General features: G+C 48.4%; 54 protein-coding genes (1 of these 54 only partly in view). 32 read left to right on the forward strand and 22 right to left on the reverse strand.

Translation table 11 applies throughout. The features are described 5' to 3' along the window. Positions 1-426, forward strand: the final stretch of a protein-coding gene (locus ASG81_RS02090; RefSeq protein ID WP_155971111.1) for a glycoside hydrolase family 13 protein. It extends 1,245 nt beyond the left edge of the window; only the last 426 of its 1,671 coding nucleotides appear in the window; its start codon lies off the left edge, out of view; it ends in the stop codon at positions 424-426. Between the two features lie 151 nt (positions 427-577). Here the strand turns inward: ASG81_RS02090 and pepT are convergent, their stop codons facing one another. From pepT to ASG81_RS02115, 6 genes are all read right to left on the reverse strand, one after another. Then, positions 578-1,810 (reverse strand): peptidase T, encoded by a 1,233-nt coding sequence (gene pepT, locus ASG81_RS02095; RefSeq protein ID WP_056628848.1) that lies wholly within the window; start codon positions 1,808-1,810, stop codon positions 578-580. Positions 1,811-1,881: 71 nt separating this feature from the next. After that, positions 1,882-3,540: a GMC oxidoreductase gene (locus ASG81_RS02100; RefSeq protein WP_235548701.1), complete on the reverse strand. Its 1,659-nt coding sequence runs from the start codon at positions 3,538-3,540 to the stop codon at positions 1,882-1,884. 21 nt (positions 3,541-3,561) lie between these two features. Beyond that, on the reverse strand, positions 3,562-4,275 hold the full coding sequence (locus ASG81_RS02105; RefSeq protein ID WP_081417071.1) for a ThuA domain-containing protein: 714 nt from the start codon (positions 4,273-4,275) through the stop codon (positions 3,562-3,564). Then, the gene (locus ASG81_RS30560; RefSeq protein WP_155971113.1) at positions 4,268-4,438 is read right to left on the reverse strand and encodes a hypothetical protein; all 171 of its coding nucleotides are present in this window, start codon (positions 4,436-4,438) and stop codon (positions 4,268-4,270) included. Before ASG81_RS30560 ends, ASG81_RS02105 begins: the two co-directional genes overlap by 8 nt. 61 nt (positions 4,439-4,499) lie before the next feature. Further along, positions 4,500-5,564, reverse strand: a complete 1,065-nt coding sequence (locus ASG81_RS02110; RefSeq protein ID WP_056628483.1) for a phosphatidylglycerol lysyltransferase domain-containing protein — start codon at positions 5,562-5,564, stop codon at positions 4,500-4,502. 100 nt (positions 5,565-5,664) lie between these two features. After that, complete coding sequence (locus ASG81_RS02115) at positions 5,665-5,997, reverse strand: hypothetical protein (protein WP_155971115.1); 333 nt, start codon at positions 5,995-5,997, stop codon at positions 5,665-5,667. A gap of 102 nt (positions 5,998-6,099) precedes the next feature. Between ASG81_RS02115 and ASG81_RS02120 the strand changes: the two genes are divergently transcribed. Together ASG81_RS02120 and ASG81_RS02125 are read left to right on the forward strand one after the other, a co-directional pair. Further along, entirely contained in the window at positions 6,100-6,519 is a 420-nt protein-coding gene (locus ASG81_RS02120; protein ID WP_056628488.1) for a gluconate 2-dehydrogenase subunit 3 family protein, read from the forward strand. Beyond that, entirely contained in the window at positions 6,503-8,185 is a 1,683-nt protein-coding gene (locus ASG81_RS02125) for a GMC family oxidoreductase (RefSeq protein WP_056628491.1), read from the forward strand. The genes ASG81_RS02120 and ASG81_RS02125 overlap by 17 nt, the downstream gene beginning before the upstream one ends. A gap of 105 nt (positions 8,186-8,290) precedes the next feature. On the opposite strand, the gene ASG81_RS02130 is transcribed toward ASG81_RS02125, so the two are convergent. Further along, positions 8,291-8,806, reverse strand: coding sequence for a DoxX family membrane protein (locus tag ASG81_RS02130; RefSeq protein WP_056628494.1), 516 nt, complete (start codon positions 8,804-8,806; stop codon positions 8,291-8,293). A gap of 332 nt (positions 8,807-9,138) precedes the next feature. On the opposite strand from ASG81_RS02130, the gene ASG81_RS02135 reads away from it, so the two are divergent. Continuing rightward, the gene (locus ASG81_RS02135; protein WP_056628497.1) at positions 9,139-9,720 is read left to right on the forward strand and encodes an NAD(P)H-dependent oxidoreductase; all 582 of its coding nucleotides are present in this window, start codon (positions 9,139-9,141) and stop codon (positions 9,718-9,720) included. A gap of 64 nt (positions 9,721-9,784) precedes the next feature. Here ASG81_RS02135 and ASG81_RS02140 read toward each other — a convergent pair whose 3' ends face one another. The 4 genes from ASG81_RS02140 to ASG81_RS02155 form a co-directional block, all read right to left on the reverse strand. Then, complete coding sequence (locus ASG81_RS02140; protein ID WP_056628500.1) at positions 9,785-10,540, reverse strand: amino acid ABC transporter ATP-binding protein; 756 nt, start codon at positions 10,538-10,540, stop codon at positions 9,785-9,787. Positions 10,541-10,554: 14 nt separating this feature from the next. Further along, a complete protein-coding gene (locus ASG81_RS02145; RefSeq protein WP_056628503.1) occupies positions 10,555-11,223 on the reverse strand; it encodes an amino acid ABC transporter permease in 669 nt (222 codons plus the stop codon). A 30-nt stretch (positions 11,224-11,253) separates the two neighbouring features. Continuing rightward, positions 11,254-12,072 (reverse strand): amino acid ABC transporter substrate-binding protein, encoded by an 819-nt coding sequence (locus ASG81_RS02150; RefSeq protein ID WP_056628506.1) that lies wholly within the window; start codon positions 12,070-12,072, stop codon positions 11,254-11,256. A 298-nt stretch (positions 12,073-12,370) separates the two neighbouring features. Continuing rightward, positions 12,371-13,003: a nitroreductase family protein gene (locus ASG81_RS02155; RefSeq protein WP_056628509.1), complete on the reverse strand. Its 633-nt coding sequence runs from the start codon at positions 13,001-13,003 to the stop codon at positions 12,371-12,373. Between the two features lie 399 nt (positions 13,004-13,402). Between ASG81_RS02155 and ASG81_RS02160 the strand changes: the two genes are divergently transcribed. From ASG81_RS02160 to ASG81_RS02195, 8 genes are all read left to right on the forward strand, one after another. Next, positions 13,403-14,860 (forward strand): alpha-N-arabinofuranosidase, encoded by a 1,458-nt coding sequence (locus tag ASG81_RS02160; protein WP_056628856.1) that lies wholly within the window; start codon positions 13,403-13,405, stop codon positions 14,858-14,860. Between the two features lie 124 nt (positions 14,861-14,984). Next, the gene (rlmN, locus tag ASG81_RS02165) at positions 14,985-16,061 is read left to right on the forward strand and encodes a 23S rRNA (adenine(2503)-C(2))-methyltransferase RlmN (RefSeq protein ID WP_056628511.1); all 1,077 of its coding nucleotides are present in this window, start codon (positions 14,985-14,987) and stop codon (positions 16,059-16,061) included. Between the two features lie 261 nt (positions 16,062-16,322). Continuing rightward, complete coding sequence (locus tag ASG81_RS02170) at positions 16,323-17,108, forward strand: ThuA domain-containing protein (protein ID WP_056628514.1); 786 nt, start codon at positions 16,323-16,325, stop codon at positions 17,106-17,108. Between the two features lie 39 nt (positions 17,109-17,147). Then, positions 17,148-17,627: a transcription elongation factor GreA gene (gene greA / locus ASG81_RS02175; protein WP_056628517.1), complete on the forward strand. Its 480-nt coding sequence runs from the start codon at positions 17,148-17,150 to the stop codon at positions 17,625-17,627. 202 nt (positions 17,628-17,829) lie between these two features. Continuing rightward, on the forward strand, positions 17,830-19,368 hold the full coding sequence (locus ASG81_RS02180; RefSeq protein ID WP_056628520.1) for a bifunctional GNAT family N-acetyltransferase/carbon-nitrogen hydrolase family protein: 1,539 nt from the start codon (positions 17,830-17,832) through the stop codon (positions 19,366-19,368). Between the two features lie 89 nt (positions 19,369-19,457). After that, positions 19,458-20,114: a hypothetical protein gene (locus ASG81_RS02185; RefSeq protein WP_056628523.1), complete on the forward strand. Its 657-nt coding sequence runs from the start codon at positions 19,458-19,460 to the stop codon at positions 20,112-20,114. A gap of 276 nt (positions 20,115-20,390) precedes the next feature. Then, positions 20,391-21,587, forward strand: coding sequence for a ParM/StbA family protein (locus tag ASG81_RS02190; protein WP_056628525.1), 1,197 nt, complete (start codon positions 20,391-20,393; stop codon positions 21,585-21,587). 53 nt (positions 21,588-21,640) lie between these two features. After that, entirely contained in the window at positions 21,641-22,018 is a 378-nt protein-coding gene (locus ASG81_RS02195) for a hypothetical protein (protein ID WP_056628528.1), read from the forward strand. Between the two features lie 207 nt (positions 22,019-22,225). Here ASG81_RS02195 and ASG81_RS02200 read toward each other — a convergent pair whose 3' ends face one another. Continuing rightward, a complete protein-coding gene (locus ASG81_RS02200; protein WP_056628530.1) occupies positions 22,226-23,407 on the reverse strand; it encodes an NAD(P)/FAD-dependent oxidoreductase in 1,182 nt (393 codons plus the stop codon). Positions 23,408-23,443: 36 nt separating this feature from the next. Beyond that, complete coding sequence (locus ASG81_RS02205) at positions 23,444-23,884, reverse strand: DUF1641 domain-containing protein (RefSeq protein WP_056628533.1); 441 nt, start codon at positions 23,882-23,884, stop codon at positions 23,444-23,446. A gap of 492 nt (positions 23,885-24,376) precedes the next feature. Between ASG81_RS02205 and ASG81_RS02210 the strand changes: the two genes are divergently transcribed. Both ASG81_RS02210 and ASG81_RS02215 read left to right on the forward strand, forming a co-directional pair. Continuing rightward, complete coding sequence (locus ASG81_RS02210) at positions 24,377-25,114, forward strand: MerR family transcriptional regulator (RefSeq protein WP_056628536.1); 738 nt, start codon at positions 24,377-24,379, stop codon at positions 25,112-25,114. Between the two features lie 141 nt (positions 25,115-25,255). Continuing rightward, positions 25,256-25,714 carry a hypothetical protein gene (locus tag ASG81_RS02215; protein ID WP_056628540.1) on the forward strand — a complete coding sequence of 153 codons (459 nt, stop codon included), beginning with the start codon at positions 25,256-25,258 and terminating at the stop codon, positions 25,712-25,714. A gap of 79 nt (positions 25,715-25,793) precedes the next feature. Here the strand turns inward: ASG81_RS02215 and ASG81_RS02220 are convergent, their stop codons facing one another. Next, positions 25,794-28,028 carry a GDYXXLXY domain-containing protein gene (locus ASG81_RS02220; protein WP_056628543.1) on the reverse strand — a complete coding sequence of 745 codons (2,235 nt, stop codon included), beginning with the start codon at positions 28,026-28,028 and terminating at the stop codon, positions 25,794-25,796. Positions 28,029-28,247: 219 nt separating this feature from the next. On the opposite strand from ASG81_RS02220, the gene ASG81_RS02225 reads away from it, so the two are divergent. From ASG81_RS02225 to ASG81_RS02250, 6 genes are all read left to right on the forward strand, one after another. Further along, positions 28,248-29,696 carry a DEAD/DEAH box helicase gene (locus tag ASG81_RS02225; protein ID WP_056628546.1) on the forward strand — a complete coding sequence of 483 codons (1,449 nt, stop codon included), beginning with the start codon at positions 28,248-28,250 and terminating at the stop codon, positions 29,694-29,696. 191 nt (positions 29,697-29,887) lie between these two features. After that, on the forward strand, positions 29,888-30,529 hold the full coding sequence (locus tag ASG81_RS02230) for a class I SAM-dependent methyltransferase (RefSeq protein WP_056628548.1): 642 nt from the start codon (positions 29,888-29,890) through the stop codon (positions 30,527-30,529). Beyond that, the gene (locus tag ASG81_RS02235; RefSeq protein ID WP_056628552.1) at positions 30,522-30,863 is read left to right on the forward strand and encodes a zinc ribbon domain-containing protein YjdM; all 342 of its coding nucleotides are present in this window, start codon (positions 30,522-30,524) and stop codon (positions 30,861-30,863) included. The genes ASG81_RS02230 and ASG81_RS02235 overlap by 8 nt, the downstream gene beginning before the upstream one ends. A 23-nt stretch (positions 30,864-30,886) precedes the next feature. Next, a complete protein-coding gene (locus ASG81_RS02240; RefSeq protein ID WP_056628554.1) occupies positions 30,887-31,729 on the forward strand; it encodes a sugar phosphate isomerase/epimerase family protein in 843 nt (280 codons plus the stop codon). A gap of 365 nt (positions 31,730-32,094) precedes the next feature. After that, on the forward strand, positions 32,095-33,795 hold the full coding sequence (locus ASG81_RS02245; protein ID WP_056628859.1) for an ABC transporter ATP-binding protein: 1,701 nt from the start codon (positions 32,095-32,097) through the stop codon (positions 33,793-33,795). Between the two features lie 215 nt (positions 33,796-34,010). Beyond that, positions 34,011-34,940, forward strand: coding sequence for an MBL fold metallo-hydrolase (locus ASG81_RS02250; protein ID WP_442952799.1), 930 nt, complete (start codon positions 34,011-34,013; stop codon positions 34,938-34,940). Positions 34,941-35,001: 61 nt separating this feature from the next. On the opposite strand, the gene ASG81_RS02255 is transcribed toward ASG81_RS02250, so the two are convergent. Then, positions 35,002-35,997 (reverse strand): DUF1835 domain-containing protein, encoded by a 996-nt coding sequence (locus ASG81_RS02255; RefSeq protein ID WP_056628560.1) that lies wholly within the window; start codon positions 35,995-35,997, stop codon positions 35,002-35,004. A gap of 365 nt (positions 35,998-36,362) precedes the next feature. On the opposite strand from ASG81_RS02255, the gene ASG81_RS02260 reads away from it, so the two are divergent. The 5 genes from ASG81_RS02260 (at position 36,363) to ASG81_RS02280 (ending at position 39,644) form a co-directional block, all read left to right on the forward strand. Further along, a complete protein-coding gene (locus ASG81_RS02260; RefSeq protein ID WP_056628564.1) occupies positions 36,363-36,809 on the forward strand; it encodes a MarR family winged helix-turn-helix transcriptional regulator in 447 nt (148 codons plus the stop codon). 161 nt (positions 36,810-36,970) lie between these two features. Then, complete coding sequence (locus tag ASG81_RS02265) at positions 36,971-37,372, forward strand: DoxX family protein (RefSeq protein WP_056628567.1); 402 nt, start codon at positions 36,971-36,973, stop codon at positions 37,370-37,372. Between the two features lie 61 nt (positions 37,373-37,433). Further along, positions 37,434-38,381, forward strand: coding sequence for a ring-cleaving dioxygenase (locus ASG81_RS02270; protein ID WP_056628570.1), 948 nt, complete (start codon positions 37,434-37,436; stop codon positions 38,379-38,381). After that, a complete protein-coding gene (locus ASG81_RS02275; protein ID WP_056628573.1) occupies positions 38,381-38,992 on the forward strand; it encodes an alpha/beta hydrolase in 612 nt (203 codons plus the stop codon). The genes ASG81_RS02270 and ASG81_RS02275 overlap by 1 nt, the downstream gene beginning before the upstream one ends. Before the next feature lie 37 nt (positions 38,993-39,029). Further along, positions 39,030-39,644, forward strand: a complete 615-nt coding sequence (locus ASG81_RS02280) for a flavin reductase family protein (protein ID WP_056628576.1) — start codon at positions 39,030-39,032, stop codon at positions 39,642-39,644. Positions 39,645-39,774: 130 nt separating this feature from the next. Here the strand turns inward: ASG81_RS02280 and phnE (ASG81_RS02285) are convergent, their stop codons facing one another. The 4 genes from phnE (ASG81_RS02285) to ASG81_RS02300 form a co-directional block, all read right to left on the reverse strand. Continuing rightward, complete coding sequence (phnE, locus tag ASG81_RS02285) at positions 39,775-40,578, reverse strand: phosphonate ABC transporter, permease protein PhnE (RefSeq protein WP_056628579.1); 804 nt, start codon at positions 40,576-40,578, stop codon at positions 39,775-39,777. Continuing rightward, positions 40,575-41,366, reverse strand: a complete 792-nt coding sequence (phnE, locus tag ASG81_RS02290; protein ID WP_056628582.1) for a phosphonate ABC transporter, permease protein PhnE — start codon at positions 41,364-41,366, stop codon at positions 40,575-40,577. The genes phnE (ASG81_RS02285) and phnE (ASG81_RS02290) overlap by 4 nt, the downstream gene beginning before the upstream one ends. After that, complete coding sequence (gene phnC / locus ASG81_RS02295; RefSeq protein WP_056628585.1) at positions 41,363-42,136, reverse strand: phosphonate ABC transporter ATP-binding protein; 774 nt, start codon at positions 42,134-42,136, stop codon at positions 41,363-41,365. Before phnC ends, phnE (ASG81_RS02290) begins: the two co-directional genes overlap by 4 nt. Before the next feature lie 131 nt (positions 42,137-42,267). Continuing rightward, the gene (locus ASG81_RS02300; protein WP_056628587.1) at positions 42,268-43,242 is read right to left on the reverse strand and encodes a phosphate/phosphite/phosphonate ABC transporter substrate-binding protein; all 975 of its coding nucleotides are present in this window, start codon (positions 43,240-43,242) and stop codon (positions 42,268-42,270) included. Between the two features lie 552 nt (positions 43,243-43,794). On the opposite strand from ASG81_RS02300, the gene ASG81_RS02310 reads away from it, so the two are divergent. From ASG81_RS02310 to ASG81_RS02330, 5 genes are all read left to right on the forward strand, one after another. Further along, positions 43,795-45,117 carry an ABC transporter substrate-binding protein gene (locus ASG81_RS02310; RefSeq protein ID WP_056628593.1) on the forward strand — a complete coding sequence of 441 codons (1,323 nt, stop codon included), beginning with the start codon at positions 43,795-43,797 and terminating at the stop codon, positions 45,115-45,117. Positions 45,118-45,207: 90 nt separating this feature from the next. Continuing rightward, positions 45,208-46,056 (forward strand): carbohydrate ABC transporter permease, encoded by an 849-nt coding sequence (locus tag ASG81_RS02315; RefSeq protein ID WP_056628596.1) that lies wholly within the window; start codon positions 45,208-45,210, stop codon positions 46,054-46,056. Next, positions 46,053-46,898, forward strand: a complete 846-nt coding sequence (locus ASG81_RS02320; RefSeq protein WP_056628599.1) for a carbohydrate ABC transporter permease — start codon at positions 46,053-46,055, stop codon at positions 46,896-46,898. The genes ASG81_RS02315 and ASG81_RS02320 overlap by 4 nt, the downstream gene beginning before the upstream one ends. Positions 46,899-47,116: 218 nt before the next feature. Then, positions 47,117-48,877 carry a cache domain-containing sensor histidine kinase gene (locus ASG81_RS02325; protein WP_056628603.1) on the forward strand — a complete coding sequence of 587 codons (1,761 nt, stop codon included), beginning with the start codon at positions 47,117-47,119 and terminating at the stop codon, positions 48,875-48,877. A 3-nt stretch (positions 48,878-48,880) separates the two neighbouring features. Continuing rightward, positions 48,881-50,359, forward strand: a complete 1,479-nt coding sequence (locus ASG81_RS02330) for a response regulator transcription factor (protein WP_056628605.1) — start codon at positions 48,881-48,883, stop codon at positions 50,357-50,359. Between the two features lie 569 nt (positions 50,360-50,928). Here ASG81_RS02330 and pyk read toward each other — a convergent pair. From pyk to ASG81_RS02345, 3 genes are all read right to left on the reverse strand, one after another. After that, positions 50,929-51,996: a pyruvate kinase gene (gene pyk, locus ASG81_RS02335; protein WP_056628609.1), complete on the reverse strand. Its 1,068-nt coding sequence runs from the start codon at positions 51,994-51,996 to the stop codon at positions 50,929-50,931. Between the two features lie 144 nt (positions 51,997-52,140). Next, the gene (locus ASG81_RS02340; RefSeq protein WP_056628612.1) at positions 52,141-52,980 is read right to left on the reverse strand and encodes a carbohydrate ABC transporter permease; all 840 of its coding nucleotides are present in this window, start codon (positions 52,978-52,980) and stop codon (positions 52,141-52,143) included. Further along, entirely contained in the window at positions 52,980-53,870 is an 891-nt protein-coding gene (locus ASG81_RS02345; RefSeq protein ID WP_056628615.1) for a carbohydrate ABC transporter permease, read from the reverse strand. The genes ASG81_RS02340 and ASG81_RS02345 overlap by 1 nt, the downstream gene beginning before the upstream one ends. 265 nt (positions 53,871-54,135) lie before the next feature. Between ASG81_RS02345 and ASG81_RS02350 the strand changes: the two genes are divergently transcribed. Together ASG81_RS02350 and ASG81_RS02355 are read left to right on the forward strand one after the other, a co-directional pair. Next, positions 54,136-55,992 (forward strand): cache domain-containing sensor histidine kinase, encoded by a 1,857-nt coding sequence (locus tag ASG81_RS02350; RefSeq protein WP_056628618.1) that lies wholly within the window; start codon positions 54,136-54,138, stop codon positions 55,990-55,992. Next, positions 55,970-57,610 carry a response regulator gene (locus ASG81_RS02355; protein ID WP_056628621.1) on the forward strand — a complete coding sequence of 547 codons (1,641 nt, stop codon included), beginning with the start codon at positions 55,970-55,972 and terminating at the stop codon, positions 57,608-57,610. The genes ASG81_RS02350 and ASG81_RS02355 overlap by 23 nt, the downstream gene beginning before the upstream one ends. Positions 57,611-57,671: the final 61 nt, after the last annotated feature.

The raw sequence follows: 57,671 nt of genomic DNA on the forward strand, positions 1-57,671 counted from the left end.
ACACCAATGCAGTGGAATGATCAGATGTATGCTGGATTCACAGAGGGGACCCCTTGGCTTGCGGTTAATCAAAATTATAAAGAAATCAATGTCCAAAAGGCGCTGCAAAATCCTGATTCCATCTATCATTATTACAAAAAACTGATCCAATTGCGAAAAACGGACCCGGTTGCAATATACGGCACTTACGATCTCATTCTGCCAAATCATAAGGAAATTTATGCTTATACAAGATCGCTTGACCATGAAAAACTACTGATTATTGTAAATCTATTTCCGGAAGAAACAACGTGCAGCCTGCCCAGAAATATAAAATATACTTCTTCAGAGCTATTAATTTCAAACTATCCGGTTGCTCCTGAAGACAATATCCGGAAAATATCGTTACGGCCATACGAAGCCAGAGTTTATCGGTTAGTCAAGTAGAACCAGGAAATATGTTACCCCTTTTATCAAAGCAAATATAGGCAAATGTAAATCGAAATCATAAGAAACAACTCATTATAAACAGGCTGCCGGCAAATCATTGCGGCAGCCTGTACGGTTAATAACGGCACGAAAGGTGCCGCGCATGCTTCTAAGCTTTTTGTTCGTACAGCTTAACGATTTCGATTATCGTATGTACAGCCTGCACCATCGTGTCAGCCGAGACATACTCGAATCGGCCGTGATAATTTTCTCCGCCTGTAAATATATTCGGTGTCGGCAATCCCATGTAGGATAGCTGAGAGCCGTCCGTACCGCCCCGAATCGGTTGAATGATCGGCTGAATACCGAGATTCTTCATGGCTTGCTCCGCGATATCCACGACTTCTTTGACAGGCTCGATTTTCTCCCTCATGTTGAAGTATTGGTCTCTGATTTCAAGCGTTATGCGCTCTTCCCCGTATTTTGCCTTTAGCTCTTCGACAATGCGGGCAAGCTCCAATTTTCTCTCGTTAAACCGATTACGGTCGTGATCGCGTATCAAATAACGCTGCTGCGTTTGCTCAACGTCGCCCTGAATGGAGGTTAGATGGTAAAAACCTTCGTGCCCTTCTGTCCGCTCAGGCGTTTCATCCTCAGGCAGCCTTGCGTGAAGCTCCATCGCGATTTTGGCGGCATTGACCATTTTGCCTTTAGCTGTTCCTGGGTGAACGTTCTTGCCCTTGCACGTAATAAGCGCAGCCGCCGCGTTAAAGCTCTCGTACTGAAGCTCGCCAAGGGGGCCGCCGTCCATCGTATAGGCATAGACAGCGTCAAAGGCGGTCACATCAAACTTATGCGGACCTCTGCCGATTTCTTCATCCGGAGTGAAGGCGACTCTAACTCTGCCGTGCTTCAGCTCAGGATGTTGAATCAGATAGGCCATAGCTGTCATTATCTCGGCAATGCCAGCTTTATCGTCGGCGCCAAGCAGGGTGGTGCCGTCCGTAGTAATCAACGTTTGGCCTTTATAGCCGGCAAGCTCCGGAAAATCGCGCGGCGATAGAACGATATTCAGCGATTCGTTCAAGACGATGTCCTGCCCGTCATATTGCTCTATAATTTGGGGCTTTACGCCGGAGCCTGTAAAATCAGTAGCCGTATCGATATGGGCAAGGAAACCGATTGTCGGGATTTGCTTGTCGGTATTGGCTGGAAGAGTCGCCATGACATAGCCGTTTGAATCCATCGTAATCTCATGCATGCCGATGGCTTTCAATTCCTCAACGAGCATATGGGCTAGCGTCAGTTGTCCCGGTGTGGAGGGGCAAGTGCTGCTGGACTCATCGGACTGTGTTTCAACTTGTGCATAAGAGATAAATCTGGACATCATCTCGATTTTCATTGTCATTTCACCACTCCAGTTCAATTTGTCATATAGCAAAGTATAATACAAATGAGGCGGCTTCCAAAAGATTAACTTAATTTCGTGATCATGTAATCTGCCGTACGTATTGCAAGGGATACCGTTGATAAAGTCGGATTGGAGGCCCCCATGGGAGGGAGAACGCTATTATCGGCCACAAATAAGCCTGCTACGCCAAACACTTCGCCATAAGGGCTCGTCACCCCATCGCTGCTGTCATTACTCATCCGGCAAGTTCCCGACACATGATTATCTTGCCCCGCAGGCATCAGACAAAGATCAGTCCGGCCGTTCTTTGAAACCAAAGGCGCTTTAATGACCCCGGAAACTCGTCTTACCGCCTGGGCAACTTGCTCAATAATTTCTTTATCCTTTTCGCTGTAAGAGAAATCGATTTGTATTTCCGGTACCCCATATTCATCCCGGTTATTCGGGTTCAAATACATGTGATTTTGAAACCGCGATTCCACCATGCCAAAACCTTCAAACCGAACTCCCAATTCCTTCTGTAAAGGCGGATCTTCATAACTGTACCAAAAATCAGCACCAGGTCCATAAAGTTGAATTTGAAAAGGCTGCTCATCCGTTTGAGGGATTAAAATGCCAAGCGCCCCCAATAGCTCGGAAAAATCCGCCCTTTCCAGCATTCCATGCGCCATGATAAAAGAATGATTGGAGAGATAATGACCGATTGCTCTTCCTTGAATCCCCGAATGAAGCAGAATTTGCGGCGTTTTGAGAGCCCCAGCCGACAAAACCACGGTCTTCGATTTGAGAAAAAACGATTTCTTTTCCGAGTTCATCGCCTCTATGCCAACAACTTTCCCATTTTCGTGGAGCACCTTCACTGCACGGGTTTTCACAGCCAAATCAAAAGACCTGCGGTTTAATGAGTACCCAAATAAATCCATGGCGCTAAAAAATACATTGGAATGAATCTGTCCATATTTTGTCGGCGCTAAATCGGCCGCAAGCGGAAAACCTGCCGCTTCGGTAAAGCCGCCTCCACGAAGCCGGTTCACGAGGACTTCCGTGATCGAAGAGCCCTTGGTGTAATCGCGGCTAACATTCATCACCTCTTCGGCGATATTGTAGTAATAACTCATCTCTTTCAATGGGACCGGCCACTTTCTCAGCACCGAAGGATGCATGCGGGGAGAGACGGCGGACCAAAACAACGTTCTTCCCCCAAGCGCATAAAGCATCGTAGCCGCCGGAAAGTCCGGGATGGTCTTGCCAATCGGTATCGAAATTTTAGGGTTTGTAAATAGTTGTACGAATCGTTCCACATTTAACGTAGGGAGATTCTGCGCATGCGTCGGCAATAAAAGATCGCCAGCCTCAACGACACCGATCCGCTTGCCATTTGCAATTAACTGCTCGCATAGCCTCCAAAGAACGGCGCTGCCTCCCGCCCCGGTGCCAACGATCAATACGTCATAGTCGGTCTTCTCCATCTCCTCTATCCGGGTAAGCGGAATCCATTGATCCAAATAGCCTGTCGGAGGGGCAGGCGGGCAGGCGGGGGGAATATAAAGCCGGCTCCTGCCCGCCTCGTTTAACGGCGGGAGCCTAATCGGTTTGCCTCCAATATTGCGGTCAGGCTCCTTAATATCCGGGTTCAGAAATTTGAGTTCCGCGACTGGAATCTGATGTTGATTCGCGATATTTCGCAGAGTATGCCCGTCATTTGCAATATAGATTCTCATGGTGTCACTTCCTCTCGATCATCACCGGGCAGCCCAAACCATTCCCCGCTGCATCATAGTCAGGACTTCAGGCTTTGTTACAACATCCAAGGAATGTCCTAAAGAACAGTAAAAAACGCGGCCTTTCCCGTATTTTTTTGTCCATACGACCGGCATGACCACTTCTCTCCAAACTTCCGGGGGATGAACCCGATCGAAACAGGTGGTTGCAAGCACTACGTTGGCCGGGTCAACAAGCATGTAGTATTGCTCGCTAGTCACTTCAAAGTCCTGAATTCCGGCCATTATAGGGTGATTCCGATTGCAAACGCGGACCTGATAGGTGATTCCCGCTCCTCCGGGATGAGCGGCAAACTGTCCGCCTACCATGAGCTGGTATTCGATTTCACAACGAAACGCATCCCCCATGCCGCCGTGCATCCCGGCTAAGCCGGTTCCATTCCTGACAGCGTCAAGCAAGGAAGCCAGCTGCTCTTTCGTGATCGTTCCAGCCGTCCAATCGGGAACGATCAAATCCGTCTGCCGTAATTTTTCCTGGTCAAGCAAAATATCCAATGTATCTGAAATTTCGACCTCAAAGTTTGCCTGGCGCAGCAATCCTGCAAGAATTTCCGCAATTTCTTTAGGTTGATGGGGGAGATAGCCGCCTTGTAAAATTAAGGCCTTTTTTCGCTTGCCAAAATCATTTTGGGATGGCCGCGATCTTATATTAATAACTATAGAATGATTATTCATCAGCACTCTTCCTCCCTAGCTGTTGTTTCATGTTTGCGTAAAAGCCGGATATCATCAAAATATGCCCAAATACAATTTTCGGTGATAGTCCAAAAGCTAGGAAAGCAAACCGATACAAATCAATCGGATGATCATTACGAAAAAGCGCCGGTTCCATTGCCATGGAATCGGCGCTTCTGTCTTAGTTTTATTTCATGCAAGCAATACTTAAAAGCGTTCCCCGGTTAGGCCCGTTTCCTTGAAATAGAGCTCCCGTTCATGTAAAGCTTGGAAGTGATTTTGTCTTGCGAAAGCTGATTGGCGCAAGGTCTATGAATGATAAGGGCAAGCAGCGCAACCGTAATGGGAATGGTGGCAGGTTGATAGACTAAGTAGACATCCTCCCATTTTGGCGCGAATTTATTTTTATAATCATACAAACCTTTAAAGTTATACAGCTTGTTCCCATACTTGTAGAGCAGTTTGACAATGAGCAAATCACCCGCGTTTGCCAAGGGGGCCATGCCCAAGCTGCAGAAGTCATACTTATTTTCTTGGGCCCACTTGAATAATGAAATAAACAGAACATCCATTGTGCCATGCGGACATGCTTTCGTATAGCGCATCAAGTCTACCGTTATTTTCCGGCAAACCGGCGCCTCTTCCTGAGCGGCTCGGAGCGGGTGATGGTCGCCTGCGATCGAAACGAACGCCTCGTAATTGCCATCAGGGCCAACAAGTACGGCAACGGGAAAACGGCTCACATAATCCGGTGAAAAAGATCCGACAGAGAAGCTTTTCTCCTTCCGGTCACTGAGCCACTCATCCGATATAGCTTGAAGACGATTCAGGAACGAATCGGAATAAGGCGGGAGCATGACTTGAAAGGAATAACCATTGCGCAGAAATTTATTTATGCGGTTTCGCAGCTTAAGCCAGTGCTTGCCGTTCAAATGAAAACTGGACAAGTCTACTTGAGCTTCTTCTCCAATTTTGACGAATTGCAGCCCCAATTTCTCATACAGCGGAAGAAATGCAGCTTTTGCCTGGTAGAAGACCGGTATCCGCTTATTTTCAAGGCAGTCTGTCATAAACTGCTCGACGACTCGTCTAGTAGACTCGGGGGATTTTCCAATGGGGTCGCCAAGCACGATTCTTCTCTTTCCGACCGAGCGATATACGATTAACGCTTCGTGAGCAGTATCCCAGAACCATTCCTTATCGCCAAGATAGTATAAATGCGTGTGTGAAGTATGACCGCAGTTTTTAAGCAGATGATAAAGACGTTTTTCATGCGTTACATCGATCAAAAGAAAATCCTCCAAGTTTTGCAGTATCTATGCTGAAGTCAGTGTCGAATTATGTCTATGACTATATTATATCGGCTTTGTCTTTATCTTTGAAGAGCTTTTACCGATTTTCATTCGTTGTGCAGCATTCTATTATTCGATATACTTTCCCTTTCGTTAAAGTGGATAATGCGTACGCCACCCATTCCGAAATGCTTTCTTCACCGCCAAGCAAAAATAAATTCGCTGAGCAGCGCCTCATAATCTCCGATTTTGTAGCAAAAGGGATATATCCGGTTCTGGTAACATACAAAACGGGATATTTCGATAATGCCATTATGTCCATACCGATTTCCGGCAATCGCTCAATAGGGGCAATTCGTATATTCAATTCGAAAGGAGCATAGATTCTTGCATAAGCGGCAGCTTCCGTAAAAGTATTTTTGTACACCATTATCACCTCGATACATTATATGACGGATCCTAAAATATAATTTAAATAATTGAGGCTGTAGATAAGGGGGAGAGCACACTGATTTCCAATGAAGAAATACAAATGATCCAGATGTTGACGGAAACTATTTTTCCTGGTGCTTGTGAGGCAAAGGTGTATGAGTTTATTTTGAGGGATATGAAAAGCAATCCTTTTTTCGTTAAAATTTATCATAAAGGGCTGCACCAGCTGAACGAAGGAGCCGAACACATATATCATACGAAATTACTTCAGCTTAACGGGAATCAACTGACCGACTTACTGAAAATGTATGAAAATAGTGAATTTTTTCAGCTATTAAGGGATCATACGCTGGAGGGAATGTTCAGCGATCCGATTTACGGCGGCAATTACGAGGCATTAGGATGGCGCATGTTGGGTTATGCGGGACCGACCTTTCATCCTCCGGAAACCCTTAATGAAGTCCAGCTTCCGACGGTGTACTATTCGCTAGAAGGGATCGCGTATGAAGAAGAAACCTGATTATGACGTAATTATTGTCGGAGCGGGTGCGGCTGGCGGCATTCTCGGCAGGGAACTGAGCGATTCGGGTTTATCCGTTTGCGTGCTGGAACGGGGCCCGATGCAGGAAACAAAAGACGTATCGATGGATGAGCTTCGCTTTCCGGTTCGCCAGAATCTTCTATGGGCTACGCCGAGGACCGGGGGCATGACGTGGCGACCGCATTCGCGCGCGGCAACGCAAAAAATATTCCCCCGTATTACTTCACTGCTTGACGGATGGAGCCCCGGCGGCAATATGAATCACTGGGGAGGAGCAAGCTTTCGTTTCGAGCCGTCCGTCTTCAAAGCACTGGATGTTTGGGGTCAAGTCCCGAACGGGGCCATTGCCAATTGGCCGCTTTCTTATGAAGATTTGGAGCCTTATTACACCAAGTTTGAATATAGGCTGGGCGTCTCCGGAGATGCCTCCCAGATGCTGTACGGGCCTCCTAGATCGAAGCCGTATCCAATGCCTCCGATTGAGCAAGGATTTGCAACCAATCACTTTGCGCAGGCGAGCAGGGAGCTGGGCTATCAACCGTATCCAATGCCGGCGGGCATTAACAGCCGCGATTATCAGGGGAGAAAGCGAACGGGATATTGCGGCTTCTGTATGGGTTATGAATGTACGGTAGATGCAAAATCAAGCACAAGAGTGACGGAACTTAAGGAAGCGCTGAAAAATCCGAATTTCACGATGCTTACGGACCGTTACGTATACAAAATTACGATGAGCTCTCCGCAGCAAGCAGACGGAGTGATCTGTATGGATTCGAATGGAACGGTCTATGAGCTCACAGCAAGCATTGTCATTATTGCAGCCAATACATTTTATAATGTCTGGCTGCTGCTTCTGTCAAGAAATCAATATGCCCCGGACGGCATTGGTAATCAGTTCGGTCAAGTAGGCAAATATTTTCATCATCATCCGTTTACTGGAGTGGCCGGTTTGTTTGATGAACGGATGAATGTCCATATCGGGCCTTCCGAGACGCTTATGACCATTACGAATTATACGGAAGACCGTTTTGACCATTCAGGGCTTGGGTTCATTATGGGCGGTTATATATTCGGAGCTAAAGCAGCAGGAGCAGCGGGGCAGCCCATTGAATTCGTGAAAAACATTCCTCTGCCCGAAGGCGTACCAGCCTGGGGACCATCATTTAAAGAGTTTGTCACAAAAACCTTCAGTCGTTATTATTCTATTTTTTCACTGCTGACCGATCCTCCCTTGCTTACGAACTTCATCGATCTTGATCCCAAAGCGAAAAATGGGCTCGGGTTCCCTCTCCCGAGACTTACCTTTAGTTGGAGCGATCAGATTAATGAGATGCAGCGTTTCTTTTATTCGAAGATGATCGAAATCCTGCAAGCAGCCAAAGCGCAAAAGATATGGGGACTTAACGACGTTCAGCCGCCATGGGAACTGTCGCATCCAAGTGGCGGAACGAGAATGGGTGAGGACGAGAGGGTATCGGTAACCGACAGGTACGGCAAAGTTCATGGCGTCAGCAATTTGTTTGTTGCCGGAAATTCCTTATTTCCGACGATGTCCGCCTTTAATCCAACGGAGACGATTGGGGCTCTTGCTTATTGGCAGGCTGATTATATTAAGCAGGAGGTGTTAAAGGGGAATTTGATATAGTGGCAATACCTGCTGCAAGAAGTAACAGAGCCGCTTGCCCGCGATGGTTCGAGCAGGCGGCTATAGTGCAAAGGTTTTTCATTTAAAAAGAGTGTGTCCCATTAGTCAATCTGCCTGAATAAGGCTCGCCGCTTTAGCGCGATTAGGGTTAAACAACTTTTCCGTCCCCAAATATCGGTCCAGGCTCAGTCGGTAAATATACTTTCGTCCAAGCAGCAAAGTAAAAGCGCTCGTATATAAAACAAGACTCATTAAATTTATATTTCCTGATAGAATAAAATTAATGTGCATAAAAAGGCAAATAAATATAGAGGGAAGTGTCATTAATCCTAATAATATAACAATGCCTACTGCTATTTGTACAATGGGGATAACATAATTAAAAAACATAACATTCTCTAATGCTATATTTTCGATCAAATGCTTATGAAACACCGGAACATTTTCTTTGTTCAGCGCATGGTGCAAATAATCCGCTAAAAATACCCCCGGTTCACTAAACCATGACTTATTTGTAATTTTCGTAATACCAGCCAACAGCCAGCCCAACCCGAAAAGCACCCGCATTGCAATAAAAAGAGTGGACAAACCAACTTCTGCCATTTTTTTGTTTTTTAACATCCTGTACGCCTCCTTGTTGAATGAGAATCTCTTCCTTTGCAAAAGTTCGATATATATGCAAGAACTTGACTCAAAAAGTTTCCTCGATGCAAAATAGTTTACCATATACAAATAAGTTTTGGGAACTATTTTTTGAAAGAGAGTTCGCTAAATGCTGTCATCTATGGCGGATTATCGAGTGAGCAGAGAGAACAGCTTGAATGGTTGTTGGATCGCATTTATGACAGGTTCTAGTTTTTCTGAAAGAACCTATTTTTTGGAAAATGAATAGATGTCTATGAGTGGGGAAGAATGATGGCAGTATTTTTATTAAAATTAACGGAGGTTTTTTAATGAAACATCTAATTGTCTATGCCCATCCACACCCTGAAAGCTTTAACCACGCCATATTGGAAACTACGGTTCAAGCTTTAAAGAAAAAGGGTCATGAGGTTACCGTGCGTGATTTGTATGACATCGATTTCCAGCCTGTACTGAAACCGCAAGATACCGCAGCTATGAAAGCCGGGCAAACGCCAGCGGATATTAAAACAGAGCAGCAATTTATCGAACAAGCGGATACGATTACATTTATTTATCCGATCTGGTGGACAGGGTTGCCCGCTATTCTGAAAGGTTATGTAGATCGTGTATTTTCATATGGTTTTGCCTATGCTTACGGTGCAGAAGGAATCGATAAGCTGCTGAAAGGCAAGAAAGGCCTTATCATTAATACGCACGGTATGCCTAAAGAAATTTACGATCAAATCGGAATGACGGCTGGACTTAAAATCACGTCCGATACTGGAATCTTTGAGTTCACGGGGATCGAACCCGTAGCGCATTTGCTCTTTGGAAGTGTTCCTAGTGCAGGCGAAGCAGCGCTTAAGGATATATTGAAGCAGGTTGAAGACACCGTTGCTTCCGTATTCTAAAACCATTCCATCTAAAAATGCCGGGAACAGAAATCATCTTGATTTCTGTTCCCGGCATTTTCTGCTATTCATCTGATTTCCCGTTTAGGTGATTAAGAAATTGAACGGCTCGTGAAGTTTTTGGGTTATTAAGCACCTCATGCGGGGAGCCTTGCTCGATAATAAGTCCATCGTCCATGAGAAGAATATGGTCGGCTACATCCGCAGCGAATTTCATTTCATGCGTTACAATCGCCATGGTCATACCTTCGGCTGCCAACTGCTTCATAACCTTTAGCACTTCTCCGACCAATTCGGGATCAAGTGCAGACGTCGGCTCGTCGAACAGCAGCACTTCCGGATCGATGGCCATGGCCCGGGCGATAGCTACCCTCTGCTGCTGTCCTCCCGACAGTTTATGCGGATAGGAGCTGGCTTTATCGGCCAGACCCACCTTCTCCAGCAGAACCTCTGCACGTTTCCGGGCCTCGCTCTTGTTCTTCTTTTGTACGGTCATTTGCGCTTCCATCACGTTCTCAAGAGCAGTCATGTGCGGGAATAAATTAAATGACTGAAACACCATTCCCGTATTTTTGCGCAAAGCTAGAATGTTCTTTTGGGGGATTCTCGCTCGCTCATGAAACTCAAAGATGTTCTCCCCGAGCTTAAGTGAACCTCGGTCGGGCATTTCCAGCAGGTTTAAGCAACGCAACAGCGTTGTTTTCCCCGATCCGGATGGACCGATGATGACAAGCACTTTTCCTTTTGACAAGGTGAGGTCAATACCCTTTAGCACTTCCAGAGAACCGTAAGCTTTATGCAAACCACGAATTTCGATCATTCGTACAGTCTCCTTTAGCTGGCAGAGAAACGTTCGAGGCGTTTTTCCACGTAATTTTGCAGTAGTGACAGAACGGAGCTGAATGCTAAATAAATGACTGCCACTTCACAATATAAAAGCAATGGTTCGTAGGTAAGAGCGACATATTCTTGTGCGGTCCTGAACATTTCGACAAAGGTAATGCTAGCCACAAGTGATGTATCCTTAATAAGACTGATAAAGGAGTTACCGAGCGGAGGAATGGACACTCGTGCAGCTTGAGGGAGAATAATACGCCTCAGCGCCTGCATACGGGACATCCCGAGCGAATAGGCAGCTTCCCACTGCCCCTTCTGGATCGACAAAATTGCCGCACGTACGATTTCCGAGCCGTAGGCACCCACGCTTAGCGAAAGCCCGATAACTGCCGACAAATACGGACTAAGCGTAATGCCCACACTAGGCAGCCCGTAATAAATGATAAACAGCTGTACCAAGAGCGGAGTTCCCCTGATGACCCACACGTAGAAGCGTGCTATAAACTTGGGGATTGTCCAAGAGGACAATCGGATAAGCGCAGTAAGAACGGCCAGTATTAAGCCAAGTGCAAATGTAATCAAAGTCAACGGAATGGTTAAAACAACCCCTGCTTTAAGCAGGGGCCAGAATGAATCCATTATAATTTGGATTTGACGGTCGTCCATCGTATAAACATCCTTTGAATCGCTTTTTTTTTATTTAGAAACATCGGCTCCGAAATATTTCTCGGAAATGGTCAGATAAGTTCCATCACTTTTCATCGCAGCCAGGGCTTCGTTTACGGCTTTGATCAGATCGTCGTTCCCCTTCCGAAAGAGTGCTGCGCTATATGAAGCCTCGGCTGTTTCGTCTACCACTTTAATTTTCACATCAGGCTTCTGCTTCTTTAGATCGAGATAAGACAGGCCGTCATTAATGGTAGCATCTGCACGTTTCGATAACAACAGGTCGATCGCTTGATTAAAGCCTTCCGTGCCCACGATCTCGGCGCCGTTCTCTTTGGCAATATCCGTCAGATTGCTCGTTAGCGATTGAGCGGACTTCTTGCCTTTAAGATCGGCCAGGTTCTTGATTTCATTGTTATCTTCATGAACCAGCAGTACTGCTTTGGAGACGATGTAGGAATCGGAGAAATCGTACTTTTCTTTACGATCATCCCGAATCGTAACTTCATTAAACACGGCGTCGAATCTCTTGGCATCAAGCCCCGCAAAAATACCATCCCATGGCGTCTCTATAAATTCAGGCTCGACACCTAGACGTTTACTTACTTCTTCCGCGATTTCTATGTCAAACCCAGTAAGCTTCCCGTCCTTATCATGGAATGTAAACGGAGCGTATGTTCCTTCTGTGCCAATTCTTAGTTTGCCACTGGCCTTGATTGCTTCCAGCGAGTTTTGAGTTTCCGGGTTCGACGTTTCAGCAGGAGATGCGGAATTCGAATTTTTGCCGCATGCTGCCAGTAAAACCAAGGTTAGCGCGAGCAATAATGTAACTAGACTTATTTTTTTCATATAAAAATCCCCTTTCATCTATCCTTTTTATTGTATCCGACTAGGTCAGTAAACTGAATAGTACACCGTATGCACAACAAAATCAACCTTATCCGATAAAAAACATAGGATTACATTAAATTAATACTGAAAGAAAACCAACCTTTGGCCCGCAAACCTCCGGGCGGGTTTTCAAATTTCATGTTAATGTTCCCGGCATTTATGCTGAACCGGAATAATATAAAAGACATGAGACACCTTTGAGCAGGGGTCTCATGCCTTTTTAATGGTTTGATGCTTTTAGATTTATGAGAAATGGTTAGAAAGTGTTGGACACTGTGACTTGCTCCAAGTTGAGCCTTGAGGAAGGTCTGGCTGGTGTAGCTGCCAAGCCTACGCTGATCAGCATAACAGGCACGTAACGCTCAGGTACGTTAAATTCTTTAACGAAACGAGCGGCGTCGTATCCGCCCATCGGACATGTATCATAACCAAGCGCCTTCGCAGCGATCATCAGCTGCATGGCAGCTAGAGAAGCATTGCGGATCGCTTCATCGCGGGCAACCTGGGGATGCTGGTACGCGCCTTCGATTTGACCGGCAAGGGTATCTTTAAGCTCTTTAGGCATATGGCCTGCAGCAACAAGAGGACCAAACACGGTCTCGACATTTTTATTCGCTTCCAGATCGCCTAAAACCGCGATAACGACGGAACTTTCAATAATTTGTTTTTGGCCGTATGCAATCGGGTGCAGCTTTTCTTTATAAGCCTGATCCTCGATAACGATGAATTTCCAATGCTGCAAATTCCAAGAGGAAGGCGCTTGTACAGCAGATAGGAGCAATTGTTCCAGATGCTCCTTAGGCATTTTATGCCCGGCTTGATATTCTTTGACCGAGTGGCGCTCTTCAAGCACCTTCAAAACTTCCGATTGTACATTTTGTTGACTCATTCTGATTTCCTCCAATTATCGTTTTTGTTTAGTATGATACTGCAGCAATATTGCAATTCAGCCCAATCCGATGCAAGTCAAACGGCTGAGATGTATGTATTAACTGTGGAAAAAATAATAACAGTTTATTTGATCATAAATGTTGAAGATTTGGATGTCAAGTACCACTTTCCCCCCAACTTCCATCTGATTTTCAGGGGCAATTATAGTCCGAAATTTATAAAGAAAGCATGATAATATGCGCTGCTCAGCCATATCATGGTATAGATATACGGAAGCCGGCTCTTTATCCTAACGAAGAACGGGTGATTATATGATAACAATGTTTATGGCGGGTGAAGATAAGTGAACATTTCTAAGGGGAGATTGGCGGGCAATACGCTGCTCATTAACACTGATATGACTACAAGCACCATTAATAAAAATATTTACGGTCATTTTGCGGAGCATCTCGGCAGATGCATCTACGAAGGCATTTGGGTGGGAGAGCATTCACCGATTCCCAATACTTACGGCATTCGAAACGATGTGCTGAACGCGCTGAGAAGGATCCAGGTTCCTGTGCTGCGATGGCCGGGCGGATGCTTTGCGGAGTATTACCACTGGATGGACGGCGTCGGTCCGCGGGAATATCGCAAACGGACGGTTAACTCTTCATGGGGGGAGGTCGTGGAAACCAATCATTTTGGCACGCATGAATTTATGCTCTTATGCGACATGCTGCAGTGCGAGCCGTATGTTTGTGGCAACGTGGGAAGCGGCACGGTGCAGGAAATGTCGGAATGGATCGAGTATATGACATATCCGGGGGGATCCTCGATGGCGCTTTGGCGGCAGGCGAATGGCAGGATGCAGCCGTGGCGCTTGAAATATTTTGGAATCGGCAATGAAAACTGGGGCTGCGGCGGTAATATGAGGCCCGAATATTACGCGGATCTTTACCGGAAATATCAGACCTTTATCTACAATTACGGGGATAATCAAATATTTAAAATTGCCAGCGGAGGCATAGATACAAATTACGACTGGACCGAGGTCATGATGCGTGAAGCGGCGCGCTTCTTGGATGGACTGAGCCTGCATTATTATACGGTACCCGGTACATGGGAGCACAAAGGCTCGGCAACGGTGTTCACAGAAGATGAATGGTTTATCACGATGAAAAAGGCTCTGTTTATCGATGATATTATTACGGGGCATGCGGCGATTATGGATAAATACGATCCGGACAAACGGGTGGCGCTTATCGTAGACGAGTGGGGAACCTGGTATGATGTCGAGCCCGGAACGGATCCCTCGTTTCTCTATCAGCAAAATACGCTCCGCGATGCATTGGTGGCCGGGATAACCTTGAATATATTTAACGATCATAGCGATCGGGTACAGATGGCGAACATTGCCCAAACGGTCAACGTCCTGCAGGCGATGATCTTAACGCAAGGGGCGATGATGATTGTCACCCCGAGCTATTATGTATTTGAAATGTATAAAGTACATCAGAATGCGGAACGGCTGGAAATTCAGTTTCAAAGCGGCATGTATGAATTCAACGGGGAACAGCTGCCTCAGGTGAGCGTATCGGCGTCGAAAGATGCTGCAGGAGCCATTCACATCAGCCTGTGCAATATCAGTCCGACGGCTGGAGCCGACGTGGAAGTGCATTTGCGCGGCAAGGAAAGCAGGAAGGGAACCATCTACGGAACTATTTTAACGAGCAGCGATATGCATACGCACAATACTTTTCAACAACCGGACGCGATAAAACCGGCTCCTTTCTACGGAGTAACGGTGACTGGCCAAAGCTTTACGGCTGCACTGCCTCCAATGTCAGTCGTTGTACTTACGATTAAATACTGAAATAAACAGTCGATCTCCACTTGTTTTAATGCAGCAATTTTGGGACAATAATAAGCAGATTGTTTGTTTCGGCGGGCTAGGTAGAATAGGTTTGTATTTTGAAGTTTTGAAAAGAGGGTAACACATGAATAAAGAGTCCATTTATGGATTGACGTTTGATCAATTGACGGAATGGCTGATGGAATATGGCTACACAAAATTTCGGGCTTCGCAGGTTTGGGATTGGCTTTACCGGAAGCGGGTAACAGATTTCGCTGAAATGACCGATGTGAAAGAAGAATGCATCCGGTTATTGTCCGAGCATTTTGTCATTCAAACGCTTAGCGAGCACACCCGGCAGCAATCAGCGGACGGAACAAATAAGTTTTTGTTCAAGCTGAAGGACGGCAATTTAATTGAGACGGTATTAATGAGACATAAATTCGGTTTATCGGTTTGCGTCACGACCCAAGTAGGCTGTAACATTGGCTGCAGCTTTTGCGCGAGCGGGTTGCTGGCGAAAAGCCGCGATCTGTCCAGCGGAGAAATTGTCGAGCAAATTATGAAGGTTCAGCTTCATCTGGATCAGGCGCAGCAGGATGAGCGGGTGAGCCATGTGGTCGTCATGGGCATTGGCGAGCCGTTCGACAATTATAAGAACCTTTCGGATTTTATCGGGGTTATCAAAAGCCAAAAGGGGCTGGCGATCGCAGCCAGACATATTACGGTATCGACCAGCGGCCTTGCGGATAAAATCGTGGAATTTGCCGATTCAGATTTGCAGGTTAACCTTGCGGTCTCTTTGCATGCGCCAAATGATGAGCTGAGAACGCGGATTATGAAAATTAACCGTGCCATTCCTATCAAAAAATTAATGAAGTCCATTGATTACTATTTGGAGAAAACAAATCGGAGAATTACGCTTGAGTATATTTTGCTGAAGGATGTAAACGATCAGAGAGAGCATGCTCTTGAGCTTGCGGAGCTGATCGGCGACCGGCGGAATTTGGCTAACGTTAATCTCATTCCGTATAATCCTGTCGACGAGCATAGCCAGTACCAAAGAACCGATCGGGAAACGGTGCGGGCATTCTACGATACGCTAAAGAAACAAGGCATTAGCTGCAGCGTTCGCCTCGAGCATGGTACGGATATTGACGCCGCTTGCGGGCAGTTGCGAAGCAAACAGATCAAAAAATCCAAAGAGCTCATACAGGGATAGAAAAGCTCTGCAGCTCTGCGGCTTGTTCAGGATTAAGGCTCTATTTGCGAGAAAAGCGTACCCGCTCGTTCGGGTACGCTTTTCTATGCTTACGGCGGATCAATCCATGCTTTGGATGATGTGGTCTACCGTTCATCCTGCAGCTCTTTCGCCGTCTCATGACAAATCTCACTGTATAAGCCACTTTCATATGGGCAATCACCCTTTAAGGCCGGATACATAGTATAGAAGAAACACGGATTGCAGCAAGGAGAATAGCGAATGATCAAAGCGGTGATCGGCGGTAGGACGTATTGCGAGAAAAGTTCCGCTCGAGTGACAATCTGGAATGAATATGTAGCCGAGAAGGAAAATGCGGAGGTTGCTGCCGTGTACCCGAAAGGCATTCATCTTGCCATTGCCGATGGATTGGCACCCTATGGCTTTCAGATTCAAACGGCTACACTAGAGCAGCCGGAGCATGGGCTAACCTCTTATGTATTAGACCATACCGATGTCTTGATTTGGTGGGGGCATTTGGCTCATGAGCAAGTAAGCGATGAGGTTGTTGAGCGTATTTATGAGCGGGTACTCGATGGGATGGGGCTCATTGTACTGCATTCCGCGCATTTCTCCAAGCTGTTTAAGAAGCTGATGGGAACAACCTGCAACCTTAAGTGGCGGGAGGCAGAGGAAAGGGAGCGCATCTGGGTAGTCGATCCCGCGCATCCGATCGCTTCAGGAATTGGTGAATATATAGAGCTGGAGCATGAAGAAATGTATGGCGAATTTTTCGATATTCCGGCGCCGGATGAGCTGATCTTTGTCGGCTGGTTCCAAGGCGGAGAGGTATTCCGAAGCGGATGCGCGTTTTACCGCAGACAAGGAAAAATATTTTATTTCCAGCCCGGCCATGAAACGCATCCAACTTATTATAATAAGGACATATTACGTGTCATCGCTAATGCGGTTTGCTGGGCGGCATCTCCTCATGGCGCTGCTCCCGTATTTGGAAATGCGGCGCCGCTTGAGCAATTACATCGCTCTTCGCATATTTCCGGGATATAGGGTAGAATTAGAGCAAGAAAGCAAATGGGAGTTGTTTAAATGTCGAGCGACGAAGTAATTTTGACCAAAGAGGGCTTAGCGCAATTGCAGGCCGAGCTGGATGATCTTAAATACGTAAAGCGGAAGGAATTAGCCGCAAGGATTAAATTAGCCATTAGTTATGGCGATTTGAAGGAAAACAGCGAGTATCATTCCGCCAAAAACGATCAGTCGTTTATGGAAACGAGAATTCTTATATTGGATAAGATGCTGAAGAAGGCTCGCGTGATCGAAGCGGAGGGTTTGGATTTATCGAAGGCTAGCATTGGCTTGACCGTCATTCTAAACGATATTGAGTTTTCCGAGAAGATTGCGTATAAAATCGTAGGTACGGAAGAGGCGGACGTCGCCGATAATAAGATCTCTTATGAAAGTCCGCTTGGCAAGGAGCTTCTAGGCAAAGGCGTAGGCAGCATCATTAACGTTAACGCGCCGATGGGCGTTATTAAATATGAGCTGCTTGAAATAAAGGCAAATTAATCATTCATACCGCATACGGACCGATGAGGCTGAGTAGAATAATACTCAGCTTCGTCGGTCTTTTCTTTTCCGGCATCCGCACATCTGCAGCCGAAACTCCGCTTGCCGCCTGTGTAAAGTTTACAAACCATTTACGGTGCTCTAATACACGTGAAAAGTTTGAAGCCTATAATGAAGCAAAACATGTAAATGAGGAGCCTATATGACATCAGACCAAATTTCGCAATTCGAGAAAAAAATGATCATTCGTAATATTGAAGCCACGGATATTGAGAAGATTATTGAATTGCAGCTGGTGTGCTTTCCTAACATGCATGCTTGGCAGAAGAGTCAAATGGAGAGCCACATTCGGATTTTCCCGGAAGGGCAAATATGCGTGGAGCTGGATGGCGCAATTATAGGCTCCTGTTCAAGCCTGATCGTCAACTTTGACGATTATTTGGAGCAGCATACGTATTCCGAAATTACGGATAAGGGCTTTATTCGCAATCATAACCCGCGCGGGGAGAGCCTGTACGGGATGGAGGTTATGGTGCATCCCGAATATCGCCGGATGAAGATCGGCAGACGGCTTTACGAAGCGCGCAAGCAGCTAGCGGAGAAGATGAATCTGAAGAGCATCATTGTCGGTGGACGTATTCCGGGTTACCACAAGTATAGCGATAAGATGTCTCCAAGAGAGTACGCGGAGGAAGTATTGCAGCAAAACATTTACGACCCCGTGCTTACCTTCCAGATGATGAACGGGTTCACGCTGAAGCGAATCATTACGAATTATTTGCCGGATGACAACGATTCTATGCATTATGCGGCTTTGCTGGAATGGAACAATATCGAGTATAAGCTGAGTAACAGCAAAACACATTATAAGCGTTCCTTCCCTGTTCGCATTTGCGTAGTTCAATATATGATGAAAAAGATCGGCTCCTTCGAGGAATTCGCTATGCAATGCGAGCATTATGTCGACGTCGCGGCCGATTATAAGTCGGACTTTGTTGTATTTCCGGAAAATTTTACAATGCAGCTGCTGTCATATCTGGAGGAGCGCTCACCAAGCTTGGCGGTAAGGAAGCTGAGCACGTTTACGGAGCAATATGTCGAGCTGTTTACGGAATTAGCGGTTAAATATAATGTCAACATTATTGGCGGCTCTCATTTTATTGAACAAAATAACCGGATTTATAACGTAGGCCATTTATTCCGCCGCGATGGCACGATCGAACAGCAATATAAGCTGCATATTTCGCCAAATGAGCGCAAGTGGTGGGGAATTAACGGCGGCTCGAAGCTCGAGGTGTTCGATACCGATTGCGGGAAAATATCGATTCAGCTAAGCAGCGATATTGAATATCCGGAAATCTCGCGTATCGTCGCGGAGGAGGGGGCACAGATTGTTTTCGTTCCGTTCTGTGCGGAGGACAGGCAAACCTTTCTTCGCGTGAAATATTGCGCGCAGGCGCGCGCTATTGAGAATCAGGTATTTACAGTCACATCAGGCACGGTCGGCAATCTGACGCATGTCGACAATGTCGATATTCAATATGCGCAGTCCGGCGTCTACACGCCAACGGATTTCTCTTTCCCGCGCGACGGAATAGCAGGCGAGTGCAGCGAAAATACGGAAGCGGTGATTATGGCTGAGGTCGATATGGAGATTTTGCAGCGTCATCGCAAGTCGAAAGAGGTATTAACGTTCCGGGATCGCCGGACGGATATTTATTCTCTGCAAATTCGTTCATAGGCTCCTAGGCTCTCTTCATGAATGAAACTAATGGAATAGTCAACACTATAACCGGCTATTCCATTCACTACATAAAGGAGAAGGTACTTATGAAGAGCAAACTGCTTATCGTCACGGTCATGTGCGTAACTATGGCTTTTAGCGCTGCACCGCTCAGAGCAGAGGCTAGCGCTATGGATCACCGGCATGAACGTCAAGGTTGTGTAAGTCCAGCCGCTGTAAAGCTAAAGGAAGATATGAGAAGGCTGTGGTCTGACCATGTGGTATGGACGAGAAGCTACGTAGTGAGCGCATTGGCTGGACTCGAGGATCAGTCCGTCGTGTTGGAGAGGCTGCTGAGAAACCAGCAGGATATCGGAAATGCGATCAAGCCTTATTACGGCGAGGCAGCAGGCGATAAGCTGGCTGCGCTCCTGCGGGATCATATCGCTATTGCAGGCAAATTAGTCGGCGCGTTAAAGAGCGGAAATCAGGCAGATGCAGAAAAATTTAACAAAGAATGGCACAAAAATGCGGATGATATTGCAGCCTTTCTTAGCAGCGCCAACCCAAATTGGACGGATAATCAGCTTAAAGGGCTGTTATATACGCATTTGCAGCTGCTCTCAAGCGATGTAGCGGCTAGGCTCCAAAAGGATTGGAAAGCCGATGTTGCCGCCTTCGATAAGGGTGTGGATCATATCATTGTGCTCGCTGACGCCCTCTCGGAAGGTATAATCAAGCAATTCCCGCAGCGATTCAACTAGTTTAAATAGTAAGGCCAAGAAGCTAATCCGTTGACGGCGGGTTAGCTTTTTTTGCCGAAAATAGGCGGTGCCGACAGCATCGCTGCATAATTGATTCATAAAATCATATTCCGACAAAAATAGATGAGAAAAGATTAATGAGCTCTGGGACTCAAGTTTGATGCAAACTAACACTTTGTATGGCAAAGTATTACTAAGGAATGTATTTCACATAAGCACTTATTTTGGAAACCGTTTATTTTGTTTCCCAAAACCTTTTCTAGGAGGAAAGCGATCATGAATTTTCATTTCTTTGTAGGTAACGATAACGGAAACAGCGAGCATGATCTGATTATCGACGGCAAATTGATTCAGCAGCCGAATGTGAATTGCACGGTGGACGAGCTTCCATGGAGCGAGGAGCAGTCGCCAGAAAGCTTTATAAAAAATCTGCAGGACCAGCTGGTCGTAACGATCGATTCGCCTGCGGCACGGCCGGGGATGTACTATATCGGGAAGTTTGCGCTGGAAAGCGGCGAAATCTTGGATAATCTTCAGATCGGAATCGATTTGAAAAGTGATATGGATTTGCCGATCATCAATACGCTGGCTCAAATTGCGGCGACGGCTGTTCAGAAAGCATTTGAAGAAGAGAAGAGGATTCCTGAGCATATTGACGTGGAGGTCGACATGGCCACGGCTCTGCCAGTCACGCAGCATACGGATGAGACCTCGGCCAAGTTCGAGAAGCGTTTTACTACGGGCTCGCATCATGTGACCGTGCATCTGGGCATCGAACGCGTAGCTGTAAAAATCGTATTCCCGTTTGCTAAGGTCGTTCCGGAAGCGACGCCGGTTATTTTCACGCTGCAGAAGGATGCTGCCGGGGGTTGGAGAGAAGGAGAAATTTTTGACGACTTCCTCCAATCGTACGGAATCGAGAAAAAATTCAACGGCAGCTATTTTAAAGATAAACGGATTCTTCATGTCGATATCGGAGACGGCTCCACGGAATATCCGATTACCGAAGGCAATAAATTTTTGCGTCAATTCGTTCATGGCAGCCATCACGGCACAGGATATGCTATTGAAGAAGCGCTGCAAGAGTTCAACCGGCTTATTCATTTGCCGGATAGCCCAAGGCAATTTTTCAGTGACGTCATCAAAAACCCGAATCATAAATATCACGCGAGAGCGCTCAAAACGTTAAGAAGGCCGCTCGAAAGCCAGGTTAGACAAATCGTTCAGCATGTCAAAAAACAGCTCACCAAGGCACGGAATGAAATTGACCTCATTTGTGTCTACGGGGGCGGAAGCATTCTCATGCGTTCGGTCTTATATCCGCATCTTAAGGAATTGTGCGCTGAACGGGAAATGCAGCTGCTGTATATTCCGGCTGACTATGCCGTCCTGCTAAATGCGATGGGACTCGACGCTTTTGTGCGGGGTAAAATTTATGAAGCGCTCAAAAACAAAGCGGTTCAGCCTGCATAAGCTGCCTAACGCAAGCTTGGGCATAATCTAACGGATTCTGGTAGGTGACTCGAATGAAAAAAACAAAGCTGCCCGGTGACAATATTAGCTTAAAAACGAAAAAAACAGAGGATCCTTTGGTGATGCAATGGCTGAATATGCAAACCAATCTGATGGATTCTCTTCGTTACTTGGTGGAAAATGAAATTATGTTAAACGGCGTTCGGAATTTGCAGGCTTTTGTCCCGATGGAGAGGAATATGCTTCAGGGCTCACCGGCCTTACAGCAACCAAGCGAATATCGCCCCCACGCAGCGGGTATGGAGCAGATGGCGGCAGCGGCGGAAGACGCGAAGGATGTGGAGATCGCGGAAGAAGCGCCTGCTGCTCCTGCTTTCGAGCCGGTTATCGATGAAGAAATAGATGATGATGATATTGAAGCGTGGAGCTAATGCGTATTTATTTACGTATAAGGCTAAGTGTTATTACGAAAGGTAATACCTAGTGATACTAAACGATACTTAATAACACGAAGAACTACCTAGTGTTTCTTTGTAATACTTAGAAGTGTTTTGTGTTACGAGAAGCAGTTTTATATTTGAAGAGCTGATCAATAAAAAGAGGAGGGCAGGCTGCCCTCCTCTTTTTATTGGTACTTATTAGTACGCAAGTGCGAATAGACCGTGGATATGCGACAGGTAGCGAACGTTACTTGCTTCCTTCATCAAGGATGCAGGCAAGCCTTTCAGCTGTGTCGAGTTGCCGCCGATTGTGCCAACGCCGTCTTTGCGGCCAAGGCTTCCAAGCGTTCCGGAGAATACCGGCACGAACTTTTCCATAGCACCGCCCTTCATTTGAGCTGCCAGGTTGTAGCCTACCGTTTCACCCATTTGCCATGCAAGCTGAGCTGTTGGCGGGTAAGGACGCTCGCCGCCCTCTGGGAATACCACTGCGCAGTCGCCGGCAAGGAAAACATCGGAATGCGAAGTAGATTGAAGAGTTGGCGTAACGGTTGAACGGCCGCGGTCCTCTGCAAGGCCGCTGCTGCCGACAACCGGATTGCCTTTTACGCCGCCGGTCCAGATGATTGTGCTGGATTCGATCGTGCGTCCGTCTTTAAGCGATACGGCGCTTTTAGTTGCTTCGGTAATCGCTACGTTCGTAATGAAGTTAACGCCGCGTTTCTCCAGGCTTGTTACGGCACGGTCGATCAATACTTTCGGGAAGATTGGCAGAACGGCAGGGCCTGCTTCTACGCAATATAGCGAAATGTCCTTGAAGTCGATTCCTTTGCTGCGGCAAATCTCTGGCAGTTTGTCAGCGAATTCGCCGACTAGCTCAACGCCAGTCAAGCCTCCGCCGCCCACAACGATTGTTGCGTCAGCTTTTTTGCCTGATTTTTTGTAAGCGTCAAGGCGAGCCTCAACATGCTGGCGGATGCGGTTAGCATCAGCAACGGATTTAAGCACAAGACTGTTCTCTTCCAGACCAGGAATGCCAAAGTAGTTCGTTTCGCTGCCAAGCGCAACGACAAGCGTGTCGTACTTTTGTACTTGCCCGCTTTCAAGAACGACTTTCTTTTCGTTAGGTTTAATTTCTTTTACCGAATCAACGATAATATTTACTTGCTTGTCGCCTAGAAGCTTGCTCAGCGGGAGAGCAACCGCTTGCTCAGCGATCGTGTCCCCTGCAAGTCTGTGCAGCTCGGTAATGATTTGGTGGGTTGGAAAACGGTTAACGATTGTGATGCTTGCTTCTGCTGCCGACAAGTGCTTGCGTGCTGTTAGTGCAGTAAGAAGACCGCCATAACCGCCACCAAGGATTAAAATTTGCTTCGACATGTTCATCCTCCATTCGTTCTTTGCGTAATCAGTGTTTTATGCTTTTTCGTTTTTCCGTTCAGACAGTACGCTTAAGAAAGCTTGCGCAAAGCGCAGTGTTTTTTGAACTTCCGGATCCTTCAGCATCTTTAACATCGCGAAAAGGCCAACAGTGGAACCGGCAGCTTCTTGCGAGCGCTCGCCAGCTTCAATAGCCGCTGCTGCGATACCTTTTGCTTTCTCTTGAACCGGTTTGACGAATTCACCGATACCTTGAGCGAAATCGTTAATCAACACTTTGTCTGTAGCGATGTTCTGTGCGAAATCATAAGCTTTGGTCATTAGCGTAACCATTTCGGCTAATTTAGGAAGGTTATCCACGAGCACAGTCAGCGACTGTTGAACCTCCGGCTTCATTAACTGATCGAGTACATCCAACGTTTGTTTTTCTTCAACGAGGCTTGCTGCGACCTCTTGTCCAGCAGATGGTTGTGACATAATAGAATGTCCTCCTTTGCGTAAATTTGAAAGTGAGTTGTTGTCTCAATTGAGTCAGCCGCTAACGGTACCGATGTACCCCTGAAAGATTGTTACACTTTTCACATAGTTTTTGAAAAAAATGTTTGTGCACAATTTCACAGACTGATCCTTGCCTCGGCAAGGAGAAATGTTATAGCGAGTATGACGTAATCGGATTTAAACCCTTTGCTTCTATTCTACATCGTTTTGGTCAAAAGATAAAAAGAAATTTATAACTTTTCTTAAAAAATGTTGCGTTTTGTCGTTGTAGACGAGTAATTGGATGCATTTTGTAGATATTAAGGGGTTTTTGAGCCACATGCAGCCTTTTACCCAAAAAGTTATTAAACGGGGAGAGCGTGGCAACCGGGATGGACGGATCGATTTGGACAAATATTGAATTTGTATTTTTCGTATTGACTCTCACGTTGCGTGATCCTTTATAGTTTCATTAAGGGAGGTTTGACAGCGATGAAGGTAAAGGAGGTTGCCGGTTTGGTCGGGATCAGTGTGCGCACGCTGCATCATTACGATGAGATCGGACTGCTTAAACCAGAGAAAATAACGGAATCCGGCTATCGTCTCTACTCTGATCAAAATTTAGAGATGCTGCAGCAAATTTTGTTTTTTCGAGAGCTGGGCTATCCCTTGAAAAAAATTAAAGAAATCGTCAGCAGTCCTGCCTTTAACCGGGTGGAGGCGCTGCAGCTGCACCGCAGAATGCTTCAGGATAAACGGCGCCAGCTGGAGCAAATGATTTTAACGATCGATCGGACGATTCAGCACGCGAGAGGAGAAATCGAAATGACAAATGAACAGAAATTCGAAGGCTTTGATTTCAGCAGCAGCCCCTATGAGCAAGAGGCGCGTGAACGCTGGGGAGATGAGGCAGTAGACCAATCAAATGCCAAGCTGGGCAAAATGACGATGCAGGAGCAGGAGGAACTGGCGGGAAGCATGAACGCGATCTACGCTAAGCTTGCAGCGCTTAGAAGCGATTCTCCGGAGTCAGTGCATTCGCAAGCTGCCATTAAGGAATGGTTTATCCTTCTGAACCAAATGGGCAGTTACTCGCTCGAAGCGTTCAAGGGGCTGGGGCAAATGTATGTCGATGACGCGCGCTTTACGAAAAATATCGATAAATTTGGAGAAGGCTTAGCCTTGTTTATGCGCGACGCGATGGCTGTTTATGCTGATAAAAACAAATAGTGCTGCATATATTTTGCTTTGTGGGCAGGGCAGTCCGGCTTCCATTAACTTTTTCTAATAAAGCCTAAATTGAAACCCGTTATCCGAACCTTTATTATGATAGTGACATGGTAGAGACCAATCGGAAGGGAGTGCAAAAATATGACAACTGAACTAACGCCTAGCAGCATACGCAACTTTACGGTTTCCACAGAGATTTTTTATAACCCGAACTTGGATATCTATTCGCAAATGATTTATATCGTGCTTAGCTCAAGCACTGCAGATTCCACATCACTCACGATAGACGAGATTGCCAAGAAAGGCCGCATGTCAACCAAGCATGCGATTAAAGCGATGCAAGCACTAGTTAACGAACAGCTAATCCCACATAAATTGTTCCGCAAAATGATCGGAGAGTTCCAGGATGACCGCTTATCATGGGCGGCGAAGGGGCTGCTCACCTATTGCAAGGAGCATCGAGATATTACGCTGTCCGAGCTGCTGATGCTCTCTGATCAGTCTGGTGAAGACGAGCAAAGCATTCGCAGGGCATTGAGAGAGCTGGAGCGAAACGGTTACTTGGAGGAGTTTCCAGAGCTTATCAAGCTGGCGAATTAATGAAAATAGCAGGACGTATGCAGCATGGTTTGCTGCATACGTCCTGCTATTTTTTTTCTCATGTGAGGAATAGCCGGCGCTACTCCTTGCTTAATTTCTCAAGCAGCGCATCGCCTGTCGCACCCACCTTCACATAGGCAAAGCGGGCGTTTTGTTCGGTTTCGGTACCAGTGCCCTCGGGAACAAAGTACGTTTCAATGCCGTAGTAGATGCTTTGCCAGCCGCTTGATGAACCATTAATGATGATTTCTTTGTCCGTTAGCGCTTCTCCGCTTTTATATAAACGGTCAAATACATAAACTCCGTTATCGCCCTGGCGAAGCACGATCTTGATCCGGCTGAGGCTGCGGCGCGACTCTAATTCCTTGGCTACGCTAGCTGGCGGCGTCGAAATGCTGTAATTGATTCTTACATAATCGCCCTGCAGCAGAGATCTGGGATCAAGCGGCTCAATCGCCAGCTTAACCTCAGTGCCTTTTGAGAGCAAGGCCTCGCTTGCTGCGGCATGGTAGCCGACATACACGAGCTGCAGAAAAATGACGATGACGATCAGGACAGGGCTTTTATGCAGCAATCGGCTGTACGCATCCGTGTCTTCGGGTACTCCGGCACGCGTCCGGAAAGCGAAAATATAAGTAACCGCAATCGCGATAACGCCGAGCAGAGCGAGCGTAATCGACTTGTGCAGCAGCGTCCAGAACAAGTCGTAATATTTGAACGCCAGAAATACGAACCAGAAAACGAGGCTCAAAGAAGCCTCCAGCACTTGATTGCGGCGAACAAACAGGAAGGCTAAGACGGTCACGGCAATAAAGTTCACAAAATTGAACAGCTCGTACGAATACGGGAAAATATCATCCATGAAGGTAAGCCAGAAGAGAAAGAGCAGTGTATAGAACAAACCGCATTCCCGCACATGCTGCCTGATCGCGCCTTCGTGAAGCAGGTGGTGGCTTGCATAAATGACTGCATTCAGCATCGTTAAAATAAATACGATGAAGGAAGGGGCAAGCTGAACCGATTCGAACAGCTGGAACAGAACAATCGCGATATTGAGATTGATCAGCGAATAAATAAAGAGATGCTGTACTCGTCCATGGAAGCTAAACCAGCCCGCAACAGACACAGCTAAGAAGAGCAAGGATAAGCTTGCCATTTCTATCCATCCGATTGCGATCATTCCGGCTGCGTATCCGATCGTAAGCACCGTATAACGAATAACGGCATTTATACGGCGCAGCAATAGAACGGGAATAATGAACAGCAGGGAGATGACAAACAGCGTGTACTGAGGCTCTATCGCATCGGATGCCATGAACACCAAGCCTACCAATGAGATGCTGCCAATCAGGACGCCAATAACGGTCACGATAGTGGAGACGATTTTGCCTACAAGGGCGCTCTTAAGGGCTTCTGCTTGCGCCTCGGGGGCTTGCTCTCCAGCATCTGCGGCTGGTTGGCCGAGCTTGTACAGGCAGCGGAAGAAAAAGACGTTGCCCGTCAGCAATAAAGCGACAAAGACGAGTCCGAAAATAAAAAATGAGGTGGAAGCATGCTCGGACATCAGCTCTAAAAATTTGAAAACGGCGAAGGCGGATGCGGCAAGCGCGTTAAGCGTAAGCATGATTTTATCCAGACGCACTCGGGTAAAATAATAGAAGCCAAACGCAATGGCAGCCGCGCAGGGAATGTTCATCCACGCGCCATACAGCTCGTACTGGGTGGAATTCGTTAAGACGAGCAGGGAAATATGGAAAATAATAAAGCTAACGAGCTTCAGCGGAGCTGACTTGAGAAGCTTCGCTTCAATCAGGGCGAACAGGATGAGATTGATTAGGGCGATCAAGCAGCCGATCAGCAAAATTTCACTGTCGCTGTGAACGATATAGAGGGAGGACGGGAAAAAATACTGCCACATGGTCAGATGAACGAGCGCATAAGCCAGTAAGTAGAACGGATTAAAGCGGGTAATAAAAGCAAGCAGCAGCGCCGGAATCGACCATACGAGGAACAGCTCATAGGTATCGGCATGCGAATTATAGATTTGGTTCAGCAGGGCAACGGCCGCGCCGAACGAAATGCAGCCCCCGACCAGAAAGATCGCGGACAGAAAGGAGTGATGGCCAAGCATGAATTTCATTTTCGAGAAAATAAAAGCTGCGCCATAGAACAGAACCATAATGCCTGCGGAGGCGAGAATTTTGTCGGCGCGGCCGAGGCCGCCCCAATTGGCAGCGAAGAAGTAGATGATGGAAGCGAGCAGCAGGGATACGCCCATTAGGAAGCCGACACGCGTAACGTTTAACCGTAGCATTGCACTCACATGCCTTTCTTGTTGGTATGTCTTAAATTATAGTGACCTATTCCAAAGCCAACTAGTACTCACTTTTTGTAGTACCGCATTTCTTCGACAAATGCAGTAATGTGACTTAACCTGCTAAGCAGGCGAGGTTTATGCATGCAAAGATTAGTTAATATGCTATTCTTAAGGATACGATTAAAAGAACGAATAACTTGCAGAAGAGGTAAATTGATGAGTGAAATAAAGTTTGCGGATTTTTCTTTAAGTACGGAAATCGTTCGGGCATTGGAAAGCCTGGCGTACGAAACGCCAACCGAGGTTCAACGCGAGGTTATTCCCGTGGCGCTTCAGCAGAAGGATCTTGTCGTCAAATCACAAACCGGCAGCGGCAAGACGGCAGCCTACGGCATTCCGTTATGCGAGCTGGTCGATTGGAATGAAAATAAGCCGCAGGTACTCGTTTTAACGCCAACAAGGGAGCTCGCGCTTCAAGTAAACGAGGACATCACCAATATTGGACGGTTCAAGCGGATTAAAGCGATGGCGGTATATGGCAAAGCGCCATTCCATATCCAGAAGGCTGAGCTAAAACAGAGAACGCATATGGTTGTAGGGACGCCCGGACGAGTGCACGATCATATAGAACGGGGAACGCTCGCTGTGGAGCGAATAAAATATTTGGTGATCGATGAAGCGGATGAAATGCTGAATATGGGCTTTATCGAGCAGGTGCAGGCCATTATCCAGCAGCTTCCGAGGGACAGAGTGACGATGCTTTTCTCCGCTACGTTCCCTGAGGATGTAGCTAAGCTGGCGCGTCAGTATATGAACGACCCCGTTCATGTTGAGATTAAAGCTGCGGGGTTAACGACAGCAACGATCAAGCACTCGGTTATTGAAGTAAAGGAAGCGGACAAGTTTGCTCTGCTTCAAGATGTTATGATTGTTGAAAGCCCCGATAGCTGCATTATATTTTGCCGGACGCAGGAGAACGTGGATCAGGTGTTCCGCCAGATGGCTGAGCTTGAATATCCATGCGACCGCATTCACGGCGGGATGGAGCAGGCTGAGCGGTTTGAGGTGATGAACGCGTTCCGCAGAGGGCAGTTCCGCTATTTGATTGCGACGGATGTAGCGGCAAGAGGCATCGATATTACGAATATTACGCATGTCATCAACTTCGATATTCCGCTCGATAAGGAAAGCTACGTCCATCGCACGGGCAGAACGGGACGAGCAGGCCTTGCAGGAAAAGCGATCACGTTCGCAGCGCCAAAGGACAGCAGACGGTTATCCGAAATTGAGGAGTACATCGGCTTCAGCATTCATAAAGCGTCAGCTCCCTCGGAAGAAGCGGTTGATCTTCGCCGGGAGGATTTTGAGCAAAAAATCAATGTCGGTCCCGTACTTAAAAAAGATAAGCGTGAGCAGTTGAATAAGCAGATCATGAAGCTTAATTTTAACGGCGGCAAGAAGAAGAAGCTGAGAGCGGTAGATTTTGTCGGTACGATCGCCAAAATAGAAGGTGTATCCGCGGATGATATCGGCATCATTACCATATTGGATAACGTTACCGATGTGGAAATTTTGAACGGAAAAGGACCGCTCGTGCTGGAGATTATGAAAAATACGACGATTAAGGGCAAGCAGCTTAAAGTCCGCAGAGGGCAGAAAGCTTAAGCCGGCTACTATTCGGCCAAGAAAATTAGTTATCCCCATGTGGATATCTTTTTTCGCCGCAAAGCTCAAAAACGATGCCAAAGTATCGATTATTAGGGGTCATTTATACACATATTCCAGCCGGGGTGTGGATATGGCTGTGTAATAAATATTTACGCAGCTTGAATTCTTCGCGGAAAGGGGCCGATTTGATGGTAAATGAACTGAGGGAGCAGTTTGGCGACATCGATATTTATTTATTTGACCAGCTGCTGAAAGGACGGATCACACAGGCGATGCGCATCCTTGATGCAGGCTGCGGTTCGGGGCGAAATATAACCTATTTGCTTCGCAGCGGCTATGAGGTGTATGCGGTCGACCGCTCGGAGGCTGCCATTCAGGAGGTGCGGAAGCTTGCTTCTGCCATTGCGCCAGTCTGGTCGACCGCCCAGGCGCGCATAGAAGCTGTCGAGCAAATGAGCTTTGCGGATGAAAGCTTTGATTTTATCATCAGCAGCGCGGTGCTGCATTTCGCGGAACATGAGGAGCATTTTGACCAAATGGTTCACGAGCTTTGGCGCGTATTGAAGCCCGGCGGGCGGCTATTCGCACGTTTGGCATCTTCCACTGGAATGGAATCCAGCATACAGCCGCTTGGAGATGAGCGATATCTGCTTCCTGATGGAAGCAGACGTTTTCTCGTGAATGACGAGCGTCTTTTGAGTATGACTGCGCAGCTAAAGGGCCAGTTATTCGAGCCGCTCAAAACCGTCATCGTAGCGGGTAAGCGCTGCATGACAACCTGGTGTATCCAAAAGTCCAATAACGAATGGGAGGACATAAAAAATGTCTAATTTGCCAAATTGCCCGGAATGTCATTCAGAATATACTTATGAAGATGGAAATCTTTTTGTCTGCCCGGAGTGCGCTCATGAATGGAATTTAGAATCAGATTCCGGAAATGATGAGGATAAAAGGATTATTAAAGATGCAAACGGAAATGTTTTAAACGATGGTGATTCCGTAACGGTAATCAAGGACCTGAAAGTAAAAGGAAGTTCATTAGTCATAAAAATAGGCACAAAAGTAAAAAACATACGATTGATTGATGGCGATCATGATATTGATTGCAAAATTGACAGCTTCGGAGCTATGAAGTTAAAATCTGAATTTGTTAAAAAGATTTAGGATGCGAAAGGACGGCGATATTCATGAAATTAGGGATACACGCAATGGCTTGGTGCAGAAATTGGGATAACTCGGCCTTGTATACGATTGACCGGGTCAAAGCCATGGGACTTGATTTTATCGAAATCCCTCTTATGAATCTGGATGGCTTCAACGTGAAAGCCACAAGGGATAAGCTGCGGGCGGCCGGTTTGGAAGCCGTCACTTCCACCTTAATTATAAGTCCGGAACATGATATTACCAACTTCGATCCAAAGGTCCGTGCTGCTGGAACCGACTACTTGAAGCAGTGCGTCCAGTATACGAGTGAGATTGGGGCGAATTTCTTCTCAGGAGTGATTTATGGACTTCATCTTAAATCCCATCCTGCTAGGCCTTCGGAAGAGTTGATTCAAATGGTAGCGGTACAATTAAAGGAAGTGGCACGGTATGCCGGCGAGCTGGGTGTCACTATTGGGATTGAACCGATTAACCGTCATGAGACTTTCATGGTCAATACATGCAAGCAGGCTCTTGCATTGAAGCATATGATTGGCGAACCAAACGTTAAGATTCATCTGGACACTTATCATATGAACATTGAAGAAAAAAGCTTGTCAGGTGCTGTAAGAGATGCAGGAAAAGATTTGGGCCATATTCACCTGAATGAAAATGATTGGGGAATCCCTGGTACGGGGCATCTGGATTGGGACGGCGTGTTTCGCGCATTAAGAGAGATCGATTATAAGGGGTATGCATCCTTGGAGTGTGTGATTGATTTTGAAGGAGGCGGGGTATGGAGACAATTGGCTCCTGACAGCGCTACATTCGTAGAAGAGGGCATCCGTTTCTTAGCGGAGAAGAGAGAAAACTACTGGGGCAGATGAATGATTGATAATGCTGCAAAAGAGGGCGAATGGGTCTACTCATCAGAATTGAAAAACCACAATGAATTCAAGTTAGAATCGGACTGTCGAGCGTGGCTTCGGCAGTCTATTTTTTTGGGCCGAAAGCAAACATGGTCGAAATATCCAGTGTTAAAGTGGAGACAGCTTCTTTCTTTAATGAGCCGCGCTTCGTTTATCTGCGTATAGCATCTAGAGAAGTATCTTTCCCTTAAATGTATCATCGTTTAAATTCCGTTTAAACAGGTAAGGTAAAGCAGGAAACGTGGTGGAGAGAATAGAGAGGCAGGAGTGAAGATCGGGTGAAGGATAAAAAGAGTAAGGTGAAGCGGTTTATAGCACTTATTATGGAGACGAATCCTCCGAAGGCGCTGCTTTCCGTGGCGGTTATTCTGAGCGTCATTACGACGCTGGTTGGACTTACGATCCCGTTATTTACGAAAAATATGGTTAACGGATTTTCGCTTGGCTCATTAAGCACGGCTCAGATCGCTTTGATGGCGGCAGCTTTTATAGCCCAGGTCGTGTCAGGAGGCATCTCCGTTTACTTGCTGCACTACAGCGGCAATAAAATCGTATCGTCCATTCGCGAGCGGTTGTGGAGCAAGCTGCTGCGCCTGCCGGTTCCGTATTATGACAACAAATCGTCCGGCGATACGATTAGCCGTCTGACGAACGACACGGCGCTGCTGAAGGGTCTCATTACCGAGCATGTGACCGGTTTTTTCACAGGTATTTTATCCATTATCGGCGCATTGTCGATTTTGTTCTATATGAACTGGCAAATGACGATTATCATGCTTACCGTATTCCCGGTTGCCGCTTTAATCATGGTGCCGATCGGCCGCAAAATGTACAGCATCTCCAAGTCGACGCAGGAGGAGAACGCCCGTTTTACCTCTGTCATCAACCGCGTTGTATCTGAAATTCGTTTGGTGAAGGCGTCAGGCTCCGAGCCCGTCGAATTTGAACAGGGACGTGCCGGCATTCAAAATTTGTTTGGCTTCGGCTTGAAGGAAGCCCGCATGCAGGCGCTTATATCACCGATCGTATCGTTTATTATTTTATTGCTGCTCGTTTGCCTGATCGGCTTTGGCGGCGTGCAGGTATCTTCAGGCGCCATGACAGCGGGCGAATTAGTTGCATTCATCATGTATTTGTTCCAAATCATGCTGCCCATTACGCAAATTTCGCAGTTCTTTACGCAATTTCAGAAGGCAATGGGAGCGACAGAAAGCATTATTGGCATTTTGGAAGCCGAAGAGGAAGACCAGGATTCCGGCAATGCGGTTACCGAAATGAATCAGACGCTTAAGGTGGAGCATGTGTCTTTCGCTTATAAGCCGGAGGAGCCGATCCTGAGAGATGTGAGCCTAACGATCGAAGCGGGAAAAGTAACGGCGCTTGTCGGCCCGAGCGGCAGCGGCAAAACGACGCTGTTCTCGCTGCTGGAGCGGTTCTATGACCCGACCTCCGGCGCAATCCGGCTTGGAGGGACGGATATCCGGGATGCTTCGCTGCGTTCATGGCGGAGTCAGATCGGCTACGTTTCTCAGGAAAGCCCGATTATAGCGGGAACGATAAAAGATAATTTGTGCTACGGCCTGGACCGCAAAGTCACGCAGCAGGAAATCGAGCAGGCTGCACGAATGGCTTATGCAGATGGTTTTATCGAGGCTTTGCCGGACGGCTATGCAACGGAGGTTGGAGAACGCGGCATTAAGCTCTCCGGCGGTCAGCGGCAGCGGATTGCCATTGCGAGGGCGCTGCTGCGGGACCCGCATATTCTGATGCTCGATGAAGCGACGTCCAACCTGGACAGCAAGTCGGAGGAGGTTGTGCAGGACGCGCTGAAAAACTTGATGGTTGGACGGACAACGGTCGTGATCGCGCATCGGTTATCGACGGTCGTTGATGCCGATTCGATCGTATTTTTGGAGAAGGGCGTCATTACAGGCGTCGGAACGCATGAGCAGCTGTATGCCAGTCATGCGATGTATCGTGAATTCGCGATCGGCCAGTTTCGCATGAACATAACGGCTTCGTAAGCGGAGCGTTTTTTTATATTTGAAAGCTACAAGGGAAGAGGTTGGAGGGAATGCTCATATTCATTAGCGTCATAGCTGCACTTGTTATCGCCATGTATTTGGTGCTGCAATATTATCCTGCCTTTGGAGCGAGCCCGACAAAAGAGAGACGGGAGCAGTTAAGCCGGTCGAGGCATTATGCCAAAAGCAAGTTTGTTAACCTGATACCTACGGTTATGGAAACAACGGCAGTAGAGAAGCTTAAGCTGCTCGTCCAGTTCATGAAAGGCAATCCGCAGGGGAGGCCGGGTAAGCCGGTGGTGATCGAGCCGCTGAGCAAGGTTTATTTTGGACAGGGGCAGCAGCCCAAGCTCACATGGTTTGGCCATTCCGCCGCATTGCTTCAGCTGGACGGGAAAACCTTGCTGCTCGATCCGATGTTCGGCAGGGCGCCATCTCCATTCCCGCTTATCGGCGGAAAACGGTTCAGCGACAAGCTTCCGTTCGAGATTGAGCAGCTGCCGGAGGTCGATGCCGTGCTCATTTCCCATGATCATTACGATCATCTGGATTACGGTTCGATCGTGAAGCTGAAGGACAAGGTGAAGCAGTTTTTCGTACCGCTGGGCGTTGCGCCTCATTTGGTGAAATGGGGAATAGATCCGGCAAAAATAGAGGAGCATGATTGGTGGGAGGAGTTTTCCTATCAGGGGCTTCAGCTGGCTTGCACGCCTGCGAGACATTTTTCCGGAAGAAGCCTTACGGACCGCGATGCTACGCTATGGTGCTCCTGGGTCATACACGGGCGCGCGGCAAAAATCTTTTTTAGCGGCGACAGCGGTTATGGCCCTCATTTTAAAGAAATCGGCGACAAATACGGTCCGTTTGATCTTACTTTAATGGAGTGCGGTCAATACGATGAGCGCTGGGCCGCAATTCATATGATGCCTGAAGAAACGGTACAAGCCCATTTGGACGTACGGGGGAAGGTTATGATTCCGATTCACTGGGGCGCATTTACGCTGGCGCTGCATGATTGGACGGACCCAGTGGAGCGCGCCGTGAAGGCCGCCAAGGAACGAAACGCGATGATTTCCACTCCAAAAATAGGCGAGACCGTCTTCATTCGAGCAGCCGCATATCCGGCCTCATTATGGTGGCGGTAGGCAATAGGCGTTACGGGAACAGCCTTTCGGAGGCAATCGGCAGGCTGTTCTTGTATGCTGCTTAGGCGCGGACGATCGCTGAGCGGCTGGCATCCCAGCGCCACAGCGGGCTGCTGCTCTCGAGCCACACGCCGCCATACCATACATCGATGCCGCTCATCGTTGTCCAATCGGCATGATTGCCCGCAACCTTTTCCCCAAGCTCTGTTAGACTTACTTTTGCATGCAAGAAAGCTTCGGGAGGTTCATTCAATCCTGGAATCCTAACGTTGCCTTCAAGCGAAATGAGCGGATGCGGACCTTCCGAGAGACGCCGCAAACATAACCAATACTGGATATCGCCCATGCCCAGCCCATATAGGCGGTCGCCCGTCCGCTGAAAGAGCTGCAAGGGAGTATCGACGCCGCTCAAGAGCAGCTCGATCGTTGTTTGCTCTATAATGCCAAGGCCGTTCTGAACGGATGGAAATCGCTTCAAATGGAGCCGGAATGCTGCATGCAGGAAAGGAAGCGCAGAGGTATCCTCTTGAAGAAGCTCAGCGATCGCTTCGGGAGTTTTGGACGTAAATGCTTCCCATGCTTTTTTGCCTAAAAGGAGCTGTTCGGCAGTTATTACTTGCCATGTGCCGACCAGGCCAAACAGCTGCTCTTCAGAAAGCTGGCCTAGGCCGTGAAAGATCGGAATGCCTGGATATTGATTGATGCTTAACAGATGCAGCTTGGTGCCGCCCCGTGCTTGTTCTGAAAAATAATACAGCAAGCAGCTAAGCATCGTTTGGTCGTACAGATCATGCTCGAACCAAAGCACGATATCGTTATATTGCCGAAAGCCCGACAGCTGTTTTTCCTGCGCCTCCGAGGAAGCGCGCCATTCCTGCCGCGGTATGCCTAGTGCCTGCTCCAAATATTGTCCTCTTACTGCCCGGTTTGCAGGCAACTCCGGCTGTGTAAATACGGGGCCCTCCGTATAAATTTCTCTCCAAACGAGTACGTCCCCTGGAGTACCGTTCTTCTTCAGCTTTGTTCCAACCGAATCTCCGTTTACAATGTGCAGCATCGTCACGCGTCCCTCCTTTATAGGATGATTTTGGCGGAAAGCGCGCTCTTTTGCAACCAAATATACTGCCGCTCTAGTCGACGGAAGTATCATGGCAAATGTATAAGCAGCAAGGAGGGTAAATAGTTGTTATAGAAGAGAGCTATAATAAAGTAATGAATCGAAGCAATCGGCGAGTGAGTAAGTGTGAAAGGTGGCTGTTAGCACATAGGCTCCCGGTTGGAGCCGGAATTGCAGTTTTGCAGCATCGTTCATTGATACAAAATCATTTATGAAAAAGTGTTGACAGCTGCTTCAAAATATATTATCTTTAATTCAAGATAATTAATTTAAAGATAAATCCAGCGCAGAAGGGAGTGATAATCATGACAAACCGTAAATCAAATGATTCATTAGATCTCTTCATCGCGCTGTCTAGAGCGAGCCAATGGGTGAACGCCCACGCGGATCGCGATATTCGTAAAAATGGCTTGAACCGTACGGAATTTGGGGTACTTGAGCTGTTGTACCATAGAGGACCGCAGCCCTTGCAGCAAATTGGCGAGAAGGTGCTTATGAGCAGCGGCAACATTACGTATGTAGTCGATAAGCTGGAGAAGAAGCAAGCCGTCCGCCGCAGAGCTTCGACAGAGGATCGACGTCTCATCTACGCCGAGCTGACTGATCAAGGCAAGCAGTTCGTGGAGCAAGTGTTTCCCGCCCATCAGGAAACAATAGAGCAAGCGGTGAGCGGTCTATCGACTGAAGAAAAGCAGCTGGCAAGCAAGCTGCTCAAGAAGCTGGGAAAGTTTGCGCAGGAGCACTACAAGTAGCCGGGCTGCATCTGATGAGAAGCAGCTGCATATCTTTTACCGCGAAACGGGCTTTAGGAGCCAATTGGATGGCATCGGCCGTTTACGCTCGCCTAATATCTTAAATTAAAGATTCTTTAAAATATAATAAAAAACTAAAAACAAAAATGGAGGAATTTAAAATGAGTATGGCATTGGGATTGTTGATCGTTCGTCTGGTTGTAGGTTTGTTGTTCGTAGGGCATGGCGCACAGAAGCTGTTCGGCTGGTTTGGCGGATATGGACCAAAAGGAACGGGCGGCTGGTTGGAATCGATCGGCGTTAAGCCCGGAGTAGCAATGGCCATCGTTGCCGGGCTGATGGAGCTTGTTGGAGGGGTATTATTTGCAGCAGGGCTGCTTACTCCGCTTGCCGCAGCATTGATCGTGATGACGATGCTGGTCGCTATCGTTAAGGTGCATGGACAGAACGGATTGTGGGTGACTGCAAACGGTTATGAATATAATCTCGTCCTCGCAGCCATTGCTATAGGTATCGCTTTAACAGGTGCTGGTCCATTTTCGCTTGATGCGCTGATCCGTTAATCTATGATTTTGTTAGTTACATTACTTTTTGAACTAATATAAAATAGGGAGTGTAAACCATATGACAACGCAAACGGCTGGTATTCATCATATAACTGCTTTTGTTAGAAATGCGCAGATTACGGCAGATTTTTATGCAGGAGTGCTTGGCCTGCGCCTGATTAAGAAAACGATTAACTTTGATGCCCCTGAGGTGTACCATCTGTACTTCGGCAATGAAATCGGAAGTCCGGGTACGATCATAACGTTTTTCCCTTGGGAAAATTCGCGCAAAGGTAAAGTCGGCGGAGGGCAAGTCGGCTATACCACCTATGTTGTTCCCGCTGATGCGTTCGATTTCTGGAGAGAGCGGCTGGCTAAGTTAAATGTGACTTTCACGCAAACGTCGAGGTTTGGCGAGCAGTACCTGCAATTCGCAGATCCGGACGGCTTGCTGCTCGAAATCGCAGCACGTGAGCAGGGAGCGGAAAGCAAATGGGCGTTCGGCGGAATTCCGGCAAGTAAAGCGGTCAAAGGGTTCGGGGGCGCGATACTGTACAGCACGGCCCCCGCTCAAACCGCGGAGCTTCTCGTGAATGTGATGGGGCTGGAGAAGGTCGGACAAGAAGGCGCCTATGCCCGTTTTAAAGCGACAGGAGATTTGGGCAACCTGATTGACGTCAATGTAGACAGCATGGAGCCGGGTCATGGCGGCGCCGGCACCGTTCACCATATTGCATGGCGGGCGAAGGACGATGCGGAGCATGCGCTGTGGAGAAGCCATGTCGAGAGCAATGGCTTCCAGCCTACGCCGATCGTAGACAGACAATATTTTAAAGCGATCTACTTCCGTGAAGCAGGCGGCATATTGTTCGAGATTGCGACTGATCCGCCGGGCTTTGCACGCGATGAAGAGCCGGCACGTCTCGGCGAGAAGCTGATGCTTCCTGAATGGTATGAGGGCCATCGCACGCAAATCGAGCAATTATTATCACCATTTGAAATAAGGGTATTGGAGGAGGACAAATGATGAAGCATATTTTCAAACAAGGAACGGATCAAGCTGCGCCAGTACTGCTGCTCTTGCATGGAACGGGAGGCACCGAGCGGGATTTACTCCCGCTTGCCGACCGTATATCGCCAGCCTCATCCGTACTCAGCGTTAGAGGAAATGTGCTGGAGAATGGCATGCCGCGTTATTTCCGGCGGCTGGCCGAGGGCATATTCGACCTTGAGGATTTGGTGTTCCGTACGAAGGAGCTGAATGATTTTTTGGGTAGCGCCGCAACCGAGTACGGCTTCGACCGCGGCAATCTTATTGCAGTCGGCTATTCCAACGGAGCGAATATAGCTGGAAGCCTGCTTTTCCATTATCAAGGCACGCTGCGGGGCGCGATATTGCATCACCCGATGGTGCCGGTCCGCGGGTTAGAGCTGCCTGATCTTACAGATGTCCCTTGCTTCATCGGCGCAGGCTTGAACGATCCGCTTTGCACGCCGCAGGAAACCGAGGAGCTTGACCGTCTGCTGCAAGCGGCAGGCGCGCCCGTTACGGTTCATTGGGAGCGGTTTGGCCATCAGCTGACGAGCTCAGAGGCGGCTGCGGCAGCAGCTTGGTTTAACGAAACCTTCAACGTCTAATTGAAGCAAACATATCGTTGTGAAAGAGGTGCCCGCCATGCTATCCATTGATCCAGCCAGTCAAAGCGTACAGGACAATTATAAGCTGCTTATCGGCAGCATTGTGCCAAGGCCAATCGCCTTCGTTACGACGCAATCAAGCGAAGGGGTGCTGAACGCGGCGCCCTTCAGCTTCTTTAATATCGTGACTGCTAATCCGCCGATGGTTGCGGTATCGGTGCAGCGAAAGCCGGGCGGTATCCAGAAGGACACTGCCCGGAACGCCGCCGCCGCAGGCGAGTTTGTTGTCCATATCTCGGACGAGAGCTACATCGAAGCGATTAATGTGACGGCGGCCAATTTGCCGCCTGAGGAGAGCGAGGTGGAGCTGGCCGGGCTGACAGCTGTTGCGAGCGATATCGTAAGCGTGCCTGGCATAGCAGAAGCGAGAATTCGGATGGAATGCGTGCTGGAGCAAGCGCTCCCGCTTGGCGGATCGGAAGCGTCGCCGGCCTGCGACCTATTAATCGGGCGGGTTGTGCGCTATCACGTGGATGACGCGTTGTATGAGAACGGGCGCATTAACGCCGAGGCGTTGAAGCCGGTTAGCCGCCTAGCCGGCAGCGATTACGCGAAGCTGGGGGAGCAGTTTTCGATTGAACGGCCTATTTAATGAAGGCGGGGGAAATCGATGATTTTAGCGGGAGCTATCCTCCCTGGAGGAAGGCAATTCAAATATGCACATCCGAAACAGCCCGTACATGGTGACCGCTCACCGCTGCGGGCTGTTTATTTGGCATGGCCTAGACGAGACGCTTGCGAATCGCGCTGGAAATGATATCAATAACGGTAATCAGAATGACAATGCCGAGCAAAATAATGCCGACGCGATCCCAATTGCGGGTGCTTAGGGCGAAGATGAGAGGCGTGCCGATACCGCCAGCGCCAATGACGCCAAGTATGGCCGCGGAGCGCATATTGATCTCGAATCGGTACAGCGTATAGGATAGGAACCCGGGAAGTACCTGCGGAATGACGGCAAACCACAAGATTTGCAGCCGATTCGCTCCGGACGAGAGCAGCGCTTCAACCGGCCCTTTATCCATATTTTCGACTTCATCCGCGAACAGTTTGCCGAGCATGCCGACCGAATGCAAGCCAAGCGCCAGCACGCCGGCGAAAGAGCCTGGCCCTACGGCTTTAATGAACATTAGGGCCAGAACCATTTCCGGAACGGCCCGGATGAAGCTGAGCACCATTTTACCCGAGCCTGATACGGTCCAAGGTCCGCTCATATTGACCGCAGCCCAGAAGGCAAGCGGCAGACAGAGCAGCGTGGAAATGAAGGTGCCTAATATAGAGATAGCAAGCGTCTCCAGCAGTCCCCGCAGCAAATCCTCGCCTTCGGGCAAATAAACAAAATCCCAGTCGGGTGATAGAATGCCGGTTACGATCGCTTTCGTAATTTGAACGGCAGTTTCCTTTAAGCCTGTAAGCGGTATGCCTGAGAACGCCCAGCAATAGACGGCTGCAAGCGCAAGATAGATCAGCCAGCGGGAACGGTTGGGCTTAGGCTTCGGCACGATAACATTCCACGATTTGTTCATAGCAGCTTCTCCCGCAGCTTCGTGCTTGAATAATCAATCAGCAAGACGATGGCTAACGTGAAAATAATGATGACGCAGGTTTTGTCGTATTCCAGAAAACCTAGCGTAATTTCATAATAATGGCCAATTCCGCCTGCGCCTACGAGACCAAGCACGGCAGCCGCACGAACGTTAATTTCAAAGGTATACAGCGTGAAGGACATGAAATGTGCCTGTATTTGCGGTACGACAGCATAAACGATGCGCTGAATGCCGTTTGCGCCTGCCGAGGTCATAGCTTCGATTGGTCCCCGGTCTATCCCCTCCAAAGCCTCGTACGTGAGCTTAGCTATAAGGCCTAGAGAAAAGAGGGTCAGCGCCATGATCCCCGGCAGCGGACCGATGCCTGCTATGGCCACGAAGACTGCGGCGAGCAGCAGATCGGGGATGGTGCGTATCAGGTTGAGCAAGAAACGTACAGGGTGATGAAGCCACCAGCTGGCCGTTATATTGCCGGCGCACAGCAAGGCAACCGGAATCGACAAAATGGCGCCGATCGTCGTCCCGATGAGGGCCATACGAATCGTCTCCAGCATAGCGCCGGCAATATTGTCGAAATAGGTCCATTTTGGCGGGAACATTTCCTCAAGCAGGTCGAACATGTTCGGAAACCCTTCAATAAGCTCGCTAAGCGTAGCCTCGGTCTGAACGGAGCTCCCCCAGAGCAGCAAAATAATGACCGCAGCGCTCAGGTAATGCTTGAGCTTGCTTGGCGCTTTTGGACGACTGAGCTCTGTACGCATACTCATGCGTTTCGCTCTCCCGGAAGCTCGGCCTCTGAGATAGGGCGTCCGTAAATTTCGGCGAACCGCTCATCGGTTGCTTTCGCTACGGGCCCGTCAAACACGACTTGTCCGGCGAGTAAGCCAACGATGCGCGTAGCGTATTGCCTCGCTAAACGGACGTCGTGAAGGTTAACAATCGTCGTAATACCCAGCTCAAGATTGATTTTCTTCAAATCATCCATCACCTGCTTCGTCGTAAGCGGATCGAGTGAGGCGACGGGCTCGTCTGCCAAAATAATTTTTGCTTCCTGTGCCAGCACGCGGGCTATCGCTACACGCTGCTGCTGGCCGCCGGACAGCTCATCGGCGCGCGAATAAGCTTTCTCCACAATGTTAACGCGATTCAGCGCTTCGAATGCCAGGTTTATGTCCCGCTTGGGGAAACGTCCGGTTATCGTTCTTAACGTGGAGTGGTAGCCGGCGCGGCCTGCCAGCACGTTGCGCAGGACTGATGAGCGTTTGACGAGGTTGAAGCTCTGAAAAATCATGCCGATATTTCGGCGAATTAAGCGCAGCTGCTTCCCTTTGGCTCCGGTAATGGATTGTCCGTCGATAAGGATATCGCCCTCCGAAATATCGTGAAGCCGGTTAATGGAGCGCAGCAGCGTCGATTTTCCGGCGCCCGACAGTCCGATGATCGCGGTAAACTCCCCTTTGGCGAAAGCGAGATTGATTTGGTTCAGGCCTTTTGTCCCGTTAGGGTACCATTTCGATACATTCCGAAGTTCAATCACAGGATGATCATTCCTTTGTTTTTATCGTAGCAATAAAGGATAGCCAGTCCGGGCGCTGCGGGCGCTCGAACTGGCTTTTCGATACGGGCATGCGGAGCCTATTGCAGGGAATCGTTTAGAGCGTGGGAACCTTATTCGGTCTTTACCTTCTCGCCGTATTCGCGGACGATGTTGAAGATGCCGTCTTCGGATTTCACATAACCTTGGTGGGAGTAAATCTCAAAAATAATAGCACGGCTTGCTTCGTCGCTGCCTAGAGCAATAAAAGCATCTTGAATTTTGGTTACCCACTCCGCGTTCATGTCGGAACGGACGGAAATGGTATCATTAGGGATTTTTTCGGTATAGGCCAATACGCGAGTATCCTCGAATACGGTCGGATAGTCCTTCGAAACGATTGTACGGGCGTCTTGGAAAATGGCAGCCGCGTCCACATCGCCGTTCAATACGGCAATAACGCCTTGGTCATGGCCTTTTACGGTAACGGGTGCAACATCTTTGAGCGGGTCAAGTCCGGCTTCAATTAATTTACCGGCTGGCCATACGAAGCCTGCGGAGGAGGTCACATTTTGGTAGGCGATCTTTTTGCCCTTCAAATCCTCAATCGACTTGATGTCGGAATCTTTCTTTACGACAATCATCGATTTGTAGAAATCAACGAGCTGATCTGTCGGAGCGCCCGTGTCGTCCTGTACGCCAAAGCGCTGTGCTTGGAGAATAACCTCGGCAGCACCCTTGTCCTTCGCTAATACATATGCAGTTGGAGGAAGGAAGCCTACGTCTACTTTTTTGGAAGCCATCGCTTCGATAATCGTGTTGTAATCCGTCGAAATGCTTACTTCTACCGGAATGCCAAGCTTGTCGCTGAGCAGCTGCTCAAGCGGTTTCGCCTTTGCTTCAAGCGTATCTGCGTTCTGGGAAGGGACGAATTGTACTGTCAGCTTCTCCGGCACATATCCTTCGGCGGCTGGCTCGCTTGCTGCTGGCGCATTCTTCGCTGCATTGTTTGCCGCCGCGGATTCATTGTTTGTGCTGTTAGCGCCACAAGCACTGAGCAAGGACACGGACAAAAATAACGGTAAAATAAACTTAGCGATTTTTTTCAAACAATTATCCTCCAAAAATTCTAATTTATGGTACTTGCTTAACTATAAGGACGGTTCATTTTCTGTCGGTAAACCGGGCGATAAGCTTTTGTAAATAATGGGAATTGAATGTCTCTCACGGCCTCTATTACAGTGAAACGAATGAGCCTGCGTTCGGCAAGCCGTATATTCTGAAGACTCTGAATAATAGCATTAAATTAGTCATACTTGGTGTTACCGAGTATTACATTCCAAGCTGGGAGAACCATGCGAATATAAGAGGACTTGCTTTTCAAAACGCGCTTGAAGCAGTCAAAGCTTGGTTCGCTCGTAATCGGAAGGTCTTGCTTTAGATGTTATTTTGCAAAATCGGAATATACAGGTCCATTTCTGTATCATCGTTGTCCATAACCTGTGGATTCACATCGCGTTAATCGAATATTTTAGTTGAAATCTGTCTACCATATTTTAAAATATTAGAATTTATGAAGCGCTTTCAATGCGTTATGATGGACATGTTCCACCAGCCGGCCGGATTGCCGGTAATGATAAAGCTCACCCAGGAGGGGTCCTATGAAAAAATGGTTGATTACTGCTTTGGCGCTTATGCTCGCATTCGGCGTTTTGTCCGCATGCGGTTCCGCCAACAATGAGGGAACGGCGAACGAAGGTAGCGGCAGCAAGAACGAAGCAGGCGGCAAAGCGGAGGATGTCACGCTGAACGTCATGCATTTCATGATTGAGAAGCCAAAGGTTGAAGCATTCGAGAAAATGACCGAAGCCTATACGGCAAAGAATCCGAATATCAAATTCAATATCGAGATCGTCGCATCCGACAAATACAACGATGCGCTCAAAATGAAAATCGCTGGTGGCGACGTACCGGATATTATGTTCGGCCGTCCGAACACCATGATCGATTTTCTCGAATCAGGAGTCTTTATGGACATTACCGGCGAGAGCTTTGCAAAAAAGATCAATAAGGCATACCTCCCGAACGTCTCCTACAAGGACCGCGTCTACGGCTTGCCGCTCGACCTGATGACGAATGGCGTCATCTATAACAAGGATCTGTTCGCACAAGCTGGCGTTGAGGTGCCGACGACTTGGACCGAATTCGTCGCCGCTAGCGAGAAGCTGAAAAAGAGTGGAATTACTCCGATTGCGGGCGCGTTCCAGCAAGGCGTATCATTCATCAGTTACCTGTACCCGGATATATTCGGCAGTACATTAAAACGCAATCCCGGCTTCCCTGCCCAGCTGATCTCGGGCGAGAAGAAATGGTCGGACCTGCCGGATATTCGCGGCCTGCTGGATCGGGTATCGACCATGATGCCTTATCTGAATGAGGATTATCGGGATATCGACTATGAGAAATCGCTGCAATATTTTGCGACGGGCAAAGCGGCGATGACCGTAATCGGCAGCTTCGCCATCGGCACAATCCGTCAGTACAATCCGGAGGGTAATTTCGGCGTCTTTACCTTCCCGGCCTACGACAATCCGGAAGACAACGTCATGACCCATGGTACGGATAATACCTTCCTGCCTGCCGCGAACAGCAAGAACAAAGAGGAAATGCTTAAGTTCTTCGACTTTATGGCGTCGGATGAGGGTGAACAAATTTGGGCAGACGGCGTCCAGACGATCAGTGCGCTTAATCCGGATATAAAGCCGGCGACGCAAGATTCAATGGCTGCGGACTTCCAGAAGCTGTACCAGACCGGTAAAATCATCAACAACGGCGCAGAGCCTACCTTTTACGCGCAGTGGGATGAAATTACATGGCGCTTGTTCGGACAATACATGATGCAGAAAAACCCTTCCGACCTCAAGCCGGACGATGTGCTGAACAATCTCGACAAGGAATTCGAGAAAGCAAGGAAAATGGGCTAGCTCTATTGCCCCATAAGATTGATCACATACGGCTTTTCTTCCCGACTGCTGGGAGGAAAGGCCGCTCATCTTAGAACTGGAGTTGAGTGAATGAAACGAATCTATCGCGACGGGCTGGTGAAGTTCACTTTCGTCCTCCCCGCGCTGCTGCTCTTCAGTCTCGCCATTCTGATTCCGTTCGTAAAGGGCGCCAACATCGCCTTTACGAACTGGAACGGAATTTCGCCGACATATGAGTATGTCGGGCTGCGCAATCTCAGGCTGCTCTTCTCGGATTTGGACATGCTGGAGATAATAGGCAACACGCTGCAGTATACGTTGTTCTACACGCTGTTCTGCAACGGCTTCGGTCTGCTGCTCGCCGTTATGCTTGCCTCCAAATTCAAGGGCGAGAATTTTATTAAGAGCGCGCTGTTTATGCCCGTCATTATGAGCCTTGTGCTCACGGCCTACATTTTCAGCTATGTCTACGGTACCGTTTTTCCGAACGTGCTGCATATCTCCGGACTGATGGGCAACGAGAAAACGGCGCTGTGGGGCGTTATTCTAATGGCCTCCTGGAAAGAGATCGGACTTGCTATGGTCATTTACTATGCGGGTCTGCAAACGATTCCAAAGGACGTTTACGAATCTTCGACGATTGACGGCGCCACGCCGGCGCGGCAATTCGTCTCTGTGACGCTGCCGCTGCTTGCTCCTGCCTTCACCTACTGCATCCCGCTGTGGATCGGCAATGGGCTGAGGATGTTCGACTATGTGTTCGCGGTGGGCGGACCGGGCAGATCGACCCAGACAATTGCCCAATATGTTTATCAGTATGTATTCCCGTTCAATAAGGCCGGATACGGTCAGATGGCAGGTCTTATCATGTTCATTCTCGTCATGGGCGTGACCGTCATTCTCACATCGATTTTGCGCAAAAGGGAGGTGGAATATTGAATACGAGAATTTCGAAGGGCGAGAAAGCGCTGCATGCCTGCAAAATCGTTTTTCTTGGCTTATCTGCTTTGATCGGACTGTTTCCATTTTATCTGGTCGTCATGTATGCCATCAAATCGCCGATAGATTCCGCCAATACGAACCCGCTGCTGCCGCCGCATACCATTGCATGGTCAAATTTTACCGAGGCGATTGAAGCCTCGAATTTTTTCAACGCTAGCAAGAACAGCCTGATCGTCTCCTTGTCCTGCGTCGTGCTGACCATTCTTGTCTGCTCGATGGCAGCTTATGCGATCGCTAGAAGCACTAGCAGGCTGTACCGAATTCTGTTCTACATGTTCGTTGCCTCGATCATGATGCCCTTCCAGGCGATCATGTTCCCGCTGTACAAAACCTGGCTCGATCTCGGGCTGCTAAACACGCTGCCTGGACTGGTGCTGGCGCTGCTCGGCGTCGGCATCGGCTACAATATTTTTCTGTATACCGGTTTCATTAAGACGGTGCCGCGGGAGTTGGAGGAAGCGGCGATGATCGACGGTGCCTCGAAATACCGGACATTCTTCGGGATCGTCTTTCCCCTGCTCAAGCCAGTTACGATGACCGTGCTTGTGCTCGGAACGCTCGGAGCCTGGAACGACTTTGTCGTATCAATGGTTATCGTGCAGAAGGAAGCGGTCACAACGCTGCCGCTGACGCAGGTTAGGTTCTTCGGCGAGTACACGACCCAGCTTCATCTGGCATTCGCTGGCGTCCTGCTCGCAATGGTACCGGTCATTATCCTGTATTTCTTCACGCAAAAATATATCGTCGGCGGCGTAACGGCCGGCGCGGTGAAGGGCTAACCGCAGGCTGGCGGCTGCGGCATATTCTACGGCCTATCGGCTTAGGGTATACCAGCCGTCTGTCGGCAAAAATAGGCATACATCCCTTCACCTCCTGACGGCCCGCGAACGAACGGGAGCAGCGCGCTCCCGGATGCTCCGGGCATAGCGGTAATGCTATAATAATAGCAGCGGTGATCACCAATGCCGTATCCCATTTATAGGTGCAGGTGATTTAAATGAAGCGTCATCTAATGCGGGGAATGAGTTTCCGGACCAAGCTGATCGCTTCCTTTCTCGTGGCCAGTATTCTCCCGCTGCTTATTTTGCAAGCGTTTACGAACTATCAGACCGGCAAAGCGATGCAAAACAAGATCGACGAGCTGGTGCAGATCAATCTCATGCAAACAGCCAAAAGCCTTGACTCGACCCTGTCCTCGTACAGGGATTTGGTGTTTCAATTATTTACGGATGCGGACGTCTTCAAGCTCGTTAACCGGATCATTCACGACGATCCCGACAAAGCGATGCTGCTCTATGATTTGCAGGACATACTGATCCATTACGCATATACGAAGCAAGGCATCCGCAGCATCTCGGTGCTCATGCCGACCGGACAGGTCATCTCCTTCGACAAGGAATCGGAAGCGCTTAGCGGCTTGTGGCCGACTGGAGAGGAGGTCCTCCGGCTGAAGCTGTACAAGAAAGCGATGAGCATAGAAAATGAGAGCGTCATTACGAGTCCGGAAGCGGTCCAGTCGATTCATAACAATGAGTCGTACGTCTTCCACATCGCCCGCAAAATCACGAATCTGCAGCCAGGAAATACGAACGGCGTCGGCGTTCTCGTCATTACGTTATATGAATCGGTGCTAAACCATGCGACATCGCTTACGCCGCCGAACATTCGCAGCTACAATGTGCTTGTCGACAGCGGCGGATCCGTCGTCTCGGCGCTGGACAAATCGATGATCGGCATGACGGTTGACCAAATCCCCATGAAAGCGCCGATCCTGAACACCTATAAGGAGAAGGTCAATGACTGGTCCATCGTCAATTTGACCGAGCAGATTGACTTGTTCGAGGAGATGTACAGTATGCAGCGGCTCGGCTGGATTGCAGATCTGCTCGCCATTCTTCTCTCCAGCATGATGATCTACTACTTCTCCGACAGACTGACCGGCTCGATTCGAAAGGTCGTCAAAGCGATGCAATCCGCTCAGCGCGGCCGCCTCAATGTCCAGGTCGAGGAGCGCAGCAGAGATGAAATCTCCATCATTGCAACGAATTTCAATAAAATGATGGCTACCGTAAACCGCCTGATGCTGGAGACGACTCAAGCGACAAAGAAGCAGAAGGAAGCGGAGATCCGGGCTCTGGAAGCACAGATTAACCCTCATTTTCTCTATAACACGCTCGATTCGATCAATTGGATGGCCATTGAGAAGGATGAGCATGATATTAGCCGCATGCTGAAGAGCTTGGCCCAGATTTTGCGCTATAGCATCAATGCCAGCACGGCGACGGTCACTGTGCGGGATGAACTGGAATGGCTGCGCCAATATGTATTTCTGCAGCAGCATCGGTTCGACGATGCGTTCGAGTGCGAGATCGAATGCGGATCTGAGCTGCTGGAAGCCGGCATGCATAAGCTGCTTCTCCAACCTTTTATCGAAAACTCACTCGTTCACGCTTTCTCCGGCGTCACATCGGGAGGCAAGCTAAGCATTTCCCTCTACCGGGAAGATGAATCTTACTTCGTCATCCGCATTGAAGATAACGGCAAAGGTATGGCTGCGGATAAATGCCGGATGCTTGTCGACTGCGAATACAGCGCTTCTTCAGCGGGGGTCGCGGGAAGCGGACTCGGCATCCGAAATACGTTCAACCGCCTCCATATCTATTACGGCGGAAAAGCGTCATGGAGCATTAACAGCGAGCTTGGCCGCGGAACCGTCGTTTTGCTGCGATTGCCGCTGGAGCTTAAACGGAGGGATTGAGTCATGAAAATCGTAGTTATCGAGGACGAGAGAAAGACGCGTGCGGGTATCATCCGGCTCATCGGGAAGCTAAGCCGCGATTACGAGGTGGTTGGAGAAGCGGAGGACGGCCGGGCCGGACTGGCGCTCATTTTGCAGCTGCAGCCGGATGTAGTCATTCTCGACGTACAAATGCCGGTCATGAACGGCCTGGAGATGCTTGAAGAGCTTAAGCGCAGCGGCAATGGGTCGAAGCTGGTCATCCTCTCCGGCCACTCCGAATTCGAATACGCCCGGCAAGCGATCCGGCTCGGAGCGTGCGAATATTTGATGAAGCCAATCACCGCCGATGATCTGGAGAAGACCCTCGGACAGCTTCACCAAACGATCGTTCTGGAGACACTATTTGGAGCGGAGCGGTCCGACAATCGGGATAGCTCCCGCGTCCGGCTCGCGCCTGACCGCCCCTTATGGGCCGCCGCCATCCATCCCTGCAATGCGGATGAGTATAGATTGCAGCAAGCTTGGCCGCTGCTGCGCGAAAAAATCAGCCGTACCGCGCCGGAAGCCGTCCTGTTGCTGGAACGGGCAGCGGACGGCTCATTCGTTCTGCTCGGCCAGACCGGAGCTTGGGACGGGATAGGCCGACCGGCATTTGCCAATCAGCTGATCGGCGAAGCTGAAGCCGTCCTGCGAGATTGCGGCTTAAATGACATCGTATGGACATGGCGGACAGTGGAGCGATTGTCCGTGCTGCCCGAGCGGCTTGGCGATCTCTTTGAGCTCCAGTGCTGGGCAATTGTCATCGGTAACCGCATCCAGCTGGAGGATATCGCCGCCGCCGAACGGGCATGTATGCCGCTGCAATACCCGTTTTCGCTGGAAATTAAGGCGAAGAAGGCAATCAGCGGATCGAATAAAGGCAGCATCACCGAGACAGCCCGCCAGTTCCTCGATGAATGCTTTCGTGAGAGCCATCACCCGCAGGATATTCTCGAGGCTTGCTACCGCTTCGCCTCCTCGGTGCTTCATGTGCGCGGACAGCTGGAGCAGAGCGGCTTCGAATATCAGGGCGGCAAGGAGCTGCTGCTTGCCATAAGTGAAGCGCGGACGCGGCATGGACTGGAGCAGGCTCTGCTCGCGGTCGCCGCAAAAGCCGCATCGGAAGGTCCGGCGGCGGAAACGTACGGATTGCTCGTCAACAAGGCGCTGCACATGGCGCGCGAACGCTATGCCCAAGGGATTACACTTGAAGAATCGGCGACAGCCTTGAACATTACGCCTGAATATTTAAGTACCCTGATCAACAAGGAGACCGGCAAAACATTCACTGCGCATTTGAAGGAAATGAGAATCTGCCGCGCCAAGGAGCTGCTTCTTTCCGGCAAGCTGAAAGCCTTCGAGATCGGTGTCCGGGTCGGCTACGCGGATTCGAAATATTTCTGCCGCGTCTTCAAGGAGCACACGGGCATGACGCCGGTTGAATATCAGAAGAAGAATTAACGCTTTAATAGAAAAACGAGAGCATCTCAGTTAGATGCTCAGGCTGTCGAGACAGCCTCTTTTGTACCAAATTAATTTAATACGACACCGCATTAATAATCCAGGCTGTCAGGTTCCATTCTCCGAGCAAATTTGATGCGGTATGAATTAAATTTTTACATTTCCTTAAGTTGTGATTGATTTTCAATGAGGAACATCATAATGAAATGCGTATAACAAAAAGTTAAGTCCCTAATATATGTAAGATGAAGGTCTTTGTGACATTTCACTTTTACATTACATTGCATTAACACTGGGATAAAAAACCGTCTATATAATAATGCAAATAGGAGGTGGACATTATCCCATACTACGATGAAGATCGAGTACCATTTGACCAGCCGGAGGAAGTGAAAAAAGATACAGTAACTATTAATGATAAAGAGGAGAAAAAGAAGCAAATGTCTTCATGACAGTGCTTCTTTTTTTTAAATATAAGAATTTACAAGTTTCACATTTATAAATAAGCTTATATTTCACCGCGAAACGAGCTGTTGCCGCCAAAGGACGGCGACAGCCGTTTACGCTTGTTACATTTCCTTAAAAGGAAAGCGAGCGTATACGTCTTTCAGGTTATAGGACTGCTTGCGGGCGATCTCCTCGGCATACTCGGAAACGCACTTCAGTACCTTGACAGATTGGACCGGATGTTTACCCACCGAGCTCTCGGCCGATAGCATGACCGCACTTGTACCGTCTTGTACCGCCTGGAAAATATCTGTCACTTCGGCCCTTGTGGGTACGGGCTCAGCAATCATGGATTGAAGCATTTGAGTAGCCGTAATGACGTAGATGCCGTATTCTCTGCATTCTTTGAGGAGCGCTTTTTGAATCAGAGGGATTTGCTCGAACGGCAGTTCGACCCCGAGATCGCCCCTTGCAATCATAATGCCATCTGATAGTGCTGCAATGTCACGAAAATTTTTAACGCCTTCCACTGTTTCGATTTTAGCCACGAGTTTGGGAATGGTTCCGGACAAAGATCGGCAAAAGGCCCGTACTTGGTCCAAATGGGCAGCTTGGCGGATGAATGAACAGGCAATCAGATCGATTCCTTCTTCGAGCAGGAACGCGAGATCCTCTTGATCTTTTTTCGTCAGTGCGGGTATATTCAGTTTGGTTCCGGGGAAATTGACGCTTTTGTTGCTGCTTATGAGACCGCCGACAATCACTTTGGTTAATATCCGCTCGGAGTTGACCTCTGTGACCGCAAGCTTGACCGCACCATCATTGATAAGAATGAATGCCCCCGAAACGATGTCCCCCGTAATGTCAGGATAGTCGATATTCGCTCTGTGACCGTTACCGGTAACGGGAGTAACCAATAGTTCAAACGGCTGCCCCTCTTCGAGCAAAATACCGTCTCCTTCAACCTCGCCCAACCGGATTTTTGGGCCCTGCAGATCGCTCATTATGCGGAGCGGCATGTCGATTTCACTACTGGCTTCCCTTAAATGGCGTATGATTTCTCTATGACTTTCATGAGAGCCGTGAGACATATTCAATCTGGCGACCGTCATGCCGCCAAGAAACAACTCCCGTACAACTGCAGGGGAAGAGCTGGCTGGTCCGATCGTGCAAATCACGTCAATACTCATTGATTTATCCTCCTATGATCCTCATTCAATTTGTAGATACCACCCTTATTATGCTTTATTTATGGAAAAATATGTATACATATAAGCAAAGAAAAGAGCTGTCCATGGTCATCGACCTAAATGGACAGCTCTTTTGTATATTTATTAACCTTTCACCGCGCCGGCGACAACGCCTTTAACGATGTATTTTTGCAAGAAGATAAACACGATGATAGACGGCAGCACGGCCATTACCATGGCGGTCATGGCATATTGCCAATCGGATGTGTATTGACCGACAAAGGTGTAAGCGGCAAGCGTCAACGTTTTTGTTTCGGGAGAGCCGTTAACCATAAGCAGCGGAAGCAGGAAGTCATTCCATATCCACATCACGTCAATGATAATGATCGTCGTCGTAACCGACTTTAGCAGCGGGAAGATGACGAGAAAGAACAGCTTGAAGCCGGAAGCGCCGTCAATCGTCGCGCTTTCATCAATTTCCTGGGGAATACCCTTCACGAAGCCGTGATAGATAAATACGGCGAGCGGTGCGCCGAAGCCCCAGTAGAGAATGCCTAGTCCCCAAGTACTTTCAGAAAGATTTAAATCTTTGGCCAGCTGCAGCACGGTAAGCATGATCGATTGGAACGGAATCAGCATCGGCATAATGCAGACCAGGTAAAGCAGCGCGCTCCAGCGCGTCTTCGTTCTTGCCAGCTTGTAAGCAGCGATCGAGGATACGAGGATGATCCCCGCAAGCCCGACGGCTGTAATAATAAAGTTGTTAAGGAACAGCTTCGGATAGTTGATGAATGACCATACATAGGAATAGTTTTCGAATACGAGCTGCTTAGGCAGGGCAATGACATCGGTCATCACCTCGCCGAAGCTTTTGAGCGAGTTGTTAATGGCCAAGAACAACGGATATAGAAACACGAGCGAGAGGAGCACCATCACGATCTCTAGGACGATGCGTCCTGCTCTTGTATTGCTTTGCGTTTTCATTAGGCTTCAACCTCCCTGCGTTTGAAGAGCGTCAACTGAATGATCGTAACGAACAATACCGCAACGAACAGAATGAGCGCTTTCGCCGTTCCGTAGCCGTAAAGGTTGTTCTGGAACGTATCTCTGTAAATGTCATAAGCGATGCTGTAGGTCGTACCGCCGGGACCGCCGCCAGTCAGCGACAGGATCACATCGAATACTTTGATGGAGTTCGTTAAAGCCATGAATACGGAAATCGTAATCGATGGCGCAAGAAGCGGCAGCGTAATGCTGAAGAAGCGTCTTACCGGGCCGGCGCCGTCTACGGTCGCAGCTTCCTTCAAATCATCCGGTACGGACTGCAGGCCGGCAATGTAAATCACTAAATAAAAGCCGATGGATTGCCAGATGGAGACAAACAATATGGAGACGAATGCAAGTCCCGGCTCTCCGAGCCAGCTCATTTCGAATATGCCCCAGCCTGTGCTAGCCGCGAGCGACTCAAAGCCCTGCATGAAAATGAATTTCCAAATGAAACCTACGATAACTAAACTAAGAATATACGGGATAAAGAAGGCAGCCCGCAGCCACGAGGACGTTTTGAGCTTCATGTCGAGCACGACAGCAAGCAGGATAGCCAGTACGTTCACTAAAACGATGTACAAAACCGCGTATTTGACCGTAAACCACGCGGAGCTGGCAAAGTTGGCGTCACCCATAAAAATTTGCTTGAAGTTATCAAGCCCGACAAACGTCGGATGCTTGGATATACCGTTCCACTTGGTCATGGAATAACGGATGGTCATTGCGAACGGGATGTAAAACGCTACGGCGATACAAATTAATACCGGCAAGGTAAAGATGCCGAATTCGAGCTTTTCGCCCCATTTTCTGCCTAATGCTTTAAACATCAACGCACCTCTTCTCTTTGCAGTTCGTCTAGCGGTTCTAGTTTGCTGAGCTATACAAGCGTAAACGGCTTGTGCCATTATGTAATGGCAAGACTCGTTCCGCCGAAAAATATAACCGCAGTATAAATGTGAGGCAGCAAAATCTTATCTTTCAAGAAATCGGTATCAGCTATATTGTGTATTATAAAACAGCCGCTTGCCTGCAAAAATGGATTTAACAAATCAGTTAGGGGTAAAAAGGTGAACGGAATAATGAGCCGAAGGGATGGAGAAAACCATTATAAATAAACTGCTTAAGGCTGGAAGGGACCTCGTCGAGCGATTGTCGAGAAGGCTGGTGAACAAGCTTATTTTACTTTTCACGTCCATTATTATTCTTGTTGTCGGATCGCTGACTTTTATTTCATATCAGATGCTTCAGAAGGAGTCGGTTACGAACAGCATTACCAGCACGTCGAATAACCTGCTGCTCGTAAATCAGAATATGGAGGATTATTTGAAGGGGATGGAGCAGCTGTCGCTGCCGCAAATCCGGTACGACGAAATTACGTATGCGATTTTGCACGAATCGGAGGATTATGCGTCGAAGATGTATTTGGAGGATTATTTGCGCGAGCTTTTTTATTCCCGCGACGATCTTGAAGCCATCTATTTGTATGTCATTAAGGAGAAGAAATATTATTCGGTTTCGCAGGAAAATTACAATATTACCGTACGAACGGGCTCGGATCCTGCTATTAGCGAATTACCGTGGTACAAGAAAGCGATGGCGAGCCCCTTCAACCGCTCCTATCAGTCTTTTGTAGAGCCGGGAAGCAGCCCGGGCTACCCGGTAAGCACGGAAGACAGCTTCATGGCATACCACAGAGTGCTGCGCTCGATTGTATCCAGGCAGCCTCAGGCCGTGCTGTCCTTTTACTTCGATTCATCGGTGAGAGATGAGATTTTGAGGGATATTCCATTCGACGAGGGTCAGCATTTGCTGTATTTAAGTCCGGACAATGAACCCTTTTATACGGATGATATCAGCTTTTACGAGCGTGCGAAGGCGGTTGCCTTATCGGATAAACTGACGAATAAGCCTAACGGCCAGCTGACATGGTCAGAGGCCGAGCAAAAGTATCTTGTCGTTTACGATATCGGGGAGCAGGAGGGCTGGAAGCTCGTGAAGCCCATTCCTTATACGCAAATTTATGAGGCAGCCACGACGACCAGAAATATTAACTTCACGATCGGCTTTCTCTTCCTGCTGCTGTCCCTCATAGTCGTCACGTATTTCTCCAATGCGATTACAAAGCCGCTGCAAAAGCTGTCTTATCAAATGAATCGCTTTAGTACGGGGGACTTCGATGCGGAGGCAGCGGTGAAGGGCAGAGATGAGATTGCCTATTTGTCGCGCCATTTCAATCAGATGGTCAGACGGACCAATGATCTGATCAATGAACGGTACAAAATGAAGCTGGTTGAAAAAAATGCGATATTAAAAGCGTTGGAAGCGGAAATAAATCCTCACTTCTTATATAATGCGCTGCAAGCTATTTCGACAAAAGCACTGAAAAACGAACGCTTCGACATTGCGGATATGGTGGATGCGCTGGCGCTGACGCTGCGGTACTGCATCAGCGGGAAGGATATCGTACAAGCGCGGGCGGAATTAAAGCATATTGAAAACTACATGTCCCTGCAGAAGGCGCGTTTTGGCAGCCGGCTGCAGGTTACGTATAAATGGGAGGAGTCGCTAATGGAGCTGGAAATTCCGAAGCTGTCGATTCAGACGCTGGCAGAAAATTCGATTAAACATGCCCTTGAGAAGGTATCCAGCGCAATCACGATCGACATTCGCGCGGAGCTAACCGAATCGCATGCCGTGATTTCCGTAAGGGATAACGGGCCGGGCTTTTCACGGGAGAGATTGGAGCAGGTGAGAAAATCGTTTCTAAGCGAATGGAAGGATCGCGGAGGCGAGGAAGAGAGTATTGGTCTTGTCAATCTGAATACGCGCCTCAAGCTGCTTTACGGAGATGAGGCGGAGCTTGTCATACGGACGGATAAAGCAGGCACGGAGATGGAAATGTTATTACCGCGAGGAGGCGTCAGCCATGTACAGAGTGCTCATAATTGACGATGAGGAGCCGCTGCGCGAAGCGATTCGCATATTAGGAGATTGGGATGGATTAGGCATTGTCGAGGTGCTGGAGGCGACGGACGGCAAGGTTGGGCTTGCGATGCTGGCCGAGCACAAAATCGATCTGGCGATGGTCGACATGAAGATGCCGGAGTTAAATGGGGTGGAGCTGCTGCAAATCATTGAGCGCGACTATCCCGATCTACTGACTATTGTCATTAGCGGCTACAACGATTTTGAGTATACGAGGCAAGCGATTCGCTCCAAGGTTGTCGATTATTTGCTGAAACCTGTAAATCGGCATGATCTGAATCAGTCGCTGCGCAAAGCGATCGACGTGCTGGACGCCAAGCGGCAGAAGGACAGCGATTTTATAAATCGCAACATTACGCTTAATATGTCGCTGCCGCGTCTCAAGGAGAAGGTCTATCAGTCCATTATCGAGCGCAGCTTCAAAAGCCAAACGAATGAAGCCTTCCTGCCTTTAATCGGCGCGGACGAGCCCGGCAATCGCTTTACGGCCGTCGTGCTTCGGGTGCTGAATTTGGAGCAGATTAGAAAAAGCCGCTTTCATGAGGATACCGATCTCCTACACTTTGCCGTGGCGAATGTTATCAACGAAATTGCGGGCGACCATTTTGGCGCGTTCAGCTTCGCCAGCCCCAAGCAGGAGCGGGAGCTCATTACCATTCTCACAATGAAGGGCGGGTATCCCGAGGACATCGCCTATCGTTCTTTGCATCAAATGAACAAAGTCACGACGACCTTAATGAAGCTGTTCGGCATTGCCGTGGCGGCGGGAATCGGTCATTCCAGCCCGGATGCGCTGGAAATTGCCTCTTCTTATGAAGCAGCCAAAGCGGCCATTAACGGAATCGATCTCTTAAAGCTAAAGGGTGCAACCGTCACAAGCGCGACGGATAAAGCTGCGCCGCCGAAGGACAATCCGTCTCTGACAAGCCGGATTCTCATCATTCGCAGCGCTCTCGAAAGCGGCAATGTCCATCATGCCAAAACGATTCTGAGCGAATACGTGAAAAAGTGGAGATCGTCGGATCACTTTAGCATCGGCGAAGCGGATCGAGCGCTGCAAGAGTTTGTCATTTTGCTAAACGATATGTCGCTTGAACTCGGTGTAGCGCCCGAGGAGCTGCCGCTTACCGGAGAGCATCCGCTGCGGGCAATCGGCATTTCAACCGATTTTGCCAATTTGGAGCAGTACGAACAGCTGCTGAACGATATTTTAGATTATTTCAGCGGGCAAATCAGGAAATCGCAAATGACGAATCGGCCCTTTGAAGCAGGAGATATTAAGACCTACATCGACAATCATTATTTTGAGGATATAAAAATTTCAATGTTTTCGGACAAATATTTTTTGAGCAGAGAATACTTAATGAAGCTCTTCAAGCAGCAGTTCGGCTTTGGCATTCATGAATATGTCCAGAAGGTCCGGATGGACAAGGCTAAGGAGCTGCTGGACGATTCCAGCTTAAAGATTCAGGATATATCCGAAATGCTGGGGTATAAGGATAAGAATTATTTCAGCAAAGCGTTCCGCAATTATTATTCGGTGTCGCCATCGGAGTATAGAGCATCGAATGCGGGCGGATAAAAAGTGAACAGGAAGCAGCCGAACACTTTTTTACCCTTAACTATTCACTTATGTGCATTCT

Source organism: Paenibacillus sp. Soil522, from assembly GCF_001428245.1.
Classification (GTDB): Bacteria; Bacillota; Bacilli; order Paenibacillales; family Paenibacillaceae; genus Pristimantibacillus.

Excerpts from the sequence above, each read along its gene's own strand:
- ASG81_RS02195 (WP_056628528.1), top strand. The coding sequence starts at position 21,641 with ATGAAAAAAACAAAGCTGCCCGGTGACAATATTAGCTTAAAAACGAAA.
- ASG81_RS02345 (WP_056628615.1), bottom strand. The coding sequence starts at position 53,870 with ATGTTTAAAGCATTAGGCAGAAAATGGGGCGAAAAGCTCGAATTCGGC.
- ASG81_RS02155 (WP_056628509.1), bottom strand. The coding sequence starts at position 13,003 with ATGAGTCAACAAAATGTACAATCGGAAGTTTTGAAGGTGCTTGAAGAG.
- ASG81_RS02310 (WP_056628593.1), top strand. The coding sequence starts at position 43,795 with ATGAAAAAATGGTTGATTACTGCTTTGGCGCTTATGCTCGCATTCGGC.
- ASG81_RS02160 (WP_056628856.1), top strand. The coding sequence starts at position 13,403 with ATGACTACAAGCACCATTAATAAAAATATTTACGGTCATTTTGCGGAG.
- ASG81_RS02315 (WP_056628596.1), top strand. The coding sequence starts at position 45,208 with ATGAAACGAATCTATCGCGACGGGCTGGTGAAGTTCACTTTCGTCCTC.
- ASG81_RS02330 (WP_056628605.1), top strand. The coding sequence starts at position 48,881 with ATGAAAATCGTAGTTATCGAGGACGAGAGAAAGACGCGTGCGGGTATC.
- ASG81_RS02340 (WP_056628612.1), bottom strand. The coding sequence starts at position 52,980 with ATGAAAACGCAAAGCAATACAAGAGCAGGACGCATCGTCCTAGAGATC.
- ASG81_RS02205 (WP_056628533.1), bottom strand. The coding sequence starts at position 23,884 with ATGTCACAACCATCTGCTGGACAAGAGGTCGCAGCAAGCCTCGTTGAA.
- ASG81_RS02135 (WP_056628497.1), top strand. The coding sequence starts at position 9,139 with ATGAAACATCTAATTGTCTATGCCCATCCACACCCTGAAAGCTTTAAC.
- ASG81_RS02250 (WP_442952799.1), top strand. The coding sequence starts at position 34,011 with ATGGAAACAACGGCAGTAGAGAAGCTTAAGCTGCTCGTCCAGTTCATG.
- ASG81_RS02120 (WP_056628488.1), top strand. The coding sequence starts at position 6,100 with ATGATCCAGATGTTGACGGAAACTATTTTTCCTGGTGCTTGTGAGGCA.
- ASG81_RS02115 (WP_155971115.1), bottom strand. The coding sequence starts at position 5,997 with ATGGTGTACAAAAATACTTTTACGGAAGCTGCCGCTTATGCAAGAATC.
- ASG81_RS02270 (WP_056628570.1), top strand. The coding sequence starts at position 37,434 with ATGACAACGCAAACGGCTGGTATTCATCATATAACTGCTTTTGTTAGA.
- ASG81_RS02230 (WP_056628548.1), top strand. The coding sequence starts at position 29,888 with ATGGTAAATGAACTGAGGGAGCAGTTTGGCGACATCGATATTTATTTA.
- ASG81_RS02100 (WP_235548701.1), bottom strand. The coding sequence starts at position 3,540 with ATGAGAATCTATATTGCAAATGACGGGCATACTCTGCGAAATATCGCG.
- pepT (WP_056628848.1), bottom strand. The coding sequence starts at position 1,810 with ATGAAAATCGAGATGATGTCCAGATTTATCTCTTATGCACAAGTTGAA.
- ASG81_RS02280 (WP_056628576.1), top strand. The coding sequence starts at position 39,030 with ATGCTATCCATTGATCCAGCCAGTCAAAGCGTACAGGACAATTATAAG.
- ASG81_RS02185 (WP_056628523.1), top strand. The coding sequence starts at position 19,458 with ATGAAGAGCAAACTGCTTATCGTCACGGTCATGTGCGTAACTATGGCT.
- ASG81_RS02180 (WP_056628520.1), top strand. The coding sequence starts at position 17,830 with ATGACATCAGACCAAATTTCGCAATTCGAGAAAAAAATGATCATTCGT.
- ASG81_RS02200 (WP_056628530.1), bottom strand. The coding sequence starts at position 23,407 with ATGTCGAAGCAAATTTTAATCCTTGGTGGCGGTTATGGCGGTCTTCTT.
- pyk (WP_056628609.1), bottom strand. The coding sequence starts at position 51,996 with ATGAGTATTGACGTGATTTGCACGATCGGACCAGCCAGCTCTTCCCCT.
- phnE (WP_056628582.1), bottom strand. The coding sequence starts at position 41,366 with ATGAGTATGCGTACAGAGCTCAGTCGTCCAAAAGCGCCAAGCAAGCTC.
- ASG81_RS02170 (WP_056628514.1), top strand. The coding sequence starts at position 16,323 with ATGATCAAAGCGGTGATCGGCGGTAGGACGTATTGCGAGAAAAGTTCC.
- ASG81_RS02140 (WP_056628500.1), bottom strand. The coding sequence starts at position 10,540 with ATGATCGAAATTCGTGGTTTGCATAAAGCTTACGGTTCTCTGGAAGTG.
- ASG81_RS02240 (WP_056628554.1), top strand. The coding sequence starts at position 30,887 with ATGAAATTAGGGATACACGCAATGGCTTGGTGCAGAAATTGGGATAAC.
- ASG81_RS02210 (WP_056628536.1), top strand. The coding sequence starts at position 24,377 with ATGAAGGTAAAGGAGGTTGCCGGTTTGGTCGGGATCAGTGTGCGCACG.
- ASG81_RS02190 (WP_056628525.1), top strand. The coding sequence starts at position 20,391 with ATGAATTTTCATTTCTTTGTAGGTAACGATAACGGAAACAGCGAGCAT.
- ASG81_RS02355 (WP_056628621.1), top strand. The coding sequence starts at position 55,970 with ATGTACAGAGTGCTCATAATTGACGATGAGGAGCCGCTGCGCGAAGCG.
- ASG81_RS02130 (WP_056628494.1), bottom strand. The coding sequence starts at position 8,806 with ATGTTAAAAAACAAAAAAATGGCAGAAGTTGGTTTGTCCACTCTTTTT.
- ASG81_RS02275 (WP_056628573.1), top strand. The coding sequence starts at position 38,381 with ATGAAGCATATTTTCAAACAAGGAACGGATCAAGCTGCGCCAGTACTG.
- ASG81_RS02145 (WP_056628503.1), bottom strand. The coding sequence starts at position 11,223 with ATGGACGACCGTCAAATCCAAATTATAATGGATTCATTCTGGCCCCTG.
- ASG81_RS02105 (WP_081417071.1), bottom strand. The coding sequence starts at position 4,275 with ATGAATAATCATTCTATAGTTATTAATATAAGATCGCGGCCATCCCAA.
- ASG81_RS02215 (WP_056628540.1), top strand. The coding sequence starts at position 25,256 with ATGACAACTGAACTAACGCCTAGCAGCATACGCAACTTTACGGTTTCC.
- ASG81_RS02235 (WP_056628552.1), top strand. The coding sequence starts at position 30,522 with ATGTCTAATTTGCCAAATTGCCCGGAATGTCATTCAGAATATACTTAT.
- ASG81_RS02265 (WP_056628567.1), top strand. The coding sequence starts at position 36,971 with ATGAGTATGGCATTGGGATTGTTGATCGTTCGTCTGGTTGTAGGTTTG.
- rlmN (WP_056628511.1), top strand. The coding sequence starts at position 14,985 with ATGAATAAAGAGTCCATTTATGGATTGACGTTTGATCAATTGACGGAA.
- ASG81_RS02350 (WP_056628618.1), top strand. The coding sequence starts at position 54,136 with ATGGAGAAAACCATTATAAATAAACTGCTTAAGGCTGGAAGGGACCTC.
- ASG81_RS02225 (WP_056628546.1), top strand. The coding sequence starts at position 28,248 with ATGAGTGAAATAAAGTTTGCGGATTTTTCTTTAAGTACGGAAATCGTT.
- ASG81_RS02325 (WP_056628603.1), top strand. The coding sequence starts at position 47,117 with ATGAAGCGTCATCTAATGCGGGGAATGAGTTTCCGGACCAAGCTGATC.
- ASG81_RS02255 (WP_056628560.1), bottom strand. The coding sequence starts at position 35,997 with ATGCTGCACATTGTAAACGGAGATTCGGTTGGAACAAAGCTGAAGAAG.
- ASG81_RS02125 (WP_056628491.1), top strand. The coding sequence starts at position 6,503 with ATGAAGAAGAAACCTGATTATGACGTAATTATTGTCGGAGCGGGTGCG.
- phnE (WP_056628579.1), bottom strand. The coding sequence starts at position 40,578 with ATGAACAAATCGTGGAATGTTATCGTGCCGAAGCCTAAGCCCAACCGT.
- ASG81_RS02260 (WP_056628564.1), top strand. The coding sequence starts at position 36,363 with ATGACAAACCGTAAATCAAATGATTCATTAGATCTCTTCATCGCGCTG.
- ASG81_RS02245 (WP_056628859.1), top strand. The coding sequence starts at position 32,095 with ATGGAGACGAATCCTCCGAAGGCGCTGCTTTCCGTGGCGGTTATTCTG.
- ASG81_RS02220 (WP_056628543.1), bottom strand. The coding sequence starts at position 28,028 with ATGCTACGGTTAAACGTTACGCGTGTCGGCTTCCTAATGGGCGTATCC.
- ASG81_RS30560 (WP_155971113.1), bottom strand. The coding sequence starts at position 4,438 with ATGGCAATGGAACCGGCGCTTTTTCGTAATGATCATCCGATTGATTTG.
- ASG81_RS02150 (WP_056628506.1), bottom strand. The coding sequence starts at position 12,072 with ATGAAAAAAATAAGTCTAGTTACATTATTGCTCGCGCTAACCTTGGTT.
- greA (WP_056628517.1), top strand. The coding sequence starts at position 17,148 with ATGTCGAGCGACGAAGTAATTTTGACCAAAGAGGGCTTAGCGCAATTG.